Annotated in this window: 57 protein-coding genes (1 of these 57 running past the window's edge); 31 read left to right on the plus strand and 26 right to left on the minus strand. The window is 69.1% G+C overall.

The annotated features are described in order from the left end of the window. From ACWDUN_RS23685 to sucB, 4 genes are all read right to left on the minus strand, one after another. A partial coding sequence (locus ACWDUN_RS23685) for a lipoyl synthase (protein ID WP_449932473.1) occupies positions 1 to 589 on the minus strand: 589 nt, incomplete at its 3' end. After that, on the minus strand, positions 586 to 1257 hold the full coding sequence (lipB, locus tag ACWDUN_RS23690; RefSeq protein ID WP_449932474.1) for a lipoyl(octanoyl) transferase LipB: 672 nt from the start codon (positions 1255 to 1257) through the stop codon (positions 586 to 588). The genes ACWDUN_RS23685 and lipB, both read right to left, overlap by 4 nt. A gap of 10 nt (positions 1258 to 1267) precedes the next feature. Next, positions 1268 to 2179: a TIGR01777 family oxidoreductase gene (locus ACWDUN_RS23695; protein WP_449932475.1), complete on the minus strand. Its 912-nt coding sequence runs from the start codon at positions 2177 to 2179 to the stop codon at positions 1268 to 1270. Between the two features lie 3 nt (positions 2180 to 2182). Further along, on the minus strand, positions 2183 to 3940 hold the full coding sequence (gene sucB / locus ACWDUN_RS23700; RefSeq protein WP_449932476.1) for a 2-oxoglutarate dehydrogenase, E2 component, dihydrolipoamide succinyltransferase: 1758 nt from the start codon (positions 3938 to 3940) through the stop codon (positions 2183 to 2185). A 145-nt stretch (positions 3941 to 4085) separates the two neighbouring features. Between sucB and ACWDUN_RS23705 the strand changes: the two genes are divergently transcribed. Both ACWDUN_RS23705 and ACWDUN_RS23710 read left to right on the plus strand, forming a co-directional pair. Further along, entirely contained in the window at positions 4086 to 4442 is a 357-nt protein-coding gene (locus tag ACWDUN_RS23705; protein WP_449932624.1) for an oxidoreductase, read from the plus strand. Between the two features lie 2 nt (positions 4443 to 4444). Continuing rightward, the gene (locus ACWDUN_RS23710; RefSeq protein ID WP_449932477.1) at positions 4445 to 6214 is read left to right on the plus strand and encodes an SDR family oxidoreductase; all 1770 of its coding nucleotides are present in this window, start codon (positions 4445 to 4447) and stop codon (positions 6212 to 6214) included. Between the two features lies 1 nt (position 6215). On the opposite strand, the gene ACWDUN_RS23715 is transcribed toward ACWDUN_RS23710, so the two are convergent. Further along, a complete protein-coding gene (locus ACWDUN_RS23715; protein ID WP_449932478.1) occupies positions 6216 to 7730 on the minus strand; it encodes a leucyl aminopeptidase in 1515 nt (504 codons plus the stop codon). A gap of 14 nt (positions 7731 to 7744) precedes the next feature. After that, on the minus strand, positions 7745 to 8821 hold the full coding sequence (locus ACWDUN_RS23720) for an adenylate/guanylate cyclase domain-containing protein (RefSeq protein WP_449932479.1): 1077 nt from the start codon (positions 8819 to 8821) through the stop codon (positions 7745 to 7747). Positions 8822 to 8865: 44 nt separating this feature from the next. On the opposite strand from ACWDUN_RS23720, the gene gcvT reads away from it, so the two are divergent. Both gcvT and ACWDUN_RS23730 read left to right on the plus strand, forming a co-directional pair. Beyond that, positions 8866 to 9963 (plus strand): glycine cleavage system aminomethyltransferase GcvT, encoded by a 1098-nt coding sequence (gene gcvT / locus ACWDUN_RS23725; RefSeq protein WP_449932480.1) that lies wholly within the window; start codon positions 8866 to 8868, stop codon positions 9961 to 9963. A gap of 22 nt (positions 9964 to 9985) precedes the next feature. After that, positions 9986 to 11092: a branched-chain amino acid aminotransferase gene (locus ACWDUN_RS23730; protein ID WP_449932481.1), complete on the plus strand. Its 1107-nt coding sequence runs from the start codon at positions 9986 to 9988 to the stop codon at positions 11090 to 11092. A gap of 10 nt (positions 11093 to 11102) precedes the next feature. On the opposite strand, the gene ACWDUN_RS23735 is transcribed toward ACWDUN_RS23730, so the two are convergent. The 5 genes from ACWDUN_RS23735 to ACWDUN_RS23755 are packed head-to-tail and all read right to left on the minus strand — an operon-like array spanning position 11103 to position 15511. Further along, positions 11103 to 12503, minus strand: a complete 1401-nt coding sequence (locus ACWDUN_RS23735; RefSeq protein WP_449932482.1) for a protein adenylyltransferase SelO — start codon at positions 12501 to 12503, stop codon at positions 11103 to 11105. A gap of 10 nt (positions 12504 to 12513) precedes the next feature. Then, positions 12514 to 13236, minus strand: coding sequence for an adenosylcobinamide-GDP ribazoletransferase (locus ACWDUN_RS23740; protein ID WP_449932483.1), 723 nt, complete (start codon positions 13234 to 13236; stop codon positions 12514 to 12516). Further along, complete coding sequence (gene cobT / locus ACWDUN_RS23745) at positions 13233 to 14291, minus strand: nicotinate-nucleotide--dimethylbenzimidazole phosphoribosyltransferase (protein WP_449932484.1); 1059 nt, start codon at positions 14289 to 14291, stop codon at positions 13233 to 13235. The genes ACWDUN_RS23740 and cobT overlap by 4 nt, the downstream gene beginning before the upstream one ends. Beyond that, positions 14288 to 14809, minus strand: coding sequence for a bifunctional adenosylcobinamide kinase/adenosylcobinamide-phosphate guanylyltransferase (locus ACWDUN_RS23750; protein ID WP_449932625.1), 522 nt, complete (start codon positions 14807 to 14809; stop codon positions 14288 to 14290). The genes cobT and ACWDUN_RS23750 overlap by 4 nt, the downstream gene beginning before the upstream one ends. 39 nt (positions 14810 to 14848) lie before the next feature. Continuing rightward, positions 14849 to 15511, minus strand: coding sequence for a DUF3043 domain-containing protein (locus ACWDUN_RS23755; RefSeq protein WP_449932485.1), 663 nt, complete (start codon positions 15509 to 15511; stop codon positions 14849 to 14851). Positions 15512 to 15583: 72 nt separating this feature from the next. Between ACWDUN_RS23755 and ACWDUN_RS23760 the strand changes: the two genes are divergently transcribed. Both ACWDUN_RS23760 and ACWDUN_RS23765 read left to right on the plus strand, forming a co-directional pair. Further along, positions 15584 to 16663, plus strand: a complete 1080-nt coding sequence (locus tag ACWDUN_RS23760; protein ID WP_449932486.1) for a glycerate kinase family protein — start codon at positions 15584 to 15586, stop codon at positions 16661 to 16663. Between the two features lie 39 nt (positions 16664 to 16702). Further along, positions 16703 to 17059 (plus strand): HesB/IscA family protein, encoded by a 357-nt coding sequence (locus ACWDUN_RS23765; RefSeq protein ID WP_449932487.1) that lies wholly within the window; start codon positions 16703 to 16705, stop codon positions 17057 to 17059. A gap of 31 nt (positions 17060 to 17090) precedes the next feature. Here the strand turns inward: ACWDUN_RS23765 and ACWDUN_RS23770 are convergent, their stop codons facing one another. Further along, positions 17091 to 17699: an Rv0361 family membrane protein gene (locus ACWDUN_RS23770; RefSeq protein WP_449932488.1), complete on the minus strand. Its 609-nt coding sequence runs from the start codon at positions 17697 to 17699 to the stop codon at positions 17091 to 17093. Positions 17700 to 17845: 146 nt separating this feature from the next. Between ACWDUN_RS23770 and ACWDUN_RS23775 the strand changes: the two genes are divergently transcribed. Beyond that, positions 17846 to 18820 (plus strand): carbohydrate kinase family protein, encoded by a 975-nt coding sequence (locus tag ACWDUN_RS23775; RefSeq protein ID WP_449932489.1) that lies wholly within the window; start codon positions 17846 to 17848, stop codon positions 18818 to 18820. Between the two features lie 72 nt (positions 18821 to 18892). Here ACWDUN_RS23775 and asnB read toward each other — a convergent pair whose 3' ends face one another. Further along, positions 18893 to 20824, minus strand: a complete 1932-nt coding sequence (gene asnB, locus ACWDUN_RS23780; protein ID WP_449932490.1) for an asparagine synthase (glutamine-hydrolyzing) — start codon at positions 20822 to 20824, stop codon at positions 18893 to 18895. Positions 20825 to 20950: 126 nt separating this feature from the next. Here asnB and ctaC point away from each other — a divergent pair, with 126 nt between their 5' ends. The 4 genes from ctaC (at position 20951) to ACWDUN_RS23800 (ending at position 24027) form a co-directional block, all read left to right on the plus strand. After that, the gene (gene ctaC / locus ACWDUN_RS23785) at positions 20951 to 21991 is read left to right on the plus strand and encodes an aa3-type cytochrome oxidase subunit II (RefSeq protein WP_449932491.1); all 1041 of its coding nucleotides are present in this window, start codon (positions 20951 to 20953) and stop codon (positions 21989 to 21991) included. 12 nt (positions 21992 to 22003) lie between these two features. Next, positions 22004 to 22423, plus strand: a complete 420-nt coding sequence (locus tag ACWDUN_RS23790) for a cytochrome c oxidase subunit 4 (protein ID WP_449932492.1) — start codon at positions 22004 to 22006, stop codon at positions 22421 to 22423. Positions 22424 to 22552: 129 nt separating this feature from the next. Continuing rightward, positions 22553 to 23377: an MmpS family transport accessory protein gene (locus tag ACWDUN_RS23795; protein ID WP_449932493.1), complete on the plus strand. Its 825-nt coding sequence runs from the start codon at positions 22553 to 22555 to the stop codon at positions 23375 to 23377. Then, a complete protein-coding gene (locus ACWDUN_RS23800; RefSeq protein ID WP_449932494.1) occupies positions 23377 to 24027 on the plus strand; it encodes a DUF2561 family protein in 651 nt (216 codons plus the stop codon). Before ACWDUN_RS23795 ends, ACWDUN_RS23800 begins: the two co-directional genes overlap by 1 nt. 3 nt (positions 24028 to 24030) lie before the next feature. On the opposite strand, the gene ACWDUN_RS23805 is transcribed toward ACWDUN_RS23800, so the two are convergent. The 5 genes from ACWDUN_RS23805 to ctaE form a co-directional block, all read right to left on the minus strand. After that, positions 24031 to 24594, minus strand: coding sequence for a mycothiol transferase (locus tag ACWDUN_RS23805; protein ID WP_449932495.1), 564 nt, complete (start codon positions 24592 to 24594; stop codon positions 24031 to 24033). 139 nt (positions 24595 to 24733) lie between these two features. Next, positions 24734 to 26389, minus strand: coding sequence for a cytochrome bc1 complex cytochrome b subunit (gene qcrB / locus ACWDUN_RS23810; RefSeq protein WP_449932496.1), 1656 nt, complete (start codon positions 26387 to 26389; stop codon positions 24734 to 24736). Further along, entirely contained in the window at positions 26386 to 27585 is a 1200-nt protein-coding gene (qcrA, locus tag ACWDUN_RS23815; protein ID WP_449932497.1) for a cytochrome bc1 complex Rieske iron-sulfur subunit, read from the minus strand. The genes qcrB and qcrA overlap by 4 nt, the downstream gene beginning before the upstream one ends. After that, positions 27582 to 28394, minus strand: a complete 813-nt coding sequence (qcrC, locus tag ACWDUN_RS23820; RefSeq protein ID WP_449932498.1) for a cytochrome bc1 complex diheme cytochrome c subunit — start codon at positions 28392 to 28394, stop codon at positions 27582 to 27584. The genes qcrA and qcrC overlap by 4 nt, the downstream gene beginning before the upstream one ends. A 35-nt stretch (positions 28395 to 28429) precedes the next feature. After that, on the minus strand, positions 28430 to 29041 hold the full coding sequence (ctaE, locus tag ACWDUN_RS23825) for an aa3-type cytochrome oxidase subunit III (protein WP_081843494.1): 612 nt from the start codon (positions 29039 to 29041) through the stop codon (positions 28430 to 28432). A 126-nt stretch (positions 29042 to 29167) separates the two neighbouring features. On the opposite strand from ctaE, the gene trpD reads away from it, so the two are divergent. Beyond that, complete coding sequence (gene trpD / locus ACWDUN_RS23830) at positions 29168 to 30244, plus strand: anthranilate phosphoribosyltransferase (RefSeq protein ID WP_449932500.1); 1077 nt, start codon at positions 29168 to 29170, stop codon at positions 30242 to 30244. On the opposite strand, the gene ACWDUN_RS23835 is transcribed toward trpD, so the two are convergent. Further along, positions 30222 to 32015 (minus strand): DEDD exonuclease domain-containing protein, encoded by a 1794-nt coding sequence (locus tag ACWDUN_RS23835; RefSeq protein ID WP_449932501.1) that lies wholly within the window; start codon positions 32013 to 32015, stop codon positions 30222 to 30224. The two genes, trpD and ACWDUN_RS23835, sit on opposite strands and share 23 nt — an antisense overlap. 127 nt (positions 32016 to 32142) lie before the next feature. Between ACWDUN_RS23835 and ACWDUN_RS23840 the strand changes: the two genes are divergently transcribed. The 4 genes from ACWDUN_RS23840 (at position 32143) to ACWDUN_RS23855 (ending at position 35646) form a co-directional block, all read left to right on the plus strand. Then, complete coding sequence (locus ACWDUN_RS23840; protein WP_449932502.1) at positions 32143 to 32409, plus strand: hypothetical protein; 267 nt, start codon at positions 32143 to 32145, stop codon at positions 32407 to 32409. 154 nt (positions 32410 to 32563) lie between these two features. Continuing rightward, entirely contained in the window at positions 32564 to 33703 is a 1140-nt protein-coding gene (ripC, locus tag ACWDUN_RS23845; RefSeq protein WP_449932503.1) for a peptidoglycan hydrolase RipC, read from the plus strand. Positions 33704 to 33731: 28 nt separating this feature from the next. Next, positions 33732 to 34505 (plus strand): peptidase, encoded by a 774-nt coding sequence (locus ACWDUN_RS23850; protein ID WP_449932626.1) that lies wholly within the window; start codon positions 33732 to 33734, stop codon positions 34503 to 34505. Positions 34506 to 34515: 10 nt separating this feature from the next. After that, positions 34516 to 35646 carry a glycosyltransferase family 4 protein gene (locus ACWDUN_RS23855; RefSeq protein WP_449932504.1) on the plus strand — a complete coding sequence of 377 codons (1131 nt, stop codon included), beginning with the start codon at positions 34516 to 34518 and terminating at the stop codon, positions 35644 to 35646. A gap of 15 nt (positions 35647 to 35661) precedes the next feature. Here ACWDUN_RS23855 and ACWDUN_RS23860 read toward each other — a convergent pair whose 3' ends face one another. After that, on the minus strand, positions 35662 to 37461 hold the full coding sequence (locus ACWDUN_RS23860) for an AMP-dependent synthetase/ligase (RefSeq protein WP_449932505.1): 1800 nt from the start codon (positions 37459 to 37461) through the stop codon (positions 35662 to 35664). A 108-nt stretch (positions 37462 to 37569) separates the two neighbouring features. Between ACWDUN_RS23860 and ACWDUN_RS23865 the strand changes: the two genes are divergently transcribed. From ACWDUN_RS23865 to ACWDUN_RS23885, 5 genes are all read left to right on the plus strand, one after another. Further along, the gene (locus ACWDUN_RS23865) at positions 37570 to 37959 is read left to right on the plus strand and encodes an SRPBCC family protein (protein ID WP_449932507.1); all 390 of its coding nucleotides are present in this window, start codon (positions 37570 to 37572) and stop codon (positions 37957 to 37959) included. A gap of 44 nt (positions 37960 to 38003) precedes the next feature. Continuing rightward, positions 38004 to 38441, plus strand: coding sequence for an SRPBCC family protein (locus tag ACWDUN_RS23870; protein WP_449932509.1), 438 nt, complete (start codon positions 38004 to 38006; stop codon positions 38439 to 38441). Continuing rightward, positions 38438 to 39715, plus strand: coding sequence for an ArsA family ATPase (locus tag ACWDUN_RS23875; RefSeq protein ID WP_449932510.1), 1278 nt, complete (start codon positions 38438 to 38440; stop codon positions 39713 to 39715). The genes ACWDUN_RS23870 and ACWDUN_RS23875 overlap by 4 nt, the downstream gene beginning before the upstream one ends. Beyond that, the gene (locus ACWDUN_RS23880; RefSeq protein ID WP_449932511.1) at positions 39703 to 40065 is read left to right on the plus strand and encodes a hypothetical protein; all 363 of its coding nucleotides are present in this window, start codon (positions 39703 to 39705) and stop codon (positions 40063 to 40065) included. Before ACWDUN_RS23875 ends, ACWDUN_RS23880 begins: the two co-directional genes overlap by 13 nt. 109 nt (positions 40066 to 40174) lie before the next feature. Beyond that, positions 40175 to 40885, plus strand: coding sequence for a lysophospholipid acyltransferase family protein (locus ACWDUN_RS23885; RefSeq protein WP_449932513.1), 711 nt, complete (start codon positions 40175 to 40177; stop codon positions 40883 to 40885). Here the strand turns inward: ACWDUN_RS23885 and ACWDUN_RS23890 are convergent, their stop codons facing one another. Then, complete coding sequence (locus tag ACWDUN_RS23890; RefSeq protein ID WP_449932515.1) at positions 40886 to 42160, minus strand: glycosyltransferase 87 family protein; 1275 nt, start codon at positions 42158 to 42160, stop codon at positions 40886 to 40888. A 96-nt stretch (positions 42161 to 42256) separates the two neighbouring features. On the opposite strand from ACWDUN_RS23890, the gene ACWDUN_RS23895 reads away from it, so the two are divergent. The 3 genes from ACWDUN_RS23895 to ACWDUN_RS23905 all read left to right on the plus strand — a co-directional run bounded on the left by ACWDUN_RS23895 (position 42257) and on the right by ACWDUN_RS23905 (position 45114). Next, entirely contained in the window at positions 42257 to 43114 is an 858-nt protein-coding gene (locus ACWDUN_RS23895) for a hypothetical protein (RefSeq protein ID WP_449932516.1), read from the plus strand. 1 nt (position 43115) lies between these two features. Continuing rightward, entirely contained in the window at positions 43116 to 43622 is a 507-nt protein-coding gene (locus ACWDUN_RS23900) for a polyadenylate-specific 3'-exoribonuclease AS (RefSeq protein ID WP_449932517.1), read from the plus strand. An 82-nt stretch (positions 43623 to 43704) separates the two neighbouring features. After that, positions 43705 to 45114, plus strand: a complete 1410-nt coding sequence (locus tag ACWDUN_RS23905) for a class II 3-deoxy-7-phosphoheptulonate synthase (RefSeq protein ID WP_449932519.1) — start codon at positions 43705 to 43707, stop codon at positions 45112 to 45114. Here the strand turns inward: ACWDUN_RS23905 and ACWDUN_RS23910 are convergent. Beyond that, entirely contained in the window at positions 45111 to 46319 is a 1209-nt protein-coding gene (locus tag ACWDUN_RS23910; RefSeq protein ID WP_449932521.1) for a protein kinase domain-containing protein, read from the minus strand. The genes ACWDUN_RS23905 and ACWDUN_RS23910 overlap by 4 nt on opposite strands. A gap of 67 nt (positions 46320 to 46386) precedes the next feature. On the opposite strand from ACWDUN_RS23910, the gene ACWDUN_RS23915 reads away from it, so the two are divergent. Then, positions 46387 to 46788 (plus strand): Rv2175c family DNA-binding protein, encoded by a 402-nt coding sequence (locus ACWDUN_RS23915; protein ID WP_449932523.1) that lies wholly within the window; start codon positions 46387 to 46389, stop codon positions 46786 to 46788. A 43-nt stretch (positions 46789 to 46831) separates the two neighbouring features. Here ACWDUN_RS23915 and ACWDUN_RS23920 read toward each other — a convergent pair whose 3' ends face one another. From ACWDUN_RS23920 to ACWDUN_RS23935, 4 genes are all read right to left on the minus strand, one after another. Further along, positions 46832 to 48331, minus strand: a complete 1500-nt coding sequence (locus ACWDUN_RS23920; protein ID WP_449932524.1) for an alpha-(1->6)-mannopyranosyltransferase A — start codon at positions 48329 to 48331, stop codon at positions 46832 to 46834. Positions 48332 to 48335: 4 nt separating this feature from the next. After that, positions 48336 to 49391, minus strand: coding sequence for a bifunctional (2E,6E)-farnesyl/geranyl diphosphate synthase (idsA2, locus tag ACWDUN_RS23925; protein WP_449932526.1), 1056 nt, complete (start codon positions 49389 to 49391; stop codon positions 48336 to 48338). A gap of 179 nt (positions 49392 to 49570) precedes the next feature. Further along, positions 49571 to 50254: an LppM family (lipo)protein gene (locus ACWDUN_RS23930; protein WP_449932528.1), complete on the minus strand. Its 684-nt coding sequence runs from the start codon at positions 50252 to 50254 to the stop codon at positions 49571 to 49573. Between the two features lie 4 nt (positions 50255 to 50258). Then, positions 50259 to 50885 (minus strand): GNAT family N-acetyltransferase, encoded by a 627-nt coding sequence (locus tag ACWDUN_RS23935; RefSeq protein ID WP_449932530.1) that lies wholly within the window; start codon positions 50883 to 50885, stop codon positions 50259 to 50261. 248 nt (positions 50886 to 51133) lie between these two features. Between ACWDUN_RS23935 and ACWDUN_RS23940 the strand changes: the two genes are divergently transcribed. From ACWDUN_RS23940 to ACWDUN_RS23965, 6 genes are all read left to right on the plus strand, one after another. Further along, entirely contained in the window at positions 51134 to 51541 is a 408-nt protein-coding gene (locus ACWDUN_RS23940; protein WP_449932532.1) for a DUF3040 domain-containing protein, read from the plus strand. A gap of 399 nt (positions 51542 to 51940) precedes the next feature. Further along, positions 51941 to 52372 (plus strand): division/cell wall cluster transcriptional repressor MraZ, encoded by a 432-nt coding sequence (gene mraZ / locus ACWDUN_RS23945; RefSeq protein WP_449932534.1) that lies wholly within the window; start codon positions 51941 to 51943, stop codon positions 52370 to 52372. After that, on the plus strand, positions 52347 to 53477 hold the full coding sequence (rsmH, locus tag ACWDUN_RS23950; RefSeq protein ID WP_449932536.1) for a 16S rRNA (cytosine(1402)-N(4))-methyltransferase RsmH: 1131 nt from the start codon (positions 52347 to 52349) through the stop codon (positions 53475 to 53477). Before mraZ ends, rsmH begins: the two co-directional genes overlap by 26 nt. Further along, positions 53474 to 54571 carry a hypothetical protein gene (locus tag ACWDUN_RS23955; protein WP_449932538.1) on the plus strand — a complete coding sequence of 366 codons (1098 nt, stop codon included), beginning with the start codon at positions 53474 to 53476 and terminating at the stop codon, positions 54569 to 54571. Before rsmH ends, ACWDUN_RS23955 begins: the two co-directional genes overlap by 4 nt. Beyond that, on the plus strand, positions 54568 to 56451 hold the full coding sequence (locus tag ACWDUN_RS23960) for a peptidoglycan D,D-transpeptidase FtsI family protein (RefSeq protein ID WP_449932539.1): 1884 nt from the start codon (positions 54568 to 54570) through the stop codon (positions 56449 to 56451). The genes ACWDUN_RS23955 and ACWDUN_RS23960 overlap by 4 nt, the downstream gene beginning before the upstream one ends. A gap of 54 nt (positions 56452 to 56505) precedes the next feature. Beyond that, positions 56506 to 56717: the start of a UDP-N-acetylmuramoyl-L-alanyl-D-glutamate--2,6-diaminopimelate ligase gene (locus ACWDUN_RS23965; RefSeq protein ID WP_449932541.1), read on the plus strand. Its footprint extends 1303 nt past the window's final position; the window shows 212 of its 1515 coding nt (coding positions 1-212); it begins with the start codon at positions 56506 to 56508; its stop codon lies beyond the right edge, outside the window.

The raw sequence follows: 56717 nt of genomic DNA on the forward strand, positions 1-56717 counted from the left end.
ACCGAAACGCCGGCCGGATCCGCTTGAAGATGCGCGGCACCGTTTCCACGTTGTGGGCGAACACCTCCGGACGCGACTCGAACACCTCGGCGAGTCGTTCGGGGTTGGCGTTGAAGTCCGGGGCCAGCAATTCGACGCCGGTGTTCGGGTTCAGCGTGTGGATCTGGCGCACCGTCTCGGCGTACAGCCACGCCCCGCCGTCGGGCAGGTCGTCGCGGGCCACGCCGGTGACCGTCGAATAGCGCAGACCCATGGCCTGCACGCTCTCGGCGACCCGGCGGGGTTCGTCGCGGTCGAGTTCGGCGGGTTTGCCGGTGTCGATCTGACAGAAGTCACACCGCCGGGTGCACTGCTCCCCGCCGATGAGGAAGGTCGCCTCGCGGTCCTCCCAGCATTCATAGATGTTGGGACAACCCGCCTCCTCGCACACGGTGTGTAGACCCTCGCGACGGACCAGGCTCTTCAGCTCGGTGTATTCCGGGCCGGTGCGCAACCGCGTCTTGATCCACGGCGGCTTACGCTCGATCGGCGTCTCGGCATTGCGCACCTCAAGGCGCAGCAGCTTACGGCCCTCGGGTACGACACTCACGACGTCAATGCTACGCGGAGGTGTCCGTCCAATGCGCCGACGACGGCCTCTGCCACCGCGTCCGTGACATCTTTCACCCCGACGTGACGGCCCAGTTCGGCGGTCAGCGACGTGACGCCGGCGTCGGCGATACCGCACGGGATGATGCCGCCGAACGCACCGAGGTCGCAGTCGCAGTTGAGCGCGAAACCGTGCAGCGTCACCCCGCGAGCCACCCGGATGCCGATGGCGCCGACCTTGCGGGCGGGACCGTCGGCGGTGGCGGGCACCCAGACGCCGGACCGGCCCTCGACCCGGGTGGTGTGCATGCCGAGGTCGGCGCACACGGTGATCAGCGCTTCCTCAAGTCGGCGAACGAAGTTGACCACGTCCAGCGGCTCGGTCAGCCCGATGATCGGATAACCGACGAGTTGGCCCGGGCCGTGCCAGGTGATCTTGCCGCCGCGATCGGTGTCCACCACCGGCACCCCGTCGACGGGACGCTCGTGATCCTCGGTGCGCTTGCCAGCGGTGTACACCGGCGGATGCTCCAGCAACAACAGGGTGTCCGGACCGCCGGCCACCCGCTGATCGGCGATCTCGCGTTGCAGGTCCCAGGCGTGCAGGTAGTCCACGGTCCCGAGGGGGCGTATCTGCACCGGCTCGGTCGAGGAGCGGATCGAATTCACGAAGTCGACGCTACGCCGGAGGCGCGCCCGCGGTCACATAGGTGAGCGCCTCGCCGACGGTGTTGTGCTGGAAGGCGAATCCGGCCTGCTCGAGCGCGGCCGGGATGGCGCGCTGGCCGGCAAGCAGACCCTCGTCGGCGAACTCACCGAGCGCGGCCCGTAACGCGAAGCCGGGCACCGCCATCGGGGTCGGCCGCTTCAGTGCCCGCCCCAGCGCCGCGGTGAATTCGGCGTTGGTAACCGGCGCCGGACCGGTCAGGTTCACCGGTCCGGACACCCCCTCATGTGTCCACAGGTACAGGATCGCCCGGATCTGGTCCTCCAGGCTGATCCACGGGAAGTACTGCCGTCCGTTGCCCAGTCGCGCCCCCAGGCCCAGCCCGAAGATCGGCCGCAATCTGCTCAGCAGGCCGCCGGCGGGCGACAGCACCAGGCCGGTGCGCAACAACACCACCCGTGCCCCGGAATCGGCGGCGACCCCCGTCGCCGCCTCCCAGTCCGCGCACAGCTGGGCCAGGAAGCCGGCGCCCTGCGGCGCGGTCTCGTCGACCACGCGGTCGCGGGTGTCACCGTAGAACCCGACCGCGCTGGCGTTGATCAGCAGCGGTATCCCGGTATCGGCCACCGCCGCCGCCAGCACCTCGGTGGGCCCGATCCGGCTGTCGCGCAAGCTCTGCTTGAAAGCGCCCGACCAGCGTTTGTCACCGACGCCGACACCGCACAGGTTCACCACGGCCTCGGCGCCGGCGAGTGCGTCGGTGTCCAGCTGACCGGTGTCCGGATTCCAGAACACCTCGTCGGCACTGGCCGGGCCGCGGCGCACCAGGCGCAGCACCCGATGGTCGGCGGCTCGCAGCGCGGACGTCAGGGCCGAACCGATCAGCCCCGACGACCCCGCGATGGCGATGACCTTGCCGGCCATCGGCTACAGCCCCAGATCGGCCTCGAACGCGCCCTCTTCAAGCCGCCGCTTGATGGTGGTCAGGAAGCGGCCCGCGTCGGCCCCGTCGATCAGCCGGTGATCGTAGGTGAGCGGCAGGTAGGCCACCGACCGGACACCGATGGACTCGTTGCCGAACTCGTCGGAGATCACCCGCGGCCGCTTGACGATGGCCCCGGTGCCCAGCATCGCCGCCTGCGGCGGGACCAGGATCGGGGTGTCGAACAACGCGCCCTGGCTGCCGATGTTGGTGATGGTGAAGGTGCCACCGGACAGCTCGTCGGGCTTGAGGTTGCCCGACCGGGCGCGCGCGGCGATATCGGCGATCGCCCGGGCCAGGCCGGCCAGCGACAGGTCACCGGCGTTGTGCACGACGGGGGAGAGCAGACCCTGCTCGGTGTCCACCGCGAAGCCGAGGTGCTCGGCGTCGTAGTAGGTGATCTCCTTGGTGTCCTCGTTGTAGCTGGCGTTGACGTTCGGATGCGCCTTGAGCGCGTCGACGACGGCGACGGCGAAGAACGGCAGGAACGTCAGGTTGACGCCCTCGCGCTCGGCGAAGCTCTTCTTGGCCTTGGCCCGCAGCGCCACGATCTTGGTCAGGTCGACCTCGTGGGTCTGCGTCAGCTGGGCGGTGGCCTGCAGCGACTCGCGGGTCTTCTTGGCCGTCAGCTGGCGGATCCGGTTGGCCTTCTGTGTGGTGCCGCGCAGGTGCGACAGCGGTGCCGGGCTGGTGTTGGCGTTCGCCGGTGCCATGGCCGCGGCCGGTGCCTTGGCCGGCGCCTCGGCGGCCTGCTCGGTGCTGGACTTCGCCGACTCGGCGGCCGCGAGCACGTCCTGCTTGCGGATGCGGCCACCGACACCGGTGCCCTTGACCGAGTTCAGGTCGACACCGTGCTCGGAGGCCAGCTTGCGCACCAGCGGGGTGACGTACGGGCTGCCCTCGGAGTCACCGGAGTCACCGGACGCGGCGGCCGGGGCCTGCGGCTTGGGTTCCGGCTTCGGCTCGGGCTTGGGTTCCGGCTTCGGTTCCGGCTTGGCCTCTTGCTCGGGTTCGGGCTTGGCCTCTTCCTTCGGCTCGGGCTCAGGCTCGGGCTCAGGTTCGGGTTCGGATGCTGCCTCCGCACCGGCCGCACCGATCTTGGCCAGCTCGCCGCCGACGGCGACGACATCGTCCTCCTCGGCGCTGATCGACAGCAGCGTGCCGGCGACCGGCGACGGGATCTCGGTGTCGACCTTGTCGGTGGACACCTCGACCAGCGGCTCGTCGACGGCGACCTCGTCGCCGACCTTCTTCAGCCAGCGCGTGACGGTGCCCTCGGTGACGGACTCGCCGAGCTCGGGCATCTTGACCGAGGTGGATTCGCCGCTCGCGGCGGGCTTGGCCGGCTTGGACTCCTCGGCCTTGGTCTCTTCCGGCTCGGGCTCCGGCTCCGCTTCGGGCTCGGGCTCGGGCTCGGGTTGGGCTTCCTCTGCGGGGGTGGAATCACCCGACGGGGCCGACTCGCCTTCTTCGCCGATCAGTGCGAGGTCGCCACCGACCTCGACGACGTCATCCTCGGCCGCGATGATCTTGGTGAGCACTCCGGCGGCCGGCGACGGGATCTCGGTGTCGACCTTGTCGGTGCTGACCTCCAGCAGAGGTTCGTCAACGGCGACGGTGTCGCCTTCCTGCTTGAGCCATCGCGTGACGGTCCCCTCGGTGACGCTCTCACCGAGTGCGGGCATCTGGACAGAGATTGCCATGGGCTTTGACTCCTCGAAAGTCATCGTCACGTGTCGAATGTGGTGCGCTTCCTATCCTGTCACGTCCGCCGGTCGCGGTCGCCGCGGACCGTCGACTCAAAGCTCTGGCACCATCGAATCAGGCGTGCGAGAGGAGTATCCGCAGTTGGGACTGTTCGACAGGTGGCGACGGCCGCGCGGCGGAACGAGCGGAGGATCGCGCAGACAGGCCTCGGCCGACCTCGACTATCTGCGCCAATGGGTCGCCACCCACACCGGCGTCGAAGCGTTCGTGGAACCGCAGACCACCGTCACCGAGGTCACCGTGGTGCTGGTCGCCGTAGACGGCGAGTGGACCCGGCGACGCACCGGTGGCGAGGCGGGAGCCAAACGGCTGAGCAAGCAACTCAACATCCCCGTCTACGACGTGCAGAAGGTCGGCTACCCGCAGCGCATGCGCGACTACGATGCGCGTCGCCGGATCGAACGAGACCGTGCACGCCGCCGCGAACTCGAGGGGTAGTCATGCCAGCAGTCACCGAACGGTTCGTCGAGAGCGCTGACGGCACCCGGATCGCCGTCTACGAGCAGGGCGAACCCGACGCACCGACGGTCGTCCTGGTGCACGGCTGGCCCGACTCGCATGTGCTGTGGGACGGAGTCGTCGGTCTGCTGGCCGACCGCTTCCGGGTGATCCGCTACGACAACCGCGGTGTCGGCGGCTCCGATGTGCCCCGCCATTTCTCCAGCTACACCATGGCCCGGTTCGCCGACGATTTCGCGGCGGTCACCGCGGCCGTCAGCCCGGATGCGCCGGTGCATGTGCTGGCCCATGACTGGGGTTCGGTCGGGGTGTGGGAGTACCTGTCACGACCCGAGGCCGCGACCGTGGTGGCCTCCTTCACCTCGGTGTCCGGACCGAGCGCCCAGCACCTGAACCGCTACATCAAGGACGGCATCCGCACGCCTTACCGGCCCCGACGGTTCGCGCGCGGGCTGGCGCAGCTGACCCGGTTGTCCTATATGGGCGCGTTCTCGACGCCGGTGCTCGCGCCCGCGGTGATCCGTGCCGCCTTCGCTCGTGGTGCGATGCGCCGCCGGCTGCTGCGTGACGGTGTCGACGCCGCGTCGATCCACCACGCGCCGGCATTCGCCGCCGACGCGGCCAACAGCATGAAGGTCTACCGCGCCAACTTCTTCGGCGGATTGCGTGCCCCACGCACCGACCAGCACGTCGGGGTCCCGGTCCAACTGATCGTCAACACCCGCGACCCCTTCGTGCCGCCGTACGCCTATGACGAGATCGGCAGGTGGGTGCCCAGGTTGTGGCGGCGCGATCTGAACGCCGGGCACTGGGCGCCGCTGTCGCATCCCGGCCAATTGGCCGCGGCTGTCGGTGAATTCGTCGACCACCTCGACGGCGGCCCGCAGACCCGTGCCCTGGCCCGCGCCAGGGTCGGTGTGCACCGTCGGCCGTTCGAAGACCAGTTGGTGTCGGTGACCGGCGCGGGCAGCGGGATCGGCCGGTCCACCGCGCTGGCGTTCGCCGAGCAGGGTGCCGAGATCGTGGTCAGCGATATCGACTCCGGTGCCGCCGAGGCGACCGTCGCGCAGATCGTCGCCGCCGGCGGCACCGCGCATGCCTACCGCCTGGATGTGTCCGACGCCGAGGCCGTCGAGCGCTTCGCCGACGACGTCTGCGCCGACCACGGCGTACCCGACATCGTGGTCAACAATGCCGGTGTCGGGCACGCCGGATTCTTCCTCGACACCCCGGCCGAGGAGTTCGACCGGGTGCTCGACATCAACTTCCGCGGCGTGGTGAACGGCTGCCGCTCCTTCGGCCGGCGCCTGGTCGAGCGCGGCACCGGCGGACACATCGTCAACGTCGCGTCCATGGCCTCGTATGCGCCGCTGAACGTGATGAACGCCTACTGCACGTCCAAGGCCGCGGTCTACATGTTCTCCGATTGCCTACGCGCCGAACTCGATTCGGCAGGGATCGGGGTGACGACGATCTGCCCGGGGGTGGTGGGCACCAATATCGTCGACAGCACCCGTTTCTCGCTACCCGAGGACCGCTCCTACGACGACGAGGACATCCGCGAACGCGCCCGCCGCGGTTTTGCCGTCCGGCGCGTCGGCCCGGACAAGGTCGCCAAGGCGATCCTGGCGGCGGTGCGCAAGAACAAACCCATCCGGCCGGTGAACAGCGAGGCGTATCTGGTCTACGGCGTCGCGCACGCCTTCCCGCAGGTGATGCGCAGCACCGCCCGCGGCGGCAACATCATGTAGCTCAGCCGTTCGCTGCGATGTCCTCCAGGACGGCGAACATGGTGCGCGTCGGGACACCGGTGCCGCCCTTGGGGGTGTAGCCCCACGGTCCGCCGGTGTTGTACGCCGGTGCGGCGATGTCGATGTGAGCCCACTCGACCCCGTCGGCGACGAACTCGCGCAGATAGGTACCGGCCACCAGCATCCCGGCGTAGCGGGAGCCGCTGACATTGGCCAGATCGGCCACCGTGGACTTGAGATCGTCCTTCAGTTCCTCGGGAAGGGGCATGGCCCAACCGTTCTCGCCGACCTGCTGGGACAGCTCGGCCACCCGATCGCGGAACTCGTCGCTGCCCATCACGCCCGGGGTGCGCGCGCCCAGCGCGACGGTCTGCGCACCGGTCAGCGTCGACGTCTCGATCAGGTAGTCGGGATCGTCCTCGCAGGCCCGCACGATCGCGTCGGCCAGCACCAACCGGCCCTCGGCGTCGGTGTTGAGCACCTCGACGGTGATACCGCCGTACTGGGTCAGCACGTCACCGGGACGCTGCGCGGTGGCCGAGGGCATGTTCTCGGCCATCGGCACGTAGGCGATGACGTCGATGGGCAGTTTCTGCTTGGCGGCCAGCACCACGGTGGCGATGACCGCGGCGGCACCGCCCATATCGGAGGTCATGTGGTGCATGTTGGCCGCCGGCTTGATCGAGATGCCGCCGGTGTCGAAGGTGATGCCCTTGCCGACCAGCGCCACCTTCTTGGCGCGGCGGCCGCCGCCCTTGTGCGCCAACCGCACCAGCCGCGGCGGGCGCGAGGAGCCCTTGCCGACGCCGATGATGCCGCCGTAACCGCCCTTGGCCAGCGCCTTGTCGTCGAGCACCTCGACAGCCAGGCCAACCGCCTCACCCAAAGCCCTTGCCTGCTTGGCGAATTCGTCGGGGAACAGGTGGCTCGGTGGGGTGTTCACGAAATCGCGGGCGGTCGCCACCGATGTCGCGATGTCCACCGCGCGCTGCACCTGCGCCTTGGTCGCGGCCTTGGTGTCGGCGGCCAGCGCGACGATCTTGGTCAGGCCGGTGTCCTTGGGCGCGGTCTTGTCGCTGCGGAAGTCGGTGAACCGGTAGGCCCCCAGGATGAGGCCCTCGGCGCATGCCTGCAGATCGAGGGCGGCCAATCCGGCGACGACGGTGCCGACCTTGTCCAGGGACCGGGCGGCCGCGCCGGCGGCGCGGCGGATCTTGTCGGCCGGCCACTGCGTGCTCGGATCACCCAGTCCCACGGTCAGCACGCTGGCGACGGGTAGCCCGGGGACCACCAGCCGGTGCACCTGACCTTCACCGCCGGTGGCGTTGAGCGCCGAGAGGGCGGACTCGATGGCCGCGACGGCGTCGGCGTCGATATGCGTCTGGGAGTCGACGACCACCGGACCGTCATCGCCGGAGACGACGCCGAGCACCAGCACGGCCTCGGAGATGCCCCTGCCGGGCAGGGACGAGCTGACGGTGACGGTGGGGGCCTGGTATCCGGGTGCGCTGCTCACCCGCTCAACCCTAATCAGGTGAGCGCGTAAGCGGTGACCGGCTCCTCGAAGCCTTTCAGGCTCAGCGCCGACGGCGCGGTGACCGGCAGCCCGGGCAACATCTCGTGCAGCACCGCCGAGACCAACACCTGACCGGGGGAGGCGGCGGCCACCAGCCGCGCCGCGCGGTTGACCGGGCTGCCGAAATAGTCGCCGCCGGTGGCCAGCACGGTGCCGAAGTCCAGGCCCGCGCGGATCGGCAGTCCCGCCTCGGCGGCCTTGGGATGGCCGACGAGATTCACCGCGATCAGCGTGAGTTGCTCGGCGCTCGGTGCCACCCACATCACCTCGTCGCCGATGAACTTCACCAACCGGCCGCCCGCGGCGTGGATGACATCGGCCGCGGCGGCGCTGAATTCGTTGAGCAGCGCCGCCAGTTCCAGCGTGCCCAGGGTCTGGGTCAGCGCGGTGAACCCGGACAGGTCGGCGAACCCGACACCGCAGACCACCGTCGAGGAGTCCTCGTGGGCCACCAGTTCCAGGTAGCGGCGGGTGTTCTGCAGGTGGTGGCGGTGCACCGCATCGATCAACGCCCCGAGCCGAGGCACGAACTCCGCGGCGTCGCGGTAGGTGCGGGCGGTGACCAGTTCATCGTGGGACTGCTCGATCTGGATGCCGGGATTGGCATGCCGGATCATCGACGCGACCGCCTCGGACAGGCGCGCCATCACCGACCCGACGACCCGCAGCAATCCGGTGGCGGCCTCGTCGCCGACGGTCACGCGCATATCGGCCCACAGGGCCAGGCCGTCCACATCGGGTTGGCTGAGCACCATCTCGTCGGGGCCGGCGACGGTGAGTCCCAGCGCGGCCCAGGCGCGTTGCACGTCGGCCACCGGCAGACCCAATGACGCGGCTGCGGTGTTCAGGCTGTGCACCGGCGGACCGGACAGTTGCAGCACATCACCGGCCAGGCCGAACAGTCGCCCGCGCCGCTCGGCCTCGATCATCTGCTCGGCGGTGAAGCCGAGTCCGGCCAGGTACTCGATCAGTGGGGCACGTTCGCGCGCGTCGGCGATCCCGCCGGCGGTCAGCGCATCGAAATCCACCACCGGGCAAGTGTGCCAGCACGGGGTGCACGTTTAGGGTGAGTTTCGTGAGTGATGACCTGCTGCACGGACCGCTGGAAGAACAACACCGCGCCCTGGGCGCGAGCTTCGCCGAGTTCGGCGGCTGGCTGATGCCGGTGTCCTATGCGGGCACCGTCGCCGAGCACACCGCCACCCGTGAGACGGTCGGGCTGTTCGACGTCAGCCATCTGGGCAAGGCGCTGGTCAAGGGTCCGGGCGCGGCGGCCTACGTCAACAGCGCATTCACCAACGATCTGAATCGGATCGGGCCCGGTAAGGCGCAGTACACGTTGTGCTGCAACGAATCCGGGGGAGTCATCGACGACCTGATCGCCTACTACGTCGCCGATGACGAGATCTTCCTGGTGCCCAACGCCGCCAACACCGCCGCCGTGGTGGCCGAGCTGCAGCGGCACGCCCCGCAGGGGCTGACCATCACCGACGAGCACCGCTCGTATGCGGTGCTGGCGGTGCAGGGACCGAAGGCCGGCGAGATCGTCGCCGGACTGGGACTGCCCACCTCGATGGACTACATGGGCTACGCCGACGCCGAATACCGCGGCGTGCCGGTGCGGGTGTGCCGCACCGGCTACACCGGCGAGCACGGGTTCGAGCTGCTGCCCGAATGGGATCGGGCCGCCACCGTGTTCGACGCACTGGTGCAGGCCGTGCGCGCCGCCGGCGGCGAACCCGCCGGGCTGGGCGCGCGCGACACGCTGCGCACCGAGATGGGCTACCCGCTGCATGGTCACGAGCTGTCGCGCGACATCTCGCCGGTGCAGGCGCGCACCGGCTGGGCCGTCGGCTGGAAGAAGGACGCCTTCTGGGGACGCGACGCGCTGCTGGCCGAGAAGCAGGCCGGGCCGACGCGGACGCTGCGCGGGCTCAAGGCGCTGGGACGCGGTGTGCTGCGGGCCGATCTCAATGTGCTGCACGGTGACACGGTGGTGGGCACGACGACGTCTGGGACGTTCTCGCCGTCGCTGAAGGTCGGCATCGCGCTGGCACTCATCGACACCGCGGCGGGCGTCGAGGACGGCCAGACCGTCACCGTCGACGTGCGGGGGCGGGCGCTGGAGTGCGAGGTCGTCAAGCCGCCCTTCGTGGCCCCGAAAACTCGTTAGCCACTGGTTATACAATCGGTCCATGACTGACGGTCCCCTCGAATTCACGCTTGCCCGCAACACCTCACCGGCAAGCGACGAGGTGCGGAACGGCATCCTGGCCGATCCGGGATTCGGCCGCTACCACACCGACCACATGGTGTCGCTGTCCTACACCCGCGCCGAGGGTTGGCACGCCCCGCAGGTGCTGCCCTACGGGCCGATCGAGCTCGACCCGTCGGCCATCGTGCTGCATTACGCCCAGGAGATCTTCGAGGGACTCAAGGCCTACCGCTGGGCCGACGGGTCCATCGTGTCGTTCCGCCCCGAGGCCAACGCGGCCCGGTTGCAGGCCTCGGCCAACCGGCTGGCCATCCCGGAACTGCCCACCGAGGTGTTCCTGGAATCGCTGCGCCAGCTGATCGCCGTCGACGAGGCGTGGGTGCCCGCCGCCGGCGGCGAGGCCTCCCTGTACCTGCGGCCGTTCATCATCGCCACCGAACCCGGCCTCGGGGTGCGGCCCGCCGACGAGTACCGCTACCTGGTCATCGGGTCACCGGCGGGCGCCTACTTCAAGGGTGGGATCAAGCCGGTCAGCGTGTGGCTGTCGCATGAGTATGTGCGCGCCTCGCCGGGCGGCACCGGGGCGGCCAAGTTCGGCGGCAACTACGCCGCCTCGCTGCTGGCGCAGGCCCAGGCGGCCGAGCACGGTTGCGATCAGGTGGTCTGGCTGGACGCCATCGAACGCCGCTACGTCGAGGAGATGGGCGGCATGAACCTGTTCTTCGTGTTCGGCAGCGGAGGTTCGGCGCGGCTGGTCACCCCCGAGCTGTCCGGTTCGCTGCTGCCCGGTATCACGCGAGATTCGTTGTTGCAGTTGGCCACCGACGCCGGTTTCGCCATCGAGGAACGCAAGATCGATGTCGACGAGTGGCAGAAGAAGGCGACCGCGGGTGAGATCACCGAGGTGTTCGCCTGCGGCACCGCCGCCGTCATCACCCCGGTGTCGCACGTCAAGCATCGCGACGGTGAGTTCACCATCGCCGACGGTCAGCCCGGTGAGATCACCATGGCACTGCGCGACACCCTGACCGGGATCCAGCGCGGCACCTTCGCCGACACCCACGGCTGGATGTCGCGGCTGAACTGACCGGCCTGTCCTAGGTGCCGCAGAAGGTGCGGTAACTGGCGGCGAAGTCCTCCGAGGCCGGCGCGGCGTACCGCTGCAGGCCGGCACGCTCGGTGAACGGGTCGCCCAGTACCTCCAGCAGTCGCCGCGTCGGCTCCAGGTCACCGGCGGTGGCCGCGGCCAGCGCCTCCTCGACCAGGTGGTTGCGCGGGATGTAGACGGGGTTGACGCGGTCCATCGCCGCGGTGTCGGGCCCGTGTGCGCGCCAGCGCTGCACCCAGCCCATGAATCCCAGCGGCACGTCACCGCGCGCCAGCCCCCGGAAGAACGACGTGTAATCGGTGCGGTGCTCGGCCAGTAGCGCCGGCAGCTCGTCGATCAGGCTCTCATCGGAAAAGTTCTGCGGCAGGCCGAGTTTGGCGTACATCGCGGCGCGCCACGCGGTCTGGTAGCGGGGGCCGAACTCGCCGAGCGCCGCGGTGGCCTCTTCGATCGCGGTGTCGGGATCGTCGGCGATCAGCGGCAGCAGGGTCTCGGCGAAGCGGGCCAGGTTCCAGCCGGTGATCGTGGGCTGGTTGCCGTAGGCGTAGCGGCCCCAGCTGTCGATCGAACTGAACACGGTGGCGGGATCGAAGGCGTCCATGAACGCGCACGGCCCGTAGTCGATGGTCTCACCGGAGATGGTGACGTTGTCGGTGTTCATCACGCCGTGGATGAAGCCGATCGACATCCACTTGGCCACCAGCTGCGCCTGCACCGTGATCACGGCGTCGAACAGGGCCAGGTACGGGTTCTCGGCGTCGGCGCAGCCGGGATGGTGGCGGGCGATCGCGTAGTCGGCCAGTCGCCGCAGCAGGCCGAGGTCACCGGTGCCCGCGGCGTAGACGAAGCTGCCCACCCGCAGGTGGCTGGCGGCGACCCGGGCCAGCACGGCGCCGGGCAGCACGGTCTCGCGGTGCACCGGCGCGCCGGTGGCCACCACCGACAGTGACCGGGTCGTCGGTACGCCGAGTGCGTGCATCGCCTCGCTGATGAGGTACTCGCGCAGCATCGGTCCGAGCACCGCCTGCCCGTCACCGCCGCGGGACAGCGGGGTGCGTCCGGAACCCTTCAGGTGCAGGTCCCGGCCGTCCGGGAACTCACCGAGCAGCAGTGCGCGGCCGTCGCCGAGTCGGGGCTGCAGCCCGCCGAACTGATGACCGGCATACACCTGGGCCACCGGTGCGGCCCCGGCCGGCAGCGACGTGCCGGTGAGCAGACCGATACCGTCGCCGGTGCGCAACCAGTCCGGGTCCAGCCCCAGGTCACGGGCCAGTGCCTCGTTGAGCACCGCCAGGGTGGGGTGCGGCGGGGTCTGCGCCTGCCAGCTGATGGCCAGCTCAGGCAGGGCCCTGGCGAAATCGTTGTCCAGCGCGATCGTCGACGCGGTCATCTCTTCGACGCTAACCGATGGCCAGCCCCAGCGCCGCGAGCGTGGTGGTGACCTCGACAGATGCCCCCAGCACATCGCCGGTCACGCCACCGAAGCGGCGCACACAGTGCGCGACCAGCACCGCGCACGCCCCGAGCGCGACCAGGATCACCAGCGGCCCCTGCCACAGGCGTTCGGTGGTCACCGCGGCCGCCGCGGCGAGCGCGAGCGTCCAGGCCGCGACCACCCACAGCGGCTGGCTGCCGGCCACCAGCGCGCCCAGTGAACTGCCCGCCGCGGCGGGCACCGAGCGGCGGCAGGTCAGCACCACCGCGACCCGGCCCGCGCACACCGCGATGACGACGGCCGACGGATCGAGCATGCCGAAGGCCAGTCCCTGCACCACGATGACGATGGCCACCGCGGCCACGCCGAACGGTCCGGCGGTGCCGTCGCGCATCACCGCCAGGGCGCGCTCGGGCGGTCCGTAGCAGCCCAACCCGTCGACGGTGTCGGACAGACCGTCGATGTGCAGGCCGCGGGTGCACAGCAAGAGAACCGCGACGGCCAGGACGCCGGGCAGCGCGCCCGGCCCGAAGAGATGAGCTCCGCCCCAGACCACCGCGGCGGCCAGCGCGCCCAGCACGGCGCCGACGACGGGCAGTGCGGTGAGCGCGCCGCGACCGAACGGATGCCGCGACCGCACGGGCGCCACCGTGCCGAACGCGAAAGCCGAAGCCAGCGCGCCGATCATGAGATCGAACTGGGTGCGCCCGCCACTGCAGCTTCGGTGAACGTGGCCATCTCGGCCAGGGTCGCCACGGCCGCACGCAGGACCGGCAGCGCCACCGCCGCGCCGCTGCCCTCACCCAGCCGCATGCCCAGGTCCACGATCGGTTCGAGCCCGAGATGCTGCAGGGCCAGCGCGTGCGCCGGTTCGGTGGACCGGTGCCCGGCCCGCCACCAGGCCCGGGCGCCCGGCGCCAACTCGTCGGCCACCATGGCCGCGGCGGTCACCACGACACCGTCGAGCAGCACCGGTGTCCGGCGCACCGCGGCCTGGGCCAGGAAACCGGCCATCGCGGCCAGGTCGGCACCACCGCAGACCCGCAGCAGGCCCATCGGATCGGCGACGACGCTTCGCGACCGGTACAGCGCATCCCGGATGGCCGAGGCCTTGCGCGCCCAGCCCGCATCGTCGATACCGGTGCCGCGCCCGATCACCGCCACCGGCTCCGAGCGCGTCAGCGCCGCCACCAGAGTCGTTGCCGGGGTGGTGTTCCCGATCCCCATGTCACCGGCGATCAGCAGGTCGGCTCCGGCGTCGACCTCCTCGTCGGCGATGCAGCGCCCGGCGTCGACGGCGGCGTCGGCCTGCTCGGGTGTCAGCGCATCCTCGACGGCGATGTTGCCACTGCCGCGCCGGATCCGGTGCGCGCCGATCGCGTCATCGGGCCGGTCGGCGTCGACCGCGATATCGGCGACGCGCACCCCGGCGCCGGCCAGCCCGGCGAGCACGTTGATCGCGGCTCCGCCCGCGGCGAAGTTGGCGACCATCTGCCCGGTCACCTCGGACGGGAACGCCGACACACCGGCACCGGCCACCCCGTGGTCACCGGCGAACACCACCACCCGGGCCCGGCTGAACTGGCGCGGCGGGCACACGCCCTGGCACGCCGCCACCCAGACCGACAGATCCTCCAGCCGCCCCAGCGATCCGGGTGGTTTGGTCAGCGTGTTCTGCCGGGCTCGCGCCGCGTGCTCGGCCTCGCCATCGGGGGCGACGACGGCCGGGAACTGCGCGTTCATGAAAGCTCCTTCACGGTCAGCGGTTGCCCCGCGACGACCAGCACGACGCGGTCGCACACCGCCGCCAGCCGCTGGTTCAGCGTGCCCAGTTCGTCGGTGAACGCGCGGCCCGCGGGTGTCGCGGACACCACCGTCAGTCCGACCTCCGGGCTCACCAGCACCAGCGGCCCGGTGAACTCCGACACCGCCCGACACAGGTCGTCGATATCGGCGCGCACCGATCCGCCGGTCCACGCCTCGCGGCGGTCCATGGTGGCTGTCAGCCACCCGCCGATATCGTCGACCAGCGTCGCCGTGCTCGGGTCGCTGCGCAATTGCGTTGCTACATCGGTGGATTCGACGGTGCTCCAGTGCGACGGGCGTCGGCTGCGGTGCGCCTCGACGCGCGCCGACCAGCTGTCGTCACCATCGGGTGCCGGGCCGGTGGCCAGATAGCGCACGGTGTCCGCATCGGTGACGAGTTCCTCGGCGTAGCGCGACTTGCCCGACCGGATACCGCCGAGCACCAGCGCGCGCACTGCAGGGCGAGCGCAGCGTCGGGTCATGTGGTGCAGGGCTCAGACGTCGTCGCCGCGGTTGACCTGCGGCCGGGGCGCGCGCATGCGGCGCAGTTGCGAGGCGCGGCTGGCGGCGTAGAAGCCGAGCTTGAAGCCGGTCTCGGTGTTGTCGGGGAACTTCTCGTCCACCTTGCGGTTGACGTAGCGACCGACGATCACACCGTCGATGGCCATCACGACCAGCAGTACCGGCATGGCGTAGGACAGCGGCTGCTGCACCGCAGGCGTCGGGACCGACAGCGTGACCAGGATCAGACCGAGCGCGATCGGCATGAACAGGCCCAGCAGGTTGCGGCGCGCATCGACCAGGTCGCGTACGTAGCGGCGCACCGGTCCCTTGTCGCGGGGCAGCAGGTAGGCGTCCTCGCCGGCCATCATGCGTTCGCGGCGGTCGGCCATATCGGCGCGGCGGGTCAGCTTCTGGGCCTTGCGCTCTTCCTTGGACAGCTTGGGACCGGCCACGGCCTTGCGGCGCTTGCGGGCTTCGGCGGTGGTCATCGGCGCCGGCGCCACGGGGCCGCGTTTGCGCGCGGCCTCATTGCGCTTGGGCGTCGGCCTGCCCTTGGGCGCGGTCAATTTGGACTCGCCGTCGGAGACCGGCGTCGCGGGGGTTTCGTCGTCCTCCGGTTCGGGATTGTCCTTGTTGCGGCCCAGCAGCTTCACGTCGTCCAGGTTACTTGCCGGGCCGCGCCCGCCCGGCATGCACCTCCGGATGCCGGCCTCTACGCTGCTGGGATGACAGGGCTGGCCGTACTGATAGCGCCGGACTGCTTCGGCGACACCCTGACCGCGGTGCAGGCCGCCGAGGCCATCGCCGCGGGATGGACGCAGGTGCGCGACGCCGACCGGGTCACGCTGGCTCCGCAGTCCGACGGCGGCCCGGGTTTCGTGGAGGTGCTCGCCAGCCGGCTGGGCGGTCTGCAGTCGGCGACGGTGCACGGTCCGCTGGGCGGCTGGGTCGACGCGCACTGGGTGCGGCACGGCGACACCGCCTATATCGAATGCGCGCAGGCGTGCGGGCTGAGCGTGCTGGGACGCCGTCCCGACCCGGTGACCGCCGTCAGCGCCGACACCCGCGGTGTCGGCGAACTCATCGCGGCGGCCGCCGATACCGGCGCGCAGCGCATCGTGGTGGGGCTGGGCGGCAGCGCCACCACCGATGGCGGGCGCGGACTGGTCGAGGCGCTCGGCGGTCTGGCGGCCGCCCGGGAGCGGTTGACCGGCATCGAGCTGATCGCCGCCAGTGATGTCGAACACCCGCTGCTGGGTCCGATGGGTGCCGCCGCGGTGTTCGGACCGCAGAAGGGCGCCGACCCGGTCACCGTCGACCTGCTGGAACGGCGGCTGACCGACTGGGCCGCCGAACTGGGCCCGGGTATCGCCGATCGGCCCGGTGCCGGGGCGGCGGGTGGTCTCGGTGCGGCCCTGCTGGCCCTTGGCGGGCGGCGCGAACCCGGGGCGGCCGTCATCGCCGAGCACACCGGGCTGGCCGACGATATCGCCGCCGCCGACCTCATCATCACCGGTGAGGGCCGTTTCGACGATCAGTCACTGCACGGCAAGGTGGTCAGCGCGCTGGCCGGCGGCGCCCGCCGCCGGGGCGTCCCGGTGCTGGTGCTGGCGGGGCAGGTGACGCTGACACCGGCGGCGCTGGCGGCCGCGGGTATCAGCGCGGCCCATTCGGTCACCGATTTCGCGGGCTCGGTGCAGCGGGCGATGGACGATGCGCAGGCCCAACTGACCGGACTGGCCCGGCGAACGGCGGCCACCTGGCCCGGACGGCTCGGGAATAGCGGCGCAGCAAGGTACCGTTGAAGACATCGCGATTGCACGAGCAATTCTTCAGGAGAAGCAATGACTCTTCAGGACGACACCACCACCGAAACCCATGGTGCGGTGCTGACCGACGCTGCCGCGGCCAAGGCCAAGGCGCTGCTGGACCAGGAGGGCCGCGATGACCTGGCGCTGCGCATCGCCGTGCAGCCGGGCGGATGCGCCGGCCTGCGCTACAACCTGTTCTTCGACGACCGCACCCTCGACGGCGACCTGACCACCGAGTTCGGTGGCGTGGCGCTGACCGTGGACCGGATGAGCGCGCCGTACATCCAGGGCGCGACCATCGACTTCGTCGACACCATCGAGAAGCAGGGCTTCACGATCGACAACCCGAACGCCACCGGCTCCTGCGCCTGCGGCGACTCGTTCAACTGATCAACCAGGCACACGGGCCGGCTGAGTTTTCTCAGCCGGTCCGTTGCACGTAGGAGCACACCAGGACCTCGTCGCCGGACTGCAGCAGCTGGGCGACCGCCTGCATTTCGGTGCCTGCCTCCGCCGCGCCGCGGCCCCGCCCGGGCTCGGTGACCCGCATGGTGAACAGCGCCTGGGCCTGACTCGTCGACCAGGGCACCAGCTTGTCGATCGAGGTGACCTCCACCCTCCCGTATTGCTTGGCGAAACCGTCGGCGTTCAGTTCGGCCAGCGCCAGATCCGATTTCTTGTCGTCGACCTCGTCATACAGCCCGCACAACGTGTGCCGCGCGATGCGTTCGACGTCGGCGTCGGCCAGCGCGTCCAAGAAGCCCTGGATCGCCGGCTGTGCGGATTGCGCCGACATCGGCGCGGGTTCGTCGGTACCGGAGTTGACCGCCCACACCGTGGCGCCCACCGCCGCGATCACCACCGCCGCGCCGAGCCCGGCCACCAGGTAGCGGCGCTTGCGGTTCCTCGGATACGGCACCGGCGGGGGCAGTGTGCCCGGGTAGGTTGCGGAGAACTGGCCCGGCGGCGGACCAGGTGGTGAAAACCCCTGCGGGGGAACGGATTCGGGATACGGCACGGGACCGGACATCGGGTGCTTTCCACAGTTCGGGATGAAGATCGGACTCCTGTGCAGGCTAGCGCACGGCTGAGCATGCCCCCTCGGCCCGAAGCGCGGCCACCCATGCGTCTGTAGTGTTCGCCTAGCTACGTTGATGACTTGAAGGGCGAAGTTTCGTGACCATTGCGGTGACCGGATCCATTGCGACTGACCATCTGATGAAGTTCCCGGGCAAGTTCTCCGAGCAGTTGCTGCCCGAACACCTGCAGAAGGTGTCGCTGAGCTTCCTGGTCGACGACCTGGTCATCCACCGCGGCGGGGTGGCCGGCAACATGGCGTTCGCGATCGGGGTTCTCGGTGGTGACGTGGCGCTGGTCGGCGCGGTCGGCCGCGATTTCGACGACTACCGCCAGTGGTTGGACAGCCACGGTGTCAACACCGAGAACGTGCTGATCTCCGAATCCGCCTACACCGCGCGGTTCGTCTGCACCACCGACGAGGCGATGGCGCAGCTCGCATCGTTCTATCCGGGCGCGATGTCGGAGGCCCGCAACATCGACCTGGCCGAAATCGTGCAGCGCAGCGGCGCACCGGAATTGGTGATCGTCGGCGCCAACGACCCGGACGCGATGTTCCGGCACACCGAACAGTGCCGTGAGCTCGGCCTGGCGTTCGCCGCCGACCCGTCCCAGCAGCTGGCCCGGTTGAACGGCGAGGAGATCCGCCGCCTGATCGAGGGCGCGACCTACCTGTTCACCAACGACTACGAGTGGGACCTGCTGCTGCAGAAGTCGGGACTGTCCGAGGCCCAGGTGATGAGCCAGATCACGCTGCGGGTCACGACGCTGGGGGAGAAGGGCGTCGACATCGTGGGCAGCGACGGCACCTTCGTGCACGTCGGCATCGTCCCGGAGACCCATCAGGCGGATCCGACCGGCATCGGCGACGCGTTCCGGGCCGGATTCCTGACCGGGCGGTCCGCCGGGCTGAGCTTGGAACGGTCGGCTCAGCTGGCGTCGATGGTCGCCACGCTGGTGCTGGAGGCCACCGGCCCGCAGGAGTGGACCTGGGATCGCGAGTCCGCGGTCGCGCGCATCTCGGAGGCCTTCGGCGCCGAGGCCGGCGCGGAGATCGGCGCAGCCCTGCGCTGAGCGGTCGCCGAGATCGACGAACGGGCGCGATCTACTCGCACTTCGGCGCCCGTTTGTTCGATTCGGCGGGATTTAGAGCTGGACGGGGTACGTCGGCTCGTTGATCCGCGGCGTCACGGTGCCCTCGACGAAGATCGAGTGCCACAACATGAAGATCAGCACCGTCCACAACCGGCGGCTGTGATCGCTGTCGCCGGCCCGGTGCTCGTCGAGCATGGCGCGCACCGCCGCGCGGTCGACGAGGTGACCGGCCTGCGACACCTCGATGGTGTGCTGCGCCCAGTCCAGCAGCGGGCCGGTCTTGAGCCAGTGCCGGATCGGCACCGGGAAGCCCAGCTTGGGTCGGTTGAGTACATGCGCGGGCACGATCGGCTCCAACGCACGACGCAGCGCGTACTTGGTGGTGGTGCGGGTGATCTTCTGGTCATACGGCAACCGTGAGGCCACCGCGAACACCTCGGGGTCCAGGAACGGCACCCGCAGCTCGAGAGAGTTGGCCATCGTCATCTTGTCGGCCTTGACCAGGATGTCGCCGCGCAGCCAGGTGAACAGGTCGATGTGCTGCATGCGGGCCACCGGGTCCCAGCCTGCCGATTCCGCGTACAACGGCGCGGTGACATCGGTGTGCGTCCAGTCGGGCCGGAAGCCCGGCAGCGTGGCGCGCAGGTGCTCGTCGGAGAAGCTGCGCGCGTTGCCGTAATAGCGCTGCTCCAGGGTCAGCGAGCCGCGGTGCAGCAGGCTCTTGCCGCGCATGCCGTCGGGCAGCGGTCTGGACGCCTTGCCCAGCGACCGGCGCAGCGGGCGGGGGAGGTAGTCGAACGCCTTCAGCGACAGCGGTTCGCGGTAGATGGTGTATCCGCCGAACAGTTCGTCGGCGCCCTCGCCGGAGAGCACCACCTTGACGTGCTTGCGGGCCTCGCGGGCGATGAAGAACAGCGGTATCAGCGCCGGGTCGGCCACCGGTTCGTCCAGATACCAGACGATCTCGGGCAGCGCGGCGACGAACTCCTCGGCGCTGACGACCTTGGTGACATGCCGCGCCCCGATCGCCTTGGCCGATTCGACGGCGACGTCGACCTCGGAGAAACCCTCACGCTCGAACCCGGTGGTGAAGGTGATCAGCCGTGGGTTGTGCCGCATGGCCAGCGCCGCGATGGCCGTGGAATCGATACCGCCGGACAGGAAGGCGCCCACCGTGACATCGGCGCGCATGTGCTTGGCCACCGAGTCCTCCAGCACGGCGGTGATCTCGTCATAGCGCGCCTGCTCGCGGCCCTCGGCGAAGGGAACCGCGGCGAACCTGGGCCGGAAATAGCGGGTGACCACGGGTGCCTCACCGGGTCGCACGACCGCATAGCTGCCCGATTCGAGGCGGCGGATCCCGCGGTGCAGCGTCTCGGGCTCCGGCACGTACTGCAGCACGGTGTAGTGCTGCACGGCGCGCTCGTCGATATCGAGGTCCAGCCCGGCCGTCGGCGCCAGTTCGACGATGCACTTCTTCTCGCTGCCCACCACCGTCCCGCCGGGTCCGGTGGCCAGGTACAGCGGTTTGATGCCGAATGGGTCCCGCGCGCACAACAGTTCCCTGCTCTGGGTGTCCCACAGCGCGAACGCGAACATGCCACGCAGCCGGTTCAGGACATCGGTGCCCCAGTGATGGAAGCCGGCGACGATCGCCTCGCCGTCACCGTCGGTGGCGAAGACCGCACCGAACTCGGCGCGCAACGCCTCCCGCAGTTCGAGGTAGTTGTAGATCTCGCCGTTGAACACCAGCGCGTAGCGCTCGGGAGCTTCCGGCGGGCCCCATCGCAGCGGCTGATGGCTGTGCGCGATATCGATGATCGACAACCGGTTGAAGCCGAGCACGACATCGCCGTCCGACCACGTTCCCGGCTCGTCGGGTCCCCGGTGCCGCATCAGATGCGAGGCCCCGGAAACACCCTCTACCAGCGCAGAAGTGGTCTCCACGGCGGGGTCGGTCAGATACGCCAGCAGTCCGCACACCGCGCCAGTATGCCGAATCGTCCGGTCGCTTCGCTCGTCCCGGCGGCGGTGGTCTACGCTGCGTAGTATTCGCCAAGATTCACCGACCGCGCTGCGGTTCACCGACTTCATTTAGGAGGCGCCAACGTGACCGCTCGCGGGTACCGTTTGGTGGCGTTGTCAGTGGTACTGGGTGGCTTGACCATCCTGCTGAGCGGGTGCAGCTACCAGGAGATCTTCGGACTGGGCTGGCCCTCCGGCATCACCCCCGAAGCACGGCTGAACCGGGATCTGTGGATCTGGTCGGTCATCGCCTCGTTCGTGGTCGGCGGCATCGTCTACGTGCTGATCTTCTGGACCAGCATCTTCCACCGCAAGAAGGCCACCGACACAGATCTGCCGCGCCAGTTCGGCTACAACATGCCGCTGGAGTTGGTGCTCACGGTGGTGCCGTTCCTGATCATCTCGGTGCTGTTCTACTTCACCGTGGTCGTGCAGGAGCGCATGCTGCACAAGGAGCCCAACCCCGAGGTCGTCATCGACGTCACCGCCTTCCAGTGGAACTGGAAGTTCGGCTACCAGAAGGTCGAGTTCACCGACGGCACGATGTCCTATGACGGTGTCGACAACGAGCGCAAGGAGGCCATGGCCTCGGTCCCCGAGGGTGTGGACTCGCACGGCATCGAGCAGGTCGGGCCCATCGCGGGCAAGAACGAGTCCGACCGCACCTACCTGAACTTCAACAAGATCGAGACCGTCGGCACCTCCAACGAGATCCCGGTCCTGGTCCTGCCCAAGGGCAAGCGCATCGAGTTCATCATCGCCTCGGCCGACGTGATCCACGGCTTCTGGGTGCCGGAGTTCCTCTTCAAGCGCGACGTGCTGCCCAACCCCAAGGAGAACAACTCCGACAACGTTTTCCAGGTCAGCGAGATCGAGCAGACCGGTGCCTTCGTCGGGCGCTGCACCGAGATGTGCGGCACCTACCACGCCATGATGAACTTCGAGGTTCGCGTGGTGGAGCCCAACGACTTCAAGGCCTACCTGGAGTACCGCGAGGGCAACCCGGAGGCCACCAACGCCGAGGCGCTGCAGGCCATCGGCCAGGATCCGCTGGCCACCACCACCTTCCCGTTCGACACCCGCCGCGGTGAGCAGGTCGGTGTTCCTGCCCAGGCGAGCAAGTAAGGACGAGCAAGCATGCATATCGAAGCCCGGTTGTTCGAGTTCCTGACGGCGTTCTTCGCACTGTCGTCGGTGGTATACGGCGTGCTGACCGCGATGTTCGCCCCCGGCGGTCTGGAGTGGGCCGGCACGACCGCGCTGGTTCTGACCACCGGTCTGACGCTGATCACCGGCACCTTCTTCCGCTTCGTGGCGCGTCGCCTGGACACCCGGCCCGAGGACTACGAGGACGCCGAGATCAGCGACGGCGCCGGCGAGCTGGGCTTCTACAGCCCGCACAGCTGGTGGCCGATCCTGGTCGCGCTGTCCTTCGCCAGCGCCGCCGTCGGCGCCGCGCTGTGGCTGCCGTGGCTCATCGTCGCGGGCGTGTGCTTCGTGCTGGCTTCCGCGGCCGGCCTGGTGTTCGAGTACTACGTCGGGCCCGAGAAGCACTGACGGCCTTCCGCCAGGTCACAACCGTGCGTCAGTTCGCTGGCGCACCGTGTCGGCCCGGTCCGCACCGTCGCCCGGTTTAGTAATCTTGCCGAGGCAGCAGTCGAGAAGGATAGGCCGAGGTAGTTGCAGATGAGCGGGCCGTCAGGACCGGAATCAACGGGCGCGGACAAGGATCCGATTCCCCGCACCGACGAGACCGACATCCACTCCCGGGCGTATTCCGCCCCGGAGTCCGAACAGTTCACCAGCGCGCCCTATGTGCCGCCGGACCCGGCGCTGTACGACTACGACAACTATGCACCGCTGGAGGATGACCGTCCTCCGCGGTGGCCGTGGGTGGTCGGTGTCGTCGCCATTGTCGCCGCCATCTCATTGGTCGCATCGGTGGCCCTGCTCGTGACCCGCACCGACGACAGCGACAACCTGGCCGACCAGCAGACGTCGACCACCACGGCGCCGCCGGTCCAGGACGAGATCACCACCACGACGCCACCCCCGCCCCCGAGCGAGCCGCCGCCACCGCCGCCGACCACCGAGGCGCCCCCGCCGCCACCGGAGACCGTGACGGTGACCGAGGAGCCGCCACCCCCGCCGCCTCCGCCGCCGGCCGAGGCGCCACCGCCTCCGCCGCCGACCACCGAGGCGCCGCCACCCGCACCGCCGACGACGACGCGACCGGCCGGACCCCGGCAGGTCACGTATTCGGTCACCGGCACCAAGGCACCGGGAGACATCATCACCGTCACCTATATCGACGCGTCGGGCCGCAGCCGGACCCAGCGCAACGTGTACATCCCGTGGTCGCTGACGGTGACCCCGATCTCGCAGTCCGAGGTCGGCTCGGTGCAGGCCTCAAGCCTGTTCCTGGTCAGCCGGCTGAACTGCTCGATCACCACCAGCGATGGCACGGTGCTGTCCTCCAACACCGGCAACGCCGCGCAGACGAGCTGCTGATGCTGGAGAACACGACGCGGCTGTCGGGCCCACCGAACCTGGACCGCATCCTGCTGGGGGTGTGCGCCGCCGTATGGCTGGCCGCCCTCGGGGTGTCGGTCGCCGCGGCGGTGCGCCTGGTGGACCTGGGCAGCGGCCGTGGCACCGTGCGGGCCGAGCTCGCCGAGGCATCCGGCTCGGACACCCCGTGGGCGTTGTACACCGTCATCGGGGTGTCGGCGGTGGTGATCGCGGTGGCCATCCCGCTGCTCGTCCGAGCCCGCAAGCAGAGCAGCGAGCGACCGCTGCGCAGCTTCACGCCGTCGGGCGGATCGGTGTCCGATGACATCGCCGCCGTCCCGACCCGACAGGGCCGCCGCCGCGCGGCCGAATCGGCCGCCGGTATGTCCGAGACCGGGATCCGCGGCGGTGCACTGCCGTCCGTCGTCGAGCAGGTGTTCGTGCGCTGTGCGGCCGGTATCGGCGCCGCAGTCGGTGCCGGCACGCTGGCGGTGGCGGTCGCGACCTATCTGATGGCCGGTGGGAACAACACCGGCGCGGTGGCGCTGTACATCATCGCCGGCATGGTGACCGTGGGCATGGCCGCCGTGCCGTGGTTCTACCTGCGCGAACTGCGCGCTGTGCTGGGCCTGGACAAGCCCGTCGCCTGACGTTCACTGCGGCTGCGGGCGCCAGTCCTGCGGAGGATCCTCACCGACGCGCCCGTCGACGGCCTCGCGCAGCAGATCCGCATGACCGGTGTGCCGGCCGTACTCCTCGATGAGATCGCACACCAGCCGTCGCAGACCGGCGGGGCTACCGTCCGGCCAGGCCATGGCGACCAGCTGATCGAGGCCACCGTCGGCCAGTGCCGCGCTCAGCCTGGCGCGTGAGTGCGCCACCGTGTCATCCCAGAGCGCGTACAACTGCGCGGGGGTGTCCCGCGCGGCGGAGTTGAAGTCCCAGTCGGGGTCGGCGCCCCAGTCGGCGCTGTCCCACGGTTCACCCATGGGGGAGTCGTCGAGGTCGGGGCCGAACCGCTGCGCCTCGGCGCGGGCCAGATGCTTGAGCAGCCCGCCCAGGGTGAGTGCGGACGCACCGATACGGGTGTTCAGCGCGGCGGCGTCCAGCCCGTCGGCCTTCCAGCGGAAGGTGTACCGCAACCGGTCCAGGGCGCCGACGAGATGCTGTTCCTCCGTACCGGCCAACGGTGGTTCCCATGGGGGATCGAGGGTCACGGCTCACATTGTGGACATTGTGGCGCGAGCGACCGCAAAAGGTGATCCGCGGCGGCGTGTCGGCGTACAGACACGGTCTCTCGCGGAAAAGGAAAGGCCCGCGCAGTCGGTGTGACTGCGCGGGCCTCCTCGTGAACTGCTAGTGGTGCCCGTTGGACCCGTGCCCGTTCGAGCCGTTGGACCCGTCGGTGCCCTGGCTCTTGCTGAGCACCGCGAGCGACCTGTGGTGCGCCGCGTGTGCCGCTTCGGTGAGCGCCTCGTGCTCCTCGACCGGATCGGCGTAGAGGAAGCTGCCGGTGCCGGGCGCACCGCCGGACCCGAGCTTGTTCATCCGCTTGGGCAGCGAAGCGCCCTGGTACTCCAGCGGAATCGGGTGCCCGTGGTCGTCGACCGGGCCGAGCGGCTGGTGCAGCTCGATGTAGGCACCGTGCGGCAGGCGGGTGATGATGCCCGTCTCGATGCCGTGCTCGAGCACCGCGCGGTCGCTGCGCTGCAGGCTGATCGCCCACCGGTAGGTGATGTAGTAGACGATCATCGGCAGCACGACCATGCCGATGCGGCCGATCCAGGTCGTCGCGTTCAGCGAGATGTGGAACTTCAGCGCAATGATGTCGTTCATGCACATGAAGGTCAGCAGCAGGTAGAACGAGATGGCCGCCGCACCCACCGCGGTACGCGTCGGTGCGTCACGCGGACGCTGCAGCAGGTTGTGGTGCGCATCGTCGCCGGTCAGCTTCTTCTCGATGAAGGGGTAGACGGTCAGGAGCACGAACACCAGGCCCATGCCGACCGCCACCCACACCGACTGCGGGATGGTGTAGTTGCCGATGTAGAACTCCCAGGCCGGCCAGGTACGCGCCAGACCGTCGGTCCACATCATGTAGAAGTCCGGCTGGCTACCCGCCGAGATCTGCGAAGGCTTGTACGGGCCGAGCACCCAGATCGGGTTGATCTGCAGCAGACCGCCCATCAGGCCGAGCAGGCCGGTGATCATGGCGAAGAAGGCGCCGGACTTGACCGCGAAGACCGGCATGACGCGCACGCCGACGACGTTCTTCTCGGTGCGGCCCGGGCCGGGGAACTGGGTGTGCTTCTGGAACCAGACCAGGGCCATGTGCACACCGATGAGCGCGAGCATGATGCCCGGGATCAGCAGGATGTGCAGCGCGTACAGGCGCGGGATGATGATCTCGCCGGGGAAGTCACCGCCGAACAGCGCCCAGTGCAGCCAGGTGCCGATGACCGGCATGCCCAGGGTGATCGAGGAGAACGCGGCACGCAGGCCGGTGCCGGACAGCAGGTCGTCGGGCAGCGAGTAACCGAAGTAGCCCTCGAACATCGCCAGGATCAGCAGCAGCGAGCCGATGACCCAGTTGGCCTCACGCGGCCGGCGGAACGCACCGGTGAAGAAGATGCGCGCCAGGTGCACCATGATCGACGCCGCGAACAACAATGCCGCCCAGTGGTGGACCTGCCGGACGAACAGACCGCCGCGGACCTCGAAGCTGATCTCCAGCGCCGATTCGTAGGCCCGCGACATCTGGATGCCGCGCAGCGGTTGGTAGACACCGTCGTAGGTGACGTGCGCCATCGACGGATCGAAGAACAGCGTCAACCAGACACCGGTGATCAGCAGGATGATGAAGCTGTACAGCGCGATCTCACCCAGCAGGAAGGACCAGTGGGTGGGGAACACCTTGTTCAGGACTCCGCGCCGTACCGCCTCCGAGGGGTGGTACCGGGAATCGATCGCATCACCCTGCTTGGCCAGGGCCTCATTGAGTTTAGGACTCATGACTTGCGCTCCCAGAATGCCGGTCCGACAGGCTCGATGAAGTCGCCGTTGGCGACCAGGTACCCATCCTCATCGATGGTGATGGGCAGCTGTGCCAGTGCGCGTGCGGCGGGGCCGAAGATCGGACGCGCGAAGTGCAGCGCGTCGAACTGCGACTGGTGGCACGGGCACAGGATGCGGTAGGTCTGCTGCTCGTACAGCGAGGACGGGCAGCCCAGGTGGGAGCAGACCTTGGTGTAGGCGAACAGCTCGCCGAAGTTGAAGCTCTCCTGGCCCTTGCGCTTGACGACCTTCGGCATGTCCTGCGGCTTGATGCGGATGAGCATTACCGGGTTGCGGACGCCCATCGCGATCTCGAACAGGTGATGCGACGACTCGACGGTGGTGCCGTCGCCGTCGGACTCGCGCCACGGGAACACGGTCTCCATGCCGCCGGCGTCGATGTCCTCGGGACGCATCTTGACGAAGGCCGACTCACCGGGCAGGCCGGTGGCGCGGGCGACGTAGATGGTCTCGCCCTCGTAGCGCGGGGTCCAGCCCGAGGTCCACAGCACGGCCTTCTTGCCCTCGGCCGTCGGCACGACGGGCTTCCACGGGTTCTTGATCAGACCACCGAGGAAGGCCACCAGGGTGCCCAGGCCGAATGCGCCGAGGCCGATACCCATGGACAGGCCGATCAGCTTGCGCCGCTTGATCGTCGAGCCCTCCAGGGCATCGGTCAGGTTGGCGACGACGGTCTTGCGGTGGATCTCCGCCGAGGCGCCGTCGTGGCGATCCTGGATGGTGATCTCTTCCGGGATGAACTTCTTCTGGAAGAGCACCGCGCCGACGCCGATCGCCATGATCGACAGGCCGAAGGTCAGACCGTACAGCGGGGTGGCCAGCGTGTAGAGACGCTCACCCTCGCCGCCGTAGGGGACGTACTCCCACGGCCAGAACAGGAAGACCAGCAGCAGCGCCAGTCCGGAGAAACCGCCGAGCAGCAGCCAGTAGGCGACGGTGCGCGAGGCGCGCTTCTCGGCCTTGGTGCCCTCGACCGGCCAGCGCGGTTCCTTGTAGACGACCTCGACGCCGTCGAGCTTGCCGCCGAGGGCGAGCAGCTCTTCACGGGACATCTGCGCCAGTTCGGCGTCGGTGGGCTGACCGGGCACGGGGGACCCGGAGGTGTCACTTCCCTTGCTGACGTTCTCGCTCATGCACGAGCTCCGATCCACATCGTGATGCCGACGGCAGCCACGATCCCGATGATCCAGATGGCCATACCCTCAGAGGTGGGGCCGAAGCCGCCCAGGCCGTAACCGCCCGGGTCCGGGGTGTTGGCGGCCTGCACGACATAGCTGACGATGTCGTTCTTCTCTTCGGGCGAGAGCTGCCGGTCGGAGAACTTCGGCATGTTCTGCGGCCCGGTGAGCATGGCGGTGTAGACCTGCGCGGGAACCTTGGCCGCCTCGCCCAGATCGGGCGCGTACTTACCCGAGGACAGCGCGCCGCCCTTACCGGTGAAGTTGTGGCAGGAGGCGCAGTTCAGCCGGAAGAGGTCGCCACCACGTGCGACGTCGCCGGCCAGCATGGCCTCATTGGCGATGTGGCCGTTGGCATCCCGGGGCACGATGGGGCCACCGCCGTTGGCCTGCACGTAGGCGCCCAGCGCGTCGATCTGGTGCTCGTCGAACACCGGTTCCTTGCGGGGGGCCTGGGCCTCGCCGCGCATCGCCGGCATACGGCCGGTGGACACCTGGAAGTAGACGGCGGCCTCGCCGGTGCCGATCAGGCTGGGGCCACGGTCGGTCACGCCCTGCAGGTTCGCGCCGTGGCAGCTGATGCACGACGTGTCGAACAGCTGCTTGCCGGTGCGCAGCAGCGCCGACTGCGACTCATCGGCCACCGCCACCTGGGGCGTCGGCGTCAGCGTGGCGGCGACTGCGCCGGCCGCGGACAGCCCGAGCAGCAGCAGCAGAGCCGCGGACAGACGGCGGCGAAACCGACGGCGGGACTTGGTGGACATCGATCCCCTTCTTGACGAACTCATCGGCGAGCCGATCATCGGACGAAGTAGATGACAGCGAACAGGGCGATCCAGACGATGTCGACGAAGTGCCAGTAGTACGACACGACGATCGCCGCGGTGGCCTGTGCGGGCGTGAACTTGCTCATCCGGGTGCGGATGAGCAGGAAGACGAAGGCGACGAGGCCGCCGATGACGTGCAGGCCGTGGAAGCCGGTCGCCAGATAGAACACCGAGCCGTACGCGCTGCCCGGGATCGTGGTGCCGTGCTCCACCAGGTGGATGTACTCGTAGCCCTGGCCGAGCACGAAGAACAGACCCATCAGGAAGGTGATCACGTACCAGCGACGCAGGCCGAACACGTCACCGCGCTCGGCGGCGAAGACGCCCATCTGGCAGGTGAAGGAGGAGGCGACCAGCACCGCGGTGACCGGTACGGCCAGCCACAGATTCAGCTCCGTCGGCTCGGGCGGCCACGCGCCCTGCGCCTGAGCCCGCGCGGTGAAGTACATCGCGAACAGCCCAGCAAAGAACATGAGCTCACTGGAAAGCCACACGATGGTGCCGACACTGACCATATTCGGCCGGTTCAGCGAATGTACGCGGGAGGTGATCGCGGTCCCCGAGGTCCCAACAGCACTCGTCACAGGTGCAAGTATGACGCTTTGTAGTTGACGAACACCACCCGGGTTCGTAATTGAGTTGAAACCTGCGCGCGGACGGCACTGGTGACGGCCTCCGGAGTGCCGTTATGCGAGCGATAGCATCACGGCGTGTCATCCTCCGAAAGCGCATCCGACAACCCGACCTGGCCACAGATCCTCGGCCGACTCACCACACATCAGGATCTGCTGCGTGGGCAGTCGGCGTGGGCGATGGACCAGATCATGACCGGATCGGCCACCCCGGCGCAGATCTCCGGGTTCGCGGTGGCGATGCGCATGAAGCGGCCGACGTCGGCGGAGGTCAACGAACTGGCCGACATGATGCTCAAGCACGCCCGCCGGATCCCGCCGGGCGCGATCGGTGGGGATGCGGTCGACATCGTGGGCACCGGAGGTGACGGCGCCAACACGGTGAATCTGTCCACCATGGCCTCGATCGTCACCGCGGCGGCCGGTATCCCGGTCGTCAAGCACGGCAACCGCGCCGCCTCCTCGCTGTCCGGCGGCGCGGACACCCTGGAGGCGCTCGGCGTGCGCATCGATCTGGGGCCCGACGAAGTGGCGCGCAGCGTCGCCGAGGTGGGCATTGCCTTCGCCTTCGCGCCGCAGTTCCACCCGTCCTACCGGCACGCCTCGGTGGTCCGCCGTGAGATCGGGGTGCCGACGGTCTTCAATCTGCTGGGCCCGCTGACCAACCCGGCCGCGCCCCGGGCGGGCCTGTTCGGTTGCGCGTGGGGTGATCTGGCCGAGGTGATGGCCGGTGTCTTCGCCGCGCGCGGTGCCAGCGCCCTGGTGGTGCACGGCGACGACGGTCTGGACGAGCTGACCACCACGACGACGAGCACGATCTGGCGGGTGCAGGCCGGCACCGTGGACCGGCTGACGCTGGACCCGGCGGCGTTCGGTTTCCGCCGCGCCGAGCTCAGCGAGCTCGTCGGTGGCGATGCCGAGGCCAATGCGGCCTCGGTGCGCGCGGTGCTCGGCGGCGCCAAGGGTCCGGTGCGCGATGCGGTGGTGCTCAACGCCGCCGGCGCGATGGTGGCCCATGCCGGACTGACCAGTGATGCGCAGTGGACGCCGTCCTGGGAGTCCGCGTTGGCCCGCGCGACCGAGTCCATCGATTCCGGTGCCGCCGAACGGCTGCTGGCCAACTGGGTGCGATTCACCCAGAAAGCCGGAAGCTAGCCGTCCGCGGCGGGTTCAGCCCGTATCGGTCGTCGAGGGTGTCGGCATCGGTGCGGTCGGCGGCCAGCCGGGCCGAACGAGCGGACGCCGCCCAGCCGCGCCAGTGCGCGGCCGACCCCACCGGGCTGGCATAGCCCGGTTCGGCGCTCACGATGCGCACACCGGGGCCGGCCAGCCAGCGCACGATCAGTGCCGTCTCCTCGACCAGGGCCCCGCCCAGCGGCGCACTCTTGGGCAGGATCGTCTGCGCCGCAGCGGTTATCGCCTCGACCACCGGCATTGGCGGCACACCGCGGCGGGCGCAGCCGGCCGCCGCGAGCTGGCCGTGCCGGATGACGGCGAGCTCCCAGCCGCCACTGCCGTCCGGGCGGGCGGCGGTGATCTCGTCGACCTCGGCCAGGGCCCGCAGACGTTGGCCGCGAGCCACCGTCTCGACCGCGGCGGCGGTGCGGTCGCGCAATCGGGCGGCGCTCTCGTAGCGGTGCAGCTCGGCCAGCGCCTCGATCTGGCCGAACACGCCGGCGAAGACGCCGTGATCGGCTCCGTCGATCAGCTCGGCGGCGCGTCGTGGCCCCGCCGCATAACCGGCCATATCGGTACCGCGCGGTGCCGGGCATCCGGAGAGCTCGCGCTCCTGGCAGGTGTGCACCGCGGCGCGGCCCAGCCGGGCGGTGCAGGTGCGCACCCCGGCGCCGCGCGCGAGCACCTCGGCGGTGTCCACCGCGTCCGCGCGTGCGGAGAACGGGCCGACCGCCCGCGGCCCGCGCGGCGCGCGCACCACCGAGAAGCGCGGGAAGGCCTCCTCGGTCAGGGTGATCCACCACCATTTGCGGGGGAATTTCGAGCGCCGGTTGTACGGCGGCGCGTGCGCGGCCAGCAGTCGCAGCTCGCGCACGCCGGCCTCCAGTTCGTGCGCGCACTCGACATGGTCGACCCGGATGGCCAGCGCCACCATCTCCTTCATCCGGGTGCGCGGGTCGGCACCGGTGAAGTACTGCCCGACCCGGCGGCGCAGGTTGACCGCGGTGCCGATGTAGAGCACCTCCTCGGCGGGACCGCGGAACAGATACACCCCCGGGCAGGTCGGAATCCCGTTGGCCAGGTGGCGTTTCCGACGCTGTGGTGCGGTCTTGTCGGGCAGATAGCTGCGCAGTTCGGGGTAGGTGCGCACGCCCTGGTTGCCGACCCGTTCGATCAGGCCGTGCAGCACGTCGACGGTGGCTCTGGCGTCGTCGAGCGCGCGGTGGGTCGGGGTGGTGGAGGCGCCGAACAGCCGGGCCAGTGCGGACAACTTGACGCTGGGCGCCTCGTCACGGGTGAGGACGCGGCGGGCCAGCTTCACCGTGCACAGCACCGGCGGGCGGGTCCAGGACAGGCCGAGCCGCTGTGCCGCCGCCCGTAGGAATCCGATGTCGAACCCGGCGTTGTGCGCCACCAGCACCGCGCCGCGGGAGAACTCCAGGAAGGCCGGCAGCACGCTGTCGATGCGGGGCGCGTCGTGCACCATCGCCGTGGTGATGCCGGTGAGCGCGACGATCTGCGGCGGGATGGCGCGGCCCGGGTCGACCAGCGTCGCCAGCTCGCCCAGCACCACCCCGCCACGGACCTTGACCGCGCCGATCTCGGTGATGGCGTCGTGGTCGCGGCTGCCGCCGGTGGTCTCCAGATCCACCACCACGAACGTCGTGTCGGCCAACGCCAGGTCGGAGATCCCGTCCCCGTCGGTGAACCCGCTCGCTCCGTCGACATCGCCGAAACTCAGCTGCTGCACAGCGTGACGGTAAACGCCGCCCCCGACATCGCCGGCGGTGCGTGTCCGGTCCGGCGGGCGTGTCGGTGGTCGTCGTTACGGTGCGGGGGAATCGGCCGAGACCAGGCCCGGACACGAGGAGGATGTCATGACACACCCGATGCGCGACGAGTTCACCGACGGTGCACCGCCGCCGGACACCGGCTCGGTGGTGATCGACTGCGACGATTGCGCGGTGCGCGGACCGGGGTGTCAGGACTGCGTGGTCAGTGTGCTGCTCGGTGTTCCGGAAACTTTGCTGGACGACGAACGCCAGGCATTGGAAGTGCTCGCCGACGCCGGTCTGGCGCCCCGATTGCGACTCGTTCCCATCCACCGTCGCGACGGCTCGGATGGTAGAACTGGTGTGGCGTGATGACACGCGGTCAACCACGGGAAGCAAAAAATTATTCCCGGGCGCCTGTTGAATTCACGTCTTCCGTTGGACAAGCCCGATGCCGTTTCGTAACCTGTTCGAGACCTAACAGTAGTTCGGCGCGGCTGAATCGCAGTGTTAAGGACGCAATACCTTGAGCCCTGATCGCACACACCGGCGTAAGCGTGGCGTCCAGCGAGCCCTTGTCGGTGCGTTAGCGACCTTGACCATCATCGGCGGATCCTTCGCCACCACAGTGCATGCCGACCCGGCCGAGGATGCGCTGGCAAAGCTCAACGAGCTGTCGCATCAGGCCGAGATCGCCACCGAGAACATGCACGCCGCGCAGCTCGATCTCGACGAGAAGCTGGTGGCACAGCGTGCCGCCGAAGAGAAGCACGCCGCCGACCTCGCCGCCGCCGATGCCGCCAAGCAGAAGTTGGCAACCTTCCAGGCATCGGTCGACAAGTTCGCCGCCGCGCAGTACATGGGTGGGCGCACCGACGGACTGGACGCCATCCTGACGGCGAGCTCGCCGCAGGTGCTCATCGACCAACTGGCGGTGCAGCGCGTGATGGCGACCGAGATGTCGTCGCAGATGCAGAACTTCCGAAATATCAGCGTGCAGGCCGCCCAGGCCGAATCGGCCTCCGCTCAGTCGGCCGCCGATGCCAAGACCGCCGCCGAGCAGGCCGCGGCGGTGCGCGCCGACCTGCAATCCAAGCAAAGCAAGCTGCAGGTCGAGATCGCGATCGTCAAGTCGCAGTACGAGCGGTTGACCCCGGCCCAGCGTGAGACGCTGGCGGCCATCCCGCCGGTGCCCGAGGGTGTGCAGTTGCCGCCGCCGCCAGCGCCGTTGCCCAACAACGATCCCGGCGTGCTGGCCGCGCCGCCGGCCGGGATCCCGCCGGGTGACATCGCGCCGCCGGCCGCCGCGCCCGCCGGATCCAGCGGTGGCGTCGTGGCCATGCAGGCCGCGCTGACCCGCATCGGTTCGCCCTACTCGTGGGGTGCCGAGGGGCCCGGTGCGTTCGACTGCTCGGGCCTGGTGAAGTGGGCCTTCAGCCAGGCCGGCATCTCGCTGCCGCACTCCAGCTATGCGCAGGCCGCCGGTGGCCAACCCGTCTCGACCGATCAGATGCAACCCGGTGACGTCGTCTCCTACTACTCGGACGCCTCGCACGTCGGCATCTACATCGGCGACGGCATGATGGTGCACGCCTCGACGTTCGGTAAGCCGGTCGTCGTCGCACCGGTGAACAACGCCCCGATCTACAACGTCCGCCGTTACTGAGGCGCGGCGCCGGCGGCTCTGCGGTGCGCTGATCGCCACCGTCCTGCTCGCGGGCTGTCAGTCCGAGTCGGAATCCCCGCCGCAACCATCGCCATATTCGTCGGCCTCCCCGTCGCCGGAAGCGCAGACGGCGCACACCATTTCGCTCCCACTGCCGAACGGGCGCACCGCCCACCTGCGCGGACTCGGCACCGGCGCCGCACCGCTCATCGAGCGCATCGGCGCCGAACTGCCCGCCGCGGTGGCGGCCGTCACCGCTTTCTGGGGACCCGACTGGCCCCGCGACATCGTCGTCATCGTCACCGAATCGCCGGCACAGTTCCGTGTGCTGGCACACGGCAGTCCCGATATCGCGGCGGCCACGACAGCCGAGGGCATGGTGTTCGCCCCCGGTGCGGCGCAGATGAGCGAGACCGCGCTGCGCATCGTCGTCCGCCATGAGCTCTTCCACCATGCGGCTCGTGCGCAGACGGTGGCCGACGCGCCACTGTGGCTGACCGAGGGCGTCGCCGACTATGTCGGCCGACCGGCCACCGATCCGCCGCCCGACCGCCCCGATCCCGCCGTGCTGCCTACCGATGCCGACCTCCGAGCCGAAGGACCGGCGCGTTCGCTGGCCTACGACCGCGCCTGGTGGTTCAGCCGGTTCATCGCCGACCGGTACGGTGCACCGACGCTGAAGGCGCTGTATCTGAACGCGTGCGGACCCGGACACCCCGATACCGCGACGGCCGTGCGGCAGACCCTGCACGCCGACCTCGACGAGGTGGTGGCGCAGTGGCGGCGCTGGATGACCGGATAGCGTGGGCACAATGAGCCGGGTCCTGTTGCTGACCAACGATTTTCCGCCGCGCCGTGGGGGCATCCAGTCCTATCTGGAAGCCTTCGTCGCGCAGCTGTCGGCCGCCGGGAATCACGATCTCACCGTCTACGCGCCGAAATGGAAGGGCGCCGCCGACTACGACCGACGGGCCGGCTATCCGGTGGTGCGCCATCGCAGCACGCTGATGCTGCCCGAACCGACCGTGGCCAACCGGATGCGTGACCTGATCACCGAGCACGGCATCGAGACGGTGTGGTTCGGTGCCGCGGCGCCGCTGGCCCTGCTGGGCCCGTTGGCCCGTCGCGCCGGCGCCACGCGTGTGGTGGCCAGTACCCACGGCCACGAGGTCGGCTGGTCGATGCTGCCGTTGGCGCGCACGGCATTGCGCCGCATCGGTGACGACGCCGACATCATCACCTACGTCAGCGGGTACACCCGGGGCCGGTTCGCCTCGGCGTTCGGGCCGCAGGCGCGCCTGGAACGGCTCTCACCCGGTGTCGACGTCGACCGGTTCGCCCCCGACAGCGTCGCCCGCGCACAACTGCGCGCACGCTATGAGCTGGGAGACCGGCCCGTGGTGCTGTGCCTGTCCCGATTGGTGCCGCGCAAGGGCCAGGACATGCTGATCCGCGCTTTCGCCCGGATCCGGCGCCGGATCCCGGACGCGGCACTGCTGATCGTAGGCGGCGGGCCGTACCGATCGGACCTGGAGAAGCTGGCCAGCCGGGTCGGAGTCGCCGAAGACGTGATGTTCACCGGTGGGGTGCCCGCCGAGGAACTGGCCGCCCACCATGCCATGGCGGATGTGTTCGCGATGCCCTGCCGTACCCGCGGTTCGGGTCTGGACGTCGAGGGTCTGGGCATCGTCTACCTGGAGGCCTCGGCCAGTGGGGTGCCGGTGGTGGCGGGGCGTTCGGGCGGGGCACCCGAAACCGTGCGCGACGGGGAGACCGGGTGGGTGGTCGACGGCACCGATGTGGATGCCATCGCCACCGCGGTCGGCGACCTGCTGGCCGACCCGCAGACCGCGGCCAGGATGGGCGCGGCCGGGCGCGACTGGGTGGTCGAGCACTGGCAGTGGCGCGCCCAGGGCGCGCGCCTGAACCGGTTCCTGGGCTGACCCGGGCGCGCCGGATCAGGCGTAGATCGCGGCGATGTGGTCGGCGAACTTCTCGGCGACCACCTTGCGCTTGACCTTCAGCGTCGGCGTCAACTCGCCGGTGTCCTCGGTGAAGTCGACCGGCAGGATGCGGAAGGTGCGGATCGCCTCGGCCTTGGACACCGCCTGATTGGCCTCCTTGACCGCCGCTTCGACCTCGGCGACCAGGTCCGGGTCCTCGGTGAGATCGGCGACCGTCGCCCCGGAGGCCTTGCCGTTGCGCTCCTTCCAGCCCTCGAACGCCTCCGGATCGATGGTGATCAGGGCCGCGATGAACGGCTGCGCATCACCGACGGCCATCGCCTGGCTGATCAGCGGGTGCGCGCGCAACCGGTCTTCCAGCACGGCCGGCGCGACGTTCTTGCCGCCGGCGGTGACGATGATCTCCTTCTTGCGGCCGATGATGGTCAGGAACCCCTGATCATCGATGGCGCCGAGGTCACCGGTGTGGAACCAGCCGTCGGTGAAGGCGTCGGCGGTGGCCTGCTCGTTGCGCCAGTAGCCGCTGAACACCACGCCGCCGGAGAGCAGCAGCTCATCGTCATCGGCCAAGCGCACGCTGTTGCCGGGCAACGGCTTTCCGACCGAACCGACCTTCATATCGCCGACCTGGTTGGCGGTGACGGCCGCGCTGCTCTCGGTCAGGCCGTAACCCTCGTAGATGGTCAGCCCGACGCCGCGGTAGAAGTGCCCCAACCGGGCGCCCAGCGGCGCGCCGCCGGAGATGGCGGCCACGCAGTTGCCACCGAGCGCGGCGCGCAGCTTGCCGTAGACCAGCTTGTCGAAGACGGCGTGCTTGAGCTTGAGCAGCAGCCCGGGTCCACCGGCGGAGTCCTGCGCCGTGCTGAACTCGATGGCGGTGTCGGCGGCGATCTCGAAGATGCGGCCCTTGCCGTCGTTGCGGGCGTTCTGCAGGGCGGTGTTGTAGACCTTCTCGAACACCCGGGGCACCGACACCACCAGCGTCGGCTTGAACACCGCGAACATCGGAACCAGGTTCTTGATATCGCTGGTGAAGCCCAGCGTCACCTTGTTGGCGTAGGCGCCGATGGTGATCGCGCGGGCCAGCACGTGGGCCAGTGGCAGGAACACCAGCAGCCGCTCGTCCGTGCGCAGCATGGTCGGGAAGGCGGCCTTGGCGCCGCGGATCTCATAGAGCAGGTTGGAGTGCGTCAGCTGGCAACCCTTGGGCAGCCCGGTGGTGCCCGAGGTGTAGATCAGCGTCGCGGGATCGCTGGACCTGATGGCGGCGACACGGGCGTCGAGCAGGCCCGGGTCGACATCCTTGCCGGCGTCGGCCAGCACCTGCAGCGCCGGCGCGTCGTCGCTGTCGATGCGCAGCACCGTGCGCACGTTCGGCAGCTGATCGGCCTGCTGTTCCACCCGCTCGGCGTGGGCGGCGGTCTCGGCGAACACCAGCACCGACCCGGAATCGTTGAGGACGTGCTTGATCTGTTCGGGCGCCGAGGTCTCATAGATCGGCACGGTGACCGCGCCGATGGACAGGATGGCGAAATCGATGATCGGCCATTCGTAGCGGGTGGCCGACAGCAGCGCGACCCGGTCGCCGGGCTGGATGTCGTGCGCGAGCAAACCCAGCGCCACCGAGCGGATCTGTTGGGCGGCCTGGGCGCAGGTGACATCGGTCCAGGCGCCGTCGACCTGACGCTGCAAGATCACGTGCTCGGGATCCTCGCGCTCATGCGCATAGACCGAGCTGACGACGGTGTCGTACTCGGCGATCTCGAATGTTGCGGGAACAGAGAACTCACGCACGATGCTGGCCCCTCGGGTCCTGGTTACGGGTTACTTGCAAGTAAGCGTAGTAGGCAGCAAGTCGGCTGCGTCACACTCCCGGTATCGGATGTGTGATGCTGAGTGGTGATGAACAGCGTCCAGATCGCCGATGAGACCTTCGTGTGCGCCGATCCGGCCGATGTCGGCCGGGCTGTCGCCGATGTCGCGAGTTGGCGTCGATGGTGGCCCGATCTGATGCTCGCGGTGGTCGAGGACCGCGGTCCGGCCGGTCAGCGCTGGACGGTGTCCGGTGCGCTGACCGGGACGATGGAGGTGTGGCTGGAGCCGATGATGGACGGCGTGCTGCTGCACTACTTCCTGCACGCCGAACCGTCCGGTGCCACGGCCCACGATCTGGCCCGGATGGATCTGGCCAAGCTGAATCACCTCCGCCGGGTCGCGGGCAAGAAGATGTCCTTCGAGATCAAGGACCGGTTGGAGGCCCAGCGGCCGGTGGGTGTGTCCCGGCTGGCCTGATGGTGAGCCGCGCCCCCTGCGGGGTGCGGGTAGATTTCTTCGGTGTGGCGGAGAAGACGGCGCAGACGATCTACATCGAAGCCGACCCCTCGACGGTGATGGATGTCATCGCCGATATCGGCTCGTACCCGGAGTGGGTGGCCGAGTACAAGGAAACCGAGGTGCTCGAGCGCGATGGCGCGGGCAACCCCAAGACCGCCCGACTGGTGCTCGACGCGGCGGTGCTCAAGGACACCATGGTGCTGACCTACCAGTGGCCCGCCGACCGCTTGTCCGTCACCTGGAGTCTGGTGTCGAGCTCGCTGCTGCGTGCCCTGCAGGGCGCATACCGGTTGTCTCCCAACGGTTCCGGTACCGATGTCACCTATGAGTTGTCGGTCGACCTGATCATCCCGATGATCGGTCTGCTCAAACGCAAGGCCGAGCGCCGGCTCACCGACACCGCACTCAAGGACCTCAAGAAGCGAGTCGAGGTGGAGTGAACTCCACGGGACAGCACGCACCCGAACCCGCCCGGATCAGCCTGTTCGTCGGTAAGGGAGGGGTAGGCAAGTCCACGTTGGCCACGGCCACCGCGGTACGTGCTGCCCGAAGCGGGTCGCGGGTGCTCATCGTGTCCACCGATCAGGCCCATTCCACCGGTGACGTGCTCGGCGCCACCGTCGTGCCGACCGGTCTGCGCGAGCCCACCCGCGTGCTCAGCGATCTGGACGCGGGTCCCAGCGGGTCCGGTGGTCACCTCGATGCGCTGGCGCTGGACACGTTGGCGCTGCTGGAAACCCGGTGGCGCGAGATCGCCGGCGTGCTGGTCGGGAAGTTTCCCGAGTCGGACCTGGGAAACGTTGCTCCCGAAGAGCTTTCGGCGCTGCCCGGGATCCAGGAAGTACTCGGGCTGCACGAGGTCGCCGAACTGGCCGACTCCGGCGCGTGGGACGAGGTGGTGGTGGACTGCGCCTCGACCGCGGATGCGCTGCGGATGCTGACCCTGCCGGCCACCTTCAACCTGTATGTGGAACGCAGCTGGCCGCGGCATCGCAGACTCGGCCAACCGCCCGCCGATCTGGCCTCCGCCGCATTGGTGACGCTGGTGGAGCGGATCGCCGAGGGCGCCGAGCGGCTGTCGGAACTGCTGGCAGACGGGACGCGGGTCGGTGCGCACCTGGTGCTGACCGCCGAGCGGGTGGTGGCCGCCGAGGCCGGCCGAACCCTGGGCTCGCTGACCTTGATGGGCGTGCGTGTCGCAGAGCTCCTGGTGAATCAGGTTCTGCTGCAGGATGATTCCTACGAGTACCACAATCTGCCCGCTCATCCGGCCTTCGACTGGTACGCCGAGCGGATCGCCGAGCAGCAGACCGTACTCGACGAGCTGGACCGCTCGATCGGCGATGTGGCGCTGGTACTGGTGCCGCATCTGGCCGGTGAGCCGATCGGACCCAAGGCGCTCGGCGAGTTGCTCGACGCGGCGCGCCGACGGGACGGGTCCGCGCCGCCGGGGCCGCTGCGACCGGTGGTGGATCGCGAGTCCGGGTCCGGCCTCGATACGGTGTATCGGATGCGGCTAGAGTTGCCGCAGGTCGATCCCGGCGCGCTGACGTTGGGCCGGGTCGACGACGACCTTGTCATCGGCTCCGGGGGTATGCGGCGGCGGGTGCGGCTGGCATCCGTGCTGCGGCGCTGCATCGTGATCGACGCGAATCTGCGGGGCGGCGTCCTGACCGTGCGTTTCCGACCGAATCCGGAGGTGTGGCCCAAGTGACCACTCACTCTGAGATCCCGCCCGAACTGCGTCAGCTGGCCCAGCTGATCCTGGACAAGCTCGATCCGGCGGTGCGCGCGGCGGCCGCCCGTGCGGCCTCGGAGACCACCGGTCCGGGTGCCTGCCAGCAGGTGTGGTGCCCGGTGTGCGCGCTGGCCGCGCTGATCAACGGCGAACAGCACCCGCTGTTGTCGGTGATCGCCGAACACAGCGTCGCGCTGCTCACGGTCATCCGCGCGATGGTGGGCGAACCGCAGCCACCCGCCGAGCCGCCACCACCACCGCCGCCGTCGCGCGGACAGCGGCCGGCGGGACGCTACGAGCAGATCCCGGTCACCCTGGAGGACTGAAGCGGTCTGCACCGCTGGCCAAGCCGCCGTGTGGTCGCACTCACTGGCGCTGGGTAGAGTTGACGCGGTCCGGTCCGATCGTGGCGGGGCGTTCGTTGCGGGAGGGCTCATGTGGTTCTGGTTCTACAAGTACATCTTGATGGGCCCCTTGCTGTCGTTTCTGGGTCGCCCCAAAGTGCAAGGGCTGGAATATGTTCCGGATTCCGGCGCGGTGATCCTGGCCAGTAATCACCTGGCCGTCGCCGACAGCTTCTACCTGCCCCTGGTCGTCAAGCGGCGCATCACCTTCCTGGCGAAGGCCGAGTACTTCACCGGCACCGGCCTGAAGGGCAAGCTCACCAAGTTCTTCTACTCCTCGACCGGCCAGGTGCCGATCGACCGCACCGATGCCGACTCGGCGCAGGCTGCGCTGACGACGGCACAGCGAATCCTGGGCCAGGGCAAGCTGCTCGGGATGTACCCCGAGGGCACCCGCTCGCCGGACGGCCGGTTGTACAAGGGCAAGACCGGCCTGGCCCGCGTCGCCCTGGAGAGCGGCATCCCGGTCATCCCGGTCGCGATGGTCGGAACCAACGTCGTCAACCCGCCCGGATCCAAGATGTGGCATTTCGGCCGTGTCGAGGTCCGGTTCGGCAAGCCGATGGATTTCAGCCGGTTCGAGGGGCTGGCCGGTAACCGGTTCATCGAGCGCGCCGTCATCGACGAGGTGATGTACGAGCTGATGCGACTGTCCGGCCAGGAGTACGTCGACCTGTACGCCGCCGATGTCAAGGAGCAGGCCGAGGCCGCCAAGGCGCCGGTGACCGCGAAGGCCGGTTAGTCACTTCGCCGCCGCGATGCGGGTGGCCGAGGTGGTCTCGGATGCCGGCGCGGAGCGACCGTGCAGACGCGGCGCGACGACGCCGAGGACACCGATGACCAGCAGCGCCCACCACAGGTAGGACCCACCGGCCAGCCGCAGCCACAGCGACACCGACGTCTCGTTGTGCGGGGGCATCAGGGTGATCGGCGTCCACACCGTCAGCGCGGTGCCCAGCACGGCGAGCGCCGCGACGGCCGGATTGCGGTTGCGGAAGGCCACCACCGTCGTCGCCAGCACGGTGGGCAGCACCCATACCCAGTGGTGCGACCACGACACCGGCGAGACCGCCAGACCGAACATCGCGACGCAGATCAGCGCCAGGACGGCCTGATCACCACCGGGGTCGGCGCGCAGCAGTCGGTGTGCGGCCCACACCGTCAGGCCCAGCACCGCGAAGCACAGCGCGACCCACAAGCCGAACCGGGCGTCCTCACCGACGCCGAGCCGGGCCAGCATGCCGGAGATGTTCTGGTTGGTGTTCAGCGTCGCGCTGCCGATGCGGTCGGTGTCGCGCAGCGTCTGGAACCAGTACACCCACGAATCACGCCAGGCCAGCGCGAACCCGAGAAGCGTCGCACCGACGGCCGACGCCGTCGTCACCAGGACCGTGCGCACATCGCGGCGCAACAGGAAATACAGCAGGAACACCGCGGGCGTCAGCTTCACCGCGATGGCGATACCCAACAGCAGACCGCGCGGCCACGGGGTCCGACGCGGGACGCAGTCGGCGATCACCAGCGTCATGAGCACCACGTTGATCTGGCCGAACTCCAGGTTGGCCCGCAGCGGTTCGCAGAACACCACCGCCGGTGCCACCAGTGCGGCGGCCAGCCAGCCGCGACGCTGCCAGCCGTTGCCCACCTGTAGTCGGGTCAGCACGATGGCGGTGGCGAGGATCAGCAGCACCAGCGTGGTCACCGTGATCGCCGCGCTGGCCGCCGACAGGGGCAGCAAGGCAAAGGGTGCGAAAGCGACCGCCGACAGCGGGGGATAGGTGAACGGTAGATCGATGCCCGCCTGTGTGACGAACTCGGTGCTGTCGGCATACAGCGGGGTGCCGTCCAGCCAGGCCTGCCCGCCCATCCGGTAGACGTCGATGTCGATGCGGTAGGTGGATTCACCGAGCAGCCGCCAGCCGACCCAGCCCAGCGCGACCAGGGTGAGAAACTGGAACAACCGCCATGCCGCGATCGACCACCCACCGGCCCTGTCGGGCGACCACCGAATCCTCATGTCGCCGCTCAGCCTATCGGTGATGCGCGACGCGCTGGACGGCCCAGGCCGGTCGATGACCCGAAGCCGGAGCCGACCGGCGTAAATTCGAACGCCGTGCACCTGAACGTCCAACTGGACTTCATCACCGGCGACCGGCTGCCGTTGCTGTGCTGCCTGATCGCGTTCATCGTGACGTTCTTCCTCACCCGGCTGATCGTGCGCTACATCCGCAGCCACCCCGGCACCGATGGGCCGCGCAAGTGGTGGCAGCCGCGCAACCTGTCGGTGGGCGGCGGTGTGCATCTGCACCACGTGGTGATCGGCGTCGTCCTGGTCATGGTGTCCGGGGTGACCATGGTGACCCTCGGGGTGACCGGCGGCGTCGCGGAGTTCACCGTCGCGGCAGTGTTTTTCGGGATCGGCGCGGCGCTGGTGCTCGACGAGTTCGCGCTGATCCTGCACCTGCAGGACGTGTACTGGTCCGAGGACGGCCGCACCTCGGTGGACGCGGTGTTCGTCGCGATCGCCGTCGCCGGTCTATTGGTGCTGGGCTTCAACCCGCTGTCCTTCTTCGATATCGGCATCTGGCAGTCCGACGACACCCTGGAGGCGCGGGCCGCGGTGATCGCGGTCGCGGTGCTGACGCTGGCGCTGGCGGTGGTCGTGCTGCTCAAGGGCAAGGTGTGGACCGGACTGATCGGCATGTTCATCACCCCGCTGCTGTTCATCGGGGCCATCCGGCTGTCGCGGCCACATGCGCCGTGGGCGCGCTGGCGTTATACGACCCGACCGCGCAAGATGCACACGGCACTGGAACGGGAGCGGCGACTGCGCCGCCCGGTCGTGCAGGCGAAGTTGTGGGTTCAGCACGTGGTGGCGGGCGAACCGCACTTCCCGGACGACGCAAAGGTAAACGAGGAACTGGACCGCGAGATTCATGCCGCTCCGGCACCCAGTCAGGGAGCAGCTTGAGATGCGCTATTTCTACGACACCGAGTTCATCGACGACGGTCGCACCATCGAGTTGATCTCGATCGGTATCGCGGCCGAGGACGGTCGCGAGTACTACGCCATCTCAACCGAATTCGATCCGGACCGGGCCGGCAGCTGGGTCCGCAAGAACGTGCTGCCCAAACTGCCCTCGCCGTCGTCGAAGCTGTGGCGGTCGCGGCGGCAGATCCGCAGCGAGCTGGAGGATTTCTTCGACATCGACGGCGACGAGCCGATCGAGCTGTGGGCCTGGGTCGGTGCCTATGACCATGTGGTGCTGTGCCAGCTGTGGGGGCCGATGACCGATCTGCCCCCGGCGATACCCCGGTTCACCCGGGAACTGCGCCAGTTCTGGGAGGAACGCGGTTCGCCGCGGATGCCACCGCGACCGCGCGATGCGCACGACGCCCTGGTCGACGCCCGGCACAACCTGCGCCGGTACGAGTTGATGACCGACGACGGGGCCTGGGCGGCGAGGTCGGGCGGGTAGCGGCGCGCCACCGGCTGGGAGAAGCCCTGAGCTGCGGGTATGGCCGGTCCGGTCGAGAACTGGGCGCAGTTACCATGGAGCGGTGAACTGGACCGTCGACGTACCCATCGACCAGCTGCCGGACCTGCCACCGCTGCCCGATGACCTGCGGCAACGGCTCGACGCCGCGCTGGCCAAGCCGGCGCTGCAGCAGCCCAGCTGGGATGCCGGTCAGGCCAAGGCGATGCGCACGGTGTTGGAGAGCGTCCCGCCGATCACGGTGCCCACCGAGGTCGAGAAGCTCAAGACCCAGCTGGCCGCCGTCGCCCGCGGTGAAGCTTTCCTGCTGCAGGGCGGGGACTGCGCCGAGACCTTCGTCGACAACACCGAACCGCACATCCGGGCCAATATCCGAACACTGTTGCAGATGGCGGTGGTGCTCACCTACGGCGCCAGCATGCCGGTGGTGAAGGTGGCCCGCATCGCCGGGCAGTACGCCAAGCCGCGCTCCTCGGACACCGACGCGTTGGGGCTGAAGTCCTACCGCGGCGACATGATCAACGGATTCGCCCCCGATGACGCCGTCCGCCAGCATGATCCGTCCCGACTGGTACGCGCGTACGCCAATGCCAGCGCGGCGATGAACCTGGTGCGGGCGCTGACGTCGTCGGGCATGGCCTCGCTGCAGGCGGTGCACGACTGGAACCGGGAATTCGTGCGCACCTCGCCCGCCGGTGCCCGGTATGAGGCGCTGGCCGGCGAGATCGACCGCGGTCTGCGCTTCATGAGCGCCTGTGGGGTCAACGACCGCAACCTGGACACCGCCGAGATCTACGCCAGCCATGAGGCGTTGGTGTTGGACTACGAACGCGCCATGCTGCGCATGGACACCGCCGACCCGGCCGAACCGGTCGGCGAGCCGGCCCATCCCAAGCTGTACGACCTGTCGGCGCACTACCTGTGGATCGGTGAGCGCACCCGCCAGATCGACGGCGCCCATGTCGCGCTGGCCGAGGTGATCGCCAACCCGATCGGTATCAAGATCGGCCCGACGACGTCACCGGAGTTGGCCGTCGAGTACGTCGAGCGTCTCGATCCGCGCAACGAGGCCGGCCGGCTGACCCTGATCAGCCGGATGGGCAACCAGAAGGTGCGCGATGTGCTGCCGGCGATCATCGAGAAGGTGCAGGCCTGCGGGCACCAGGTGATCTGGCAGTGCGATCCCATGCACGGCAACACCCATGAGTCGTCCACCGGATACAAGACCCGGCATTTCGATCGCATCGTCGACGAGGTGCAGGGCTTCTTCGAGGTGCATCGCGCGCTGGGCACCCATCCGGGCGGTATCCACGTCGAGATCACCGGCGAGAACGTCACCGAGTGCCTCGGTGGGGCACAGGACATCTCGGATTCCGACCTGGCCGGACGCTACGAGACGGCCTGCGATCCGCGGCTGAACACCCAGCAGTCCCTGGAACTGGCGTTCCTGGTCGCCGAGATGCTGCGCGACTAGATCAGGTTTCCCAGGTTGTTGCCGAGCGTCCACGCCCCGGCCGCCAGCAGTGCGGCGAGCGTGATGATCAGGACGACCCAGACCAGCAGCGCCCGTTTGGCGCGCTGGCGCGCCCAGTGGAACTCCTCGAGGTCGATACCGGCGAATTGGCCTGAGATGGGCTGATATTCGGGCTCGTCGATGTTGTCGTGAGTGGGCTCGTCGGCCACGACGGCCGGCAGCTGACGGGTGGGCCGGTGCGGGGCGCGCGACGCACCGGGCGTCGGGCGGTTGTGCAGCGCGGTGGCCGCGCGGTGTTGGGCGGACTGCTGCGGGGCAGGGACCCGGAATGCCGGTAACCCGAGCTCGTCGATCACCTCGTCGAGGGCCCGGCCCAGTTCACCGGCGTCGGCGAAGCGGGCATGCGGGTCGCGGGCGGTCGCCCTGCGCACCAGCGCGTCGAACTGCGGGGGCACCCCGGCGATCGCCGCACTGGGTGGCGGGACGTCGTTGTCCATCCGCTGGTAGGCCACCGACAGGGCGGTGTCACCGGTGAAAGGGGTGCGCCCGGTGAGCAATTCGTAGGCCAGCACCCCGACCGCGTACACATCGCTGCTCGGCTCGCTGGCACCGGTGCCGACCTGCTCGGGGGACAGGTAGGCCGCCGTGCCCAGGATGACGCTGGTGGAGGTGATGCCGGCCTCGGCGACCGCGCGGACCAGACCGAAATCGGCGATCTTGACCTCGCCGTCATCGGAGATCAACACGTTCTCCGGCTTCACATCGCGATGCACCAGGCCGGCCGCGTGCGCGACCGCCAGGCCGCCGCAGATCGGGGACAGCACCGCGGCCGCGGCGTGCGGCGGCATCGGCCCGCGCTCGCGCAGCAACTCGCGCAGGGTGCCGCCCTCGATGAGCTCCATCACCAGGTATGGCGGAAGTCCCTCGGGTCCGCCCCCGCCCTGGTCGTAGACCGCGACCAGACCGTCGCCCTTGAGCCGGGCCACCGTGCGGGCCTCACGCTGGAAGCGGGTCAGGAACGCGTCGTCGCGGGAGTACCGGGCGTCCATCACCTTGACCGCGACGGGGCGGTCCAACCGGGTGTCCAGCCCGCGGTACACCGTCGACATCCCGCCGGTGGCGATGGTCGCCTCGATCAGATACCGCCCCTCCAGCAGGCTGCCGACGAGCGGGTCGGTGCGCTGGTAGGTGTCCACCGCAGACATGGTACGGATGTGGTGTGCGACGGCCTTCCGGCTCCGGGCCGCGCCGTTGGCCCCTAGACTCTGTGCGGTGAGCATCCCGGCGTCCGAAGACATCCTCGACCCCGACGAAGCCGTGCTGGAGCTGGCCGAGGTGTCGGCTCTGCTCGGCGTCTCGGTGAGCAAGGTCAACCAGCACCTGCGCGACGGACATCTGGTCGGGGTGCGCCGCAATGGCGCGGTCGTGGTGCCCAAGGTGTTCTTCGACGATGACGGTCATGTCGTCAAGCCGCTGCCGGGGCTGCTGATGGTGCTGCGGGACGGCGGATTCGACGTCACCGAGTCGATGCGCTGGTTGTTCACCCCGGATCCGTCGCTGACGCTCAGCCGTGACGGCACCACCGAGAGGCAGACCAATGCCCGCCCGGTCGACGCGCTGCGCTCGCATCAGGCCCGCGAGGTGATCCGGCGGGCCCAGGCGATGGCATATTGACCGCTCGGCGGTCGTGGCCTATTGACCGCTCGGCGGTCGTGGCTTATTGACCGCTCGGCTCCGGCGCGCGTGACAACGAGTACCAGGCGGCCACCGCGCAGGCGATCGCCAACCCGACATGGATCACCGAATACATGCCGTGCGATCCGTCGGGTTTGAAGATCACCATGATCCACGTCGAGAAGCCGGCGATCAGCGCGATGGCGGCCCGGCTCTGCCACAGCGTCGACAGTGTCGCCAACGGCCAGGTGTAGTACCACGGCAGCGCGGCGGGCACCAGCAGCACGAAGACACCCATCACCGCGGAGATGCCGACCAGCGCCTCACGGTCGGTGTGCCGGAACCGCCACCACAGCAAGGGAAGTGAGATCGCGATGACCGCGAGCCCGATGATGCGGGTGATCTCCAGGACCGCGTAGAAGTTCACCGGCACGACCAGGCCGGCGACGGTGTTGATCATGTTGGCCAACGCGGTGGGCAGGGTCAGCCAGTTGACGATCTTCACGTTGCCGGCCGCCAGCGCGTTCAGCCACCCGACGCCGACACCGGCGAACCAGGTGAGCACCGTGAACACGGCCGCGAAGATCAGCAACCCGGCGGCGGTGGCCGCGGCGAAGGCGCGCGGGGCGGAGTAACCGCGCCGTTCCCGGATCTGCCGCATCCAGATCCACACCGTGAACGGCAGCGCCAAGCCGGCTGTCGCCTTGACCGCGACGGCCACCACGACGACGGACACCCCGGCCACCGGATGCCGGTTCAGGGTCAGCGCCAGGCCGGCCATCATCAGCCCGACCATCAGCATCTCGTTGTGCACCCCGCCCATCAGGTGGATGATGACCAGCGGGTTCAGCACGCAGATCCACAGTGCGGCTGCGGGGTTGGCGCCGAGGTGACGGGCCACCCGCGGGGTCGCCCAGATCAGCAGCGCCAGGCCGGGCAGCATGCACAGCCGCAGCAGCATGGTGCCCTCGACCACATTGTTGCCGACCACCATGGTGACGAACTTGGCCACCAGGATGAAGGCCGGACCGTAGGGCGCGGTCGTGGTCGTCCAGATCGGACTGACGTCGTCCAGCAACGAGTTCACGTTCGCGACCGGTCCGACCACATAGGGATCGAAACCGTCGCGCAGCAGCGCGCCCTGGGCCAGGTAGGAGTAGGTGTCGCGGCTGAACACCGGGACGCTTAGCAGCAACGGCGTCAACCAGAACGCCGTGGTGGCCAGCATCGTGTACTGGGTGGCGGTGCGGTCGACGACGCGTCGGCCCAGCCATAACCAGGCCACCAGCATCAGCGCGACGCCGGCCCACAGCGCCACCGAGGACAGCACCAGACCGTGCCCGAACCGCAGCCACGACATGTGCAGCGACTCCAGCAGCGGATCGTGCAACCGGGTGCTGCCCGCCCCCAGGCCGCCGGCCGCGATGAGCGCCGCGCCCAGGAAGCCCAACCGTGCGGGGCGTGCCTCGGCCGAGGTCGCGAAGGCCCACAGTCTGGCGATGTGCCCACCCGTGGTGGACGAGTCCGATACCGGTGCCGTCATGTCCTCAGGCGGATCGGTTCGACGCCAGGCGGGCCAGTTCGGCGAGGCCGATCTTGGCCTGCGGGTCGATATCGGCGGCGTCCAGGGCGTCGATGGCCCGCCGGTGCAGCATCTCGATGCGGTTCTCGACGGCGGCCAGGGCGCCCACGGACTCGATGGCCATGCACACCTCCTTGACCGCCACATCGGTCAGTTCGGTGCCGATCGACTCGCGCAGGAGTTTCGCGGCCGCGGGATCTGTCTTCTGGGCGAGCTCGACGGCCTCGGCCAGCAGCACCGTCCGCTTGCCGGACCGCAGGTCGTCACCGGAGGGCTTACCGGTCACGGCCGGGTCCCCGAACACACCCAGGACGTCATCGCGCAGCTGGAAGGCCACCCCGAGGTCGGTGCCGATCTGATGGAAGATCTGTTGCACATCGGGCCGGTCGGCGGCCGCGGCGGCACCCAGCTGCAGGGGCCGGGACACCGTGTAGGAGGCCGTCTTGTAGGTGTTGACGTTCATCGCCGAGGCCACCGAGTCGGCGCCGCTGGATTCGGCGACGATGTCGAGGTACTGACCGCCCAGCACCTCGGTGCGGATGTCGGCCCACACCTTGTGCACCCGCAGGTGCGCGTCGGCGGGCAGATCGGCGGTCGCCACGATGTCATCGGCCCACACCAGCGACAGGTCGCCGAGCAGGATGGCGGCCGACAGGCCGAACTGTTCGGCCGAGCCGTGCCAGTTGTTCGCGCGATGCTTGTCGGCGAAGTGGCAGTGCACGGTGGGCAGCCCGCGGCGGGTCGCCGACGCGTCGATGACGTCGTCATGGGCCAGGGCGCAGGCGTGCAGCAACTCCAGCGCGGAGAACAGCCGCAACGCATGTGAATCCGACGGCCGGTCCTGGCCGGCCACCGCGCGCCACCCCCAGTACGCGAAGGCGGGGCGCAGCCGCTTGCCGCCGCGCAGCACGAATTCCTCGAGGGCAGCGGTCAGCTCGGCGTACTCGGCACCGATATAGGCGGAGTCGCGACGGCGTTCGGCGAGGTACGTTCGCAGTTCCTCGACGACGGCGTTGACCAATTCGACGGCTGACGGTGCCGCTGTATCGACGCTCAGCGGACGCCCCTTTCCTGTCCCGATTTGCTTCCCCCGGGTGCCTTCAGCGTAGAGCGTCCCGTTCGACGATCGACGGACAGGCGCGCTCACAACCCCGCAATTATGCTGTCGAACCCGCGAAACCGCGCGATGACGCCGTTCGGTCAGGCCGATTCGCCGACCTTGGGCGACCGGTCCCGACTCATCCAGGCCAGCGACCCGAGGACGCCGGCCACGATGAACGTCCCGACGGTCAGCCAGATCGCCGCCGTGGTGAACGAGCGCGCGCTCGGGTCGGTGTAGCGGGCCTGGGCGTTCATCGTCGTGACGATGCCCGGCTTCAGTTTCCACTCGACGACCTCGGCGGAGACCTGATCGCCGTTGGTCGAGGTGACCTCGCCCGGGAACGCCACGCTGAGGGTGACATCGGCCTCGGGGTCGCTCAGGGTGGTCAGGTCCACCCGGCCCTCCAGGATGACGAGGTCACCGGCCCGGCGCAGCGAGATGTCGACGCCGGCGGCGTCACTGTTCATGTTCGCCAGTTGCGGGAGTTCGGCGAAGGTCAGGTCGGAGAACACCGCCTGCGAGCCCACGAAGTCACCGCGCTCGTAGCGCGACACCGCCACCTTGTTGCTGAACGGCAGCGAGTTCAACAGCTGCGGTCCCTTGTCCTCGTCGTCTCGGGCCTTCGAGGCGGCAACGATCTGACCCGACACCCGATCGTCGGGGGACACCGTGATCGATGCGCGCACCCGCACGCAGCCGACGGCGAACGGAACCAGGATCAGCAGCAGCAGGACCAGTGCGGCGAACCGATGGCGCCGTCGGCGGGGGGAGCGGGCTGGCACCCGGTCATCGTGCCAGATGCGGCTGGTCAAGGGGCAGCGACCGGCCCAGGATGGCAAACGCTCGCGGATCGCCGGCGAAGTGGTAGTCCCGGATGACGTCGTCGAAACCGAGCCGCCGGTACAACCGCCACGCTCGGTTGTCCTCGCCGCTGATCTCCGGGGTGGACAACAGCACATGCGCCTCGGTGCGTCCGGCCAGTAGTCGGCGGGCCAGTGCCTCGCCGAGTCCCTCACCCTGCGCCCGCGGGTGGATGTGCAGTTCGGTGAGTTCGAAATAGTCCGTGAGCAGCGACTCGGCCCGGGCGGCGGCGGTGCCGCGCCGCCGCAGGCCGTGCACCACCTGTTGCTGCCACCACTGGTCCGGGGCGCCGCTGTAGCCGTAGGCGACGCCGAGCATCTCGGCCGAGTCCAGCACGGCGGGATCGTCGTGGTCCTGGTCGGTCGGTGTCGTCGGGGTGCGCAGCGCGGCCACGGCTTTCCACCCGGTTCTGCGGGTGTGCTCCAACCACATCGAGGCGCGCTGGTCCTCGGTGCCCCGCGGATACTGCATCGCCTGGACGTAGACAGTCAGCGCTTCCCGTAACCGCGTGCGCATGATGTCTGCCGACAGGTCCACCAGAAATGTCGGCAACGGGTGTCCTTCGCGGTGTCGGTCATGCGGACGGTCATCTCATTATCGGTCCCGGCTGTGGTCGGGTGGCCATGCGGGTGAGGTGAGGACCGGCTTTGGTGGCAGAGGTCATACAATCGTGTGCCAAGTAGGTGGTACGGCTCAGATTGACCTCGTATCATGGGATCAGACGCCCGCAACATGCGGGCGGCAGACGGTTTTTGAGAACTCGGCTCCCCGGAGCCCACGGCGCGTACCAGGAGGGACGAATGCCACTCTCCGATCACGAGCAGCGCATGCTCGATCAGATCGAAAGCGCGCTGTACGCGGAGGACCCCAAGTTCGCGTCGAGCGTTCGTGGCGGCAATCTGCGTGCCCCGTCGGCCCGGCGCCGGCTGCAGGGCGTCGCCCTCTTCGTGGTCGGGTTGGCGATGCTGGTGTGCGGTGTCGCGATCAAGGCGACCATGATCGGCAGCTTCCCGATCCTCTCGGTCATCGGTTTCATCATCATGTTCGGTGGCGTGATCTTCGCGATCACGGGCCCGCGGGTGGCCGGCCCCGTCGACAAAGGTGCGGCCTCCGGTGGCGCGAATCGCTCGAAGCGGGGCAAGTCCACCGGAGGAGGTTCGTTCACCAGTCGGATGGAGGACCGCTTCCGTCGTCGTTTCGACGAGTGAGGTAATCCCCACAACCCACCACCGAGGGGTGGCTCCGCACCGGAGCCGCCCCTTTTTCTCGTCCGTGGCAGGCCTCCGGACCCGCAAAGTGGGCGGCGTGTCGCGACCGCCAGGGCCGGCGCCCCACAGTTCCCCCACCTCCTCCCACCGTGCCGTCGGTTACCTCACCATGCGCCCTCAGCTGGGCTTTCGATGATCTGTACCGCCCCGATCGAAGCCGGGGGTGGCGCCTCAATCGCCCGAATCGACGCCGGAGTGGGGCGCGCGGACAACCCGGTGGCAGCAAATGGAGCTAAGTGGGGGAATGTGGGGTAAAGTGGCGGACAGCGGAGCAACCGGAGCTCCGCCCGGCGGGTGAAGCGCAGCGACTCGGGGCACCGAGTGGTTGGAGGTGGCGGGATGTTTCTCGGCACCTACACGCCCAAACTCGACGACAAGGGGCGGCTCACACTGCCCGCCAAATTCCGCGACGCACTGGCAGGAGGGTTGATGGTCACCAAGAGCCAAGATCACAGCCTGGCCGTGTATCCGCGGGCCGAGTTCGAGAAGCTGGCAGAGAAAGCGATGATGGCGTCGCGCAGCGACCCACAGGCCCGCGCCTATGTGCGCAACCTGGCGGCCGGAGCCGACGAACAGCATCCCGATGCGCAGGGCCGGATCACCTTGTCGGCCGAACACCGCCGGTACGCCAACCTGTCCAAGGAATGCGTGGTGACCGGTTCGCTCGGTCACCTGGAGATCTGGGACGCGCAGGCCTGGCAGCAGTACCAGGAGACCCACGAAGAGACCTTCTCCGCGGCCAGCGATGACACTCTTCGCGACATCATCTGACCCCGATGCCCGTGCAACGCGGCCTCTGTCCGAACCGGCCCTGGCGTACTTCCCCGACGCCAGGTCCGTCTCGGGCAGGGACCCCGTTGCAGGGGCGCGGATTCTCGACAGGGGGGTCGCATTGCCCGACGTACCTGGATCAGCCGATCACGGCCATGTTCCGGTCCTGCTCGACCGCTGTGTCGAGCTGCTGACCCCGGCGCTGACCCGCCACCATGCCGATGGCAGCGGAGCCGTCCTGGTCGACGCCACCCTCGGTGCCGGCGGGCATACCGAACGCTTCCTGACCGAACTGCCCGGACTGCGGGTCATCGGACTGGACCGCGACCCAGATGCGCTGCGTATCGCCGGTGATCGATTGGCGCCCTTCGGAGATCGGGTCCACTTCGTGCGCACCCGCTATGACGGCTACTGGGCCGATCGCGACGAACTCACCGTCGACGGTGTCCTCTTCGACCTCGGTGTCTCGTCGATGCAACTCGACCTGGTCGACCGCGGCTTCTCCTATGCCCACGACGCGCCGCTGGACATGCGGATGGACCCCGACGCCGGCTTGACCGCGGCCGAGATCCTCAATACCTACGACGAGCGCGCGCTGACGCGGCTGCTCCGCGAATACGGTGACGAGCGGTTCGCCAACCGGATCGCCGCCCGCGTCGTGCGCCGCCGGGCGCGGGCGCCCTTCGTCAGCACCGGGGAACTGGTCGAGGTCCTGTACGAAGCGATTCCGGCCGCGACCCGGCGCACCGGCGGACATCCGGCCAAGCGGACCTTCCAGGCGTTGCGCATCGCGGTCAACGCCGAACTCGATTCGCTGCGCGAGGCGCTGCCCGCGGCGCTGGCGGCCCTGTCCGGCGGCGGCCGGATCGTGGTCATGGCATATCAGTCCCTGGAGGACAAGATCGTCAAGGGGCTGTTCACCGCGGCGACCGCATCCCGCACCCCGCCCGGACTGCCGATGGAGCTGCCCGGTTACGAGGCCGAGTTCGTCGCACTGACCAGGGGCGCCGAACAGGCCGACGCCGACGAGATCGAACGGAACCCGCGCAGCGCACCGGTACGGCTGCGGGCATTGGAAAAGGTCGCTGGGAAGGATGGCTCATGAAGGGAAAGCGAACCGCACCGGGGCGCAGCACCGACGAGCGCCGGCGCAGCGATCAGCCCACGGGTCGCGCGAGGCAGCGGCGAACACCCGATGCGCCGGCGCGTAAGCGCCGTGGCGCACCGGAACAACGTCCGCAGCGCCCCCAGCGGTCCGGGCCCAAGACCACGCCGATGCGGCGACCGGTCGACGGACCCGCACGCCCGAAAAACGCCAGCCAGGCCAAGGCGCGGGCCAAAGCCCGTAAGGCCAAGGCGCCCAAGGTTGTGCGGCCACCGCTGCGGGATCGGCTGATCGCCCGACTGGCGACCGTCGAGTGGAATCCGCGGGCGCTGGCCGCGCGGGTGCCGTTCGTGGTGCTGGTGATCGCGGCGCTGGGCATCGGACTCGGTGTCACGCTGTGGCTGTCCACCGATGCCGCCAGCCGCTCCTATCAGCTCGGCCATGCCCGCGAACTGAATCAGGCCCTGCTCCAACAGAAGGAAGCCCTGGAGCGCGACGTGCTGGAGGCGCAGGCGCCGCCGGCGCTGGCCGAGGCGGCACGGGAGCTGGGCATGATCCCGTCCCGTGACACCGCGCACCTGGTACAGGATCCCACCGGCGCCTGGACGGTGGTGGGGACGCCCAAACCGGCCGAGGGCGCTCCGCCGCCACCGCTGAACACACCGCTTCCCGACGAGCGTCCGGCCGCTCCGGCCGGCCCGGCCCGTCCCGCCGTCGCCGGACCGCCGGCACCGCGGGTGGTGGACCCGCGTGAGGTCGTCGTGCGGGTACCGCCGCGCGCTCAGGCGCCGACGGCACCGGCAGCGCCCGCGACACCCCTGACCGCGCCGGAACCCGCTGCGGCGCAGCCCGATCCGGCGCACCTGCCGGACCCGATCCCGTTGGCGGGCCAGCTGCCGACGCCACCGGCGGCCGAACCGCTGGTGGTGCCGATGCCGGGGATGCCGGCGCCGGTTCCGGTCGAGGGGTTGCCGCACCTGGCCAGCCCCACCCTGCCCGCGCAGCCGGGCCCGGTCGGCGGCGTCGAGAATGCGCCGGCGGCGCCGGCCCCCGAGGTGCCGGTCGAGGTGCCCGCCCCGGGTGCCCCGACATGACACGCAACCGTACGCAGGAGCACGCGGCCACCGACCGTCGGATCCGCCGACCGCAGCAGCCTCAGAATGGTTTGCGCAGTTCATCTTTCGTGTTCCGCCACCGCACCGGCAACGTGGTGATCTTTCTGGTGCTGGTGGTCGCCGCCGCGCAGCTGTTCAACCTGCAGATCTCCAATGCCGCAGGGCTGCGCGCCGAGGCCGCCGGGCAGCTGAAGGTGACCGATGTCCAACAGGCCGTGCGCGGCAGCATCGTCGACCGCAACGACGACAAACTGGCCTTCACGATCGAGGCCCGCGCCTTGACCTTCCAGCCGGCCCGCATCCGCAAGCAGTTGGAGGAGGAGAAGGCCAAGAATCCCGACGACGCACCGGATCCCGATGCGCGCCTGCGCGAGATCGCCGCCGATATCGCCAAGCGGCTGAACAACAAACCCGATGCCAAGACCCTGCTGAAAAAGCTCACCAGCAAGGACAGCTTCGCCTACCTGGCCCGCGCCGTCGACCCGGCCATCGCCGATGCGATCACCACCAAGTTCGGTGAGGTCGGCTCGGAACGCCAGGACATCCGCCAGTACCCGGGCGGATCACTGGCCGCCAATATCGTCGGCGGTATCGACTGGGACGGCCACGGCCTGCTCGGTCTGGAGGATTCGCTGGACGCCAAGCTGGCCGGCACCGACGGATCGGTCACCTACGACCGGGGCTCCGACGGCGTCATGATCCCCGGCAGCATGCGCAACCGTCACGAGGCGGTCGACGGCGCCACGGTGCAGCTGACCCTCGACGACGATATCCAGTTCTTCGTGCAGCAGCAGGTCCAGCAGGCCAAGGATCTGTCCGGGGCCGGCAACGTCTCGGCGGTGGTGCTGGACGCCAAAACCGGTGAGGTGCTGGCGATGTCGAACGACAACACGTTCGACCCCTCCCAGGACATCGGTCGGCAGGGGCACCGGCAGATGGGCAACCCCGCGGTCTCGTCGCCGTTCGAGCCGGGGTCGGTCAACAAGATCGTCACCGCCGCGACCGCCATCGAACTGGGCATGACCACCCCCGACGAGGTCCTCTCGGTGCCGGGTTCGATCGACATGGGTGGCGTCACCGTGAAGGACGCCTGGAATCACGGCGTCGACCAGTACACCACCACCGGGATCTTCGGGAAGTCCTCCAACGTGGGCACGTTGATGCTGGCCCAGCGGTTCGGCCCGGAGAAGTTCGCCGAGATGTTGGAGAAATTCGGACTCGGTGAGCGCACCGGCATCGAACTGCCCGGCGAGAGTGCGGGCCTGGTGCCGCCGATGGACCAGTGGTCGGGCAGCTCGTTCGCCAACCTGCCCATCGGACAGGGTCTTTCGATGACACTGCTGCAGATGGCCGGGATGTATCAGACCATCGCCAACGACGGGGTGCGGATCCCGCCACGGATCATCAAGGCCACCATCGACGCCGAAGGCGCCGAGACCGTCGAACCCGCCCCCGAGGGTGTGCGGGTGGTCTCCCCGCAGACCGCGGCGACGGTGCGCGACATGCTGCGAGCCACCGTACAGCGCGATCCGCGCGGGGTGCAGCAGGGCACCGGCTGGCAGGCCGCGGTGGAGGGCTATCAGATCGCCGGCAAGACCGGAACCGCGCAACAGATCAACCCGAACTGCGGCTGCTACTACGACGACCACTACTGGATCACCTTCGCCGGGCTGGCCCCGTCGGACAATCCGCGCTATGTCATCGGCATCATGGCCGACAATCCGGCCCGCACCGCCGACGGCGAGCCGGGCACCAGCATGGCGCCGTTGTTCCACCACATCGCCTCGTGGTTGTTGCAGCGCGAGAACGTGCCGCTGTCCGCCGACCCCGGACCGCCGCTGACTCTGCAGGCCGAATGATCCGGTGCCGCGCCGCATTCCTCGGATGAGGCTGCCCGGTACTGTGGCAAGGCCATGAAACTGCGTCCCTCGAATCCCGCCGGTGCACTGCTGGGTCCGCTGGCCGACCGTCTCGGCGCGGCGGGGGTGACGGATCCCGATATCCGCGTCACCGGGGTGACGCTGCGCAGCCAGGATGTCCGCCCGGGCGACCTGTTCGCGGCCCTGCCCGGCGGCCGCGCCCACGGCGCCCGATACGCGCAGGACGCCGTCGCGGCCGGTGCGGT

The sequence above is a fragment of the Mycobacterium sp. NPDC003323 genome, assembly GCF_053589535.1.

What these genes read in the sequence shown, in the direction of transcription:
- ACWDUN_RS23840 (WP_449932502.1), top strand. Translation starts at nt 32,143, where the DNA reads ATGACACACCCGATGCGCGACGAGTTCACCGACGGTGCACCGCCGCCG.
- ACWDUN_RS23890 (WP_449932515.1), bottom strand. Translation starts at nt 42,160, where the DNA reads ATGAGGATTCGGTGGTCGCCCGACAGGGCCGGTGGGTGGTCGATCGCG.
- ACWDUN_RS23795 (WP_449932493.1), top strand. Translation starts at nt 22,553, where the DNA reads ATGAGCGGGCCGTCAGGACCGGAATCAACGGGCGCGGACAAGGATCCG.
- ACWDUN_RS23790 (WP_449932492.1), top strand. Translation starts at nt 22,004, where the DNA reads ATGCATATCGAAGCCCGGTTGTTCGAGTTCCTGACGGCGTTCTTCGCA.
- rsmH (WP_449932536.1), top strand. Translation starts at nt 52,347, where the DNA reads ATGACACTCTTCGCGACATCATCTGACCCCGATGCCCGTGCAACGCGG.
- ACWDUN_RS23940 (WP_449932532.1), top strand. Translation starts at nt 51,134, where the DNA reads ATGCCACTCTCCGATCACGAGCAGCGCATGCTCGATCAGATCGAAAGC.
- ACWDUN_RS23760 (WP_449932486.1), top strand. Translation starts at nt 15,584, where the DNA reads ATGACAGGGCTGGCCGTACTGATAGCGCCGGACTGCTTCGGCGACACC.
- ACWDUN_RS23740 (WP_449932483.1), bottom strand. Translation starts at nt 13,236, where the DNA reads ATGATCGGCGCGCTGGCTTCGGCTTTCGCGTTCGGCACGGTGGCGCCC.
- ACWDUN_RS23765 (WP_449932487.1), top strand. Translation starts at nt 16,703, where the DNA reads ATGACTCTTCAGGACGACACCACCACCGAAACCCATGGTGCGGTGCTG.
- qcrB (WP_449932496.1), bottom strand. Translation starts at nt 26,389, where the DNA reads ATGAGTCCTAAACTCAATGAGGCCCTGGCCAAGCAGGGTGATGCGATC.
- ACWDUN_RS23730 (WP_449932481.1), top strand. Translation starts at nt 9,986, where the DNA reads ATGACTGACGGTCCCCTCGAATTCACGCTTGCCCGCAACACCTCACCG.
- ACWDUN_RS23900 (WP_449932517.1), top strand. Translation starts at nt 43,116, where the DNA reads ATGCGCTATTTCTACGACACCGAGTTCATCGACGACGGTCGCACCATC.
- ACWDUN_RS23920 (WP_449932524.1), bottom strand. Translation starts at nt 48,331, where the DNA reads ATGACGGCACCGGTATCGGACTCGTCCACCACGGGTGGGCACATCGCC.
- ACWDUN_RS23855 (WP_449932504.1), top strand. Translation starts at nt 34,516, where the DNA reads ATGAGCCGGGTCCTGTTGCTGACCAACGATTTTCCGCCGCGCCGTGGG.
- ACWDUN_RS23770 (WP_449932488.1), bottom strand. Translation starts at nt 17,699, where the DNA reads ATGTCCGGTCCCGTGCCGTATCCCGAATCCGTTCCCCCGCAGGGGTTT.
- ACWDUN_RS23955 (WP_449932538.1), top strand. Translation starts at nt 53,474, where the DNA reads ATGAAGGGAAAGCGAACCGCACCGGGGCGCAGCACCGACGAGCGCCGG.
- mraZ (WP_449932534.1), top strand. Translation starts at nt 51,941, where the DNA reads ATGTTTCTCGGCACCTACACGCCCAAACTCGACGACAAGGGGCGGCTC.
- ACWDUN_RS23910 (WP_449932521.1), bottom strand. Translation starts at nt 46,319, where the DNA reads ATGTCTGCGGTGGACACCTACCAGCGCACCGACCCGCTCGTCGGCAGC.
- ACWDUN_RS23865 (WP_449932507.1), top strand. Translation starts at nt 37,570, where the DNA reads ATGAACAGCGTCCAGATCGCCGATGAGACCTTCGTGTGCGCCGATCCG.
- ACWDUN_RS23885 (WP_449932513.1), top strand. Translation starts at nt 40,175, where the DNA reads ATGTGGTTCTGGTTCTACAAGTACATCTTGATGGGCCCCTTGCTGTCG.
- ACWDUN_RS23710 (WP_449932477.1), top strand. Translation starts at nt 4,445, where the DNA reads ATGCCAGCAGTCACCGAACGGTTCGTCGAGAGCGCTGACGGCACCCGG.
- ACWDUN_RS23695 (WP_449932475.1), bottom strand. Translation starts at nt 2,179, where the DNA reads ATGGCCGGCAAGGTCATCGCCATCGCGGGGTCGTCGGGGCTGATCGGT.
- ACWDUN_RS23800 (WP_449932494.1), top strand. Translation starts at nt 23,377, where the DNA reads ATGCTGGAGAACACGACGCGGCTGTCGGGCCCACCGAACCTGGACCGC.
- qcrA (WP_449932497.1), bottom strand. Translation starts at nt 27,585, where the DNA reads ATGAGCGAGAACGTCAGCAAGGGAAGTGACACCTCCGGGTCCCCCGTG.
- cobT (WP_449932484.1), bottom strand. Translation starts at nt 14,291, where the DNA reads ATGAACGCGCAGTTCCCGGCCGTCGTCGCCCCCGATGGCGAGGCCGAG.
- sucB (WP_449932476.1), bottom strand. Translation starts at nt 3,940, where the DNA reads ATGGCAATCTCTGTCCAGATGCCCGCACTCGGTGAGAGCGTCACCGAG.
- ACWDUN_RS23735 (WP_449932482.1), bottom strand. Translation starts at nt 12,503, where the DNA reads ATGACCGCGTCGACGATCGCGCTGGACAACGATTTCGCCAGGGCCCTG.
- ACWDUN_RS23960 (WP_449932539.1), top strand. Translation starts at nt 54,568, where the DNA reads ATGACACGCAACCGTACGCAGGAGCACGCGGCCACCGACCGTCGGATC.
- qcrC (WP_449932498.1), bottom strand. Translation starts at nt 28,394, where the DNA reads ATGTCCACCAAGTCCCGCCGTCGGTTTCGCCGCCGTCTGTCCGCGGCT.